The sequence below is a fragment of the Stappia sp. TSB10P1A genome (assembly GCF_900185725.1).
GTDB lineage: Bacteria > Pseudomonadota > Alphaproteobacteria > Rhizobiales > Stappiaceae > Stappia.
On the sequence record NZ_FYAU01000013.1, the window covers coordinates 110099 to 164190 of the forward strand.

Annotated in this window: 59 protein-coding genes and 5 tRNA genes (2 of these 64 running past the window's edge); 36 read left to right on the forward strand and 28 right to left on the reverse strand. The window is 65.3% G+C overall.

The window, feature by feature from the left end; all coding sequences use genetic code 11:
- The 4 genes from TSB10P1A_RS02835 to map form a co-directional block, all read right to left on the reverse strand.
- On the reverse strand, positions 1 to 584 hold the 5' portion of the coding sequence (locus tag TSB10P1A_RS02835) for a carbon-nitrogen hydrolase family protein (RefSeq protein WP_186386393.1). Its footprint begins 217 nt before the window's first position; only the first 584 of its 801 coding nucleotides appear in the window; the start codon lies at positions 582 to 584; its stop codon lies beyond the left edge, outside the window.
- 187 nt (positions 585 to 771) lie between these two features.
- Positions 772 to 1683, reverse strand: coding sequence for a LysR family transcriptional regulator (locus tag TSB10P1A_RS02840; RefSeq protein ID WP_186386394.1), 912 nt, complete (start codon positions 1681 to 1683; stop codon positions 772 to 774).
- A gap of 187 nt (positions 1684 to 1870) precedes the next feature.
- A complete protein-coding gene (gene radC, locus TSB10P1A_RS02845) occupies positions 1871 to 2581 on the reverse strand; it encodes a DNA repair protein RadC (RefSeq protein ID WP_186386395.1) in 711 nt (236 codons plus the stop codon).
- Positions 2582 to 2605: 24 nt separating this feature from the next.
- A complete protein-coding gene (gene map / locus TSB10P1A_RS02850; protein WP_186386396.1) occupies positions 2606 to 3439 on the reverse strand; it encodes a type I methionyl aminopeptidase in 834 nt (277 codons plus the stop codon).
- Between the two features lie 268 nt (positions 3440 to 3707).
- Here map and TSB10P1A_RS02855 point away from each other — a divergent pair.
- From TSB10P1A_RS02855 to sfsA, 3 genes are all read left to right on the forward strand, one after another.
- A tRNA-Leu gene (locus TSB10P1A_RS02855) sits at positions 3708 to 3792 on the forward strand.
- A gap of 79 nt (positions 3793 to 3871) precedes the next feature.
- Positions 3872 to 5317 (forward strand): TrkH family potassium uptake protein, encoded by a 1446-nt coding sequence (locus TSB10P1A_RS02860; RefSeq protein ID WP_244292936.1) that lies wholly within the window; start codon positions 3872 to 3874, stop codon positions 5315 to 5317.
- A gap of 27 nt (positions 5318 to 5344) precedes the next feature.
- Positions 5345 to 6046: a DNA/RNA nuclease SfsA gene (gene sfsA / locus TSB10P1A_RS02865; RefSeq protein WP_186386397.1), complete on the forward strand. Its 702-nt coding sequence runs from the start codon at positions 5345 to 5347 to the stop codon at positions 6044 to 6046.
- 37 nt (positions 6047 to 6083) lie between these two features.
- Here the strand turns inward: sfsA and TSB10P1A_RS02870 are convergent, their stop codons facing one another.
- The 5 genes from TSB10P1A_RS02870 to TSB10P1A_RS02890 form a co-directional block, all read right to left on the reverse strand.
- Positions 6084 to 6821: a L,D-transpeptidase gene (locus tag TSB10P1A_RS02870; RefSeq protein WP_208984801.1), complete on the reverse strand. Its 738-nt coding sequence runs from the start codon at positions 6819 to 6821 to the stop codon at positions 6084 to 6086.
- A 118-nt stretch (positions 6822 to 6939) separates the two neighbouring features.
- Positions 6940 to 7449, reverse strand: coding sequence for a xanthine phosphoribosyltransferase (gene gpt / locus TSB10P1A_RS02875; protein WP_186386398.1), 510 nt, complete (start codon positions 7447 to 7449; stop codon positions 6940 to 6942).
- 40 nt (positions 7450 to 7489) lie between these two features.
- The gene (locus TSB10P1A_RS02880; RefSeq protein WP_186386399.1) at positions 7490 to 8227 is read right to left on the reverse strand and encodes a molybdopterin-binding protein; all 738 of its coding nucleotides are present in this window, start codon (positions 8225 to 8227) and stop codon (positions 7490 to 7492) included.
- 60 nt (positions 8228 to 8287) lie between these two features.
- Positions 8288 to 9511 (reverse strand): FAD-dependent monooxygenase, encoded by a 1224-nt coding sequence (locus TSB10P1A_RS02885; RefSeq protein ID WP_186386400.1) that lies wholly within the window; start codon positions 9509 to 9511, stop codon positions 8288 to 8290.
- Between the two features lie 24 nt (positions 9512 to 9535).
- Positions 9536 to 9781 carry a zinc-finger domain-containing protein gene (locus tag TSB10P1A_RS02890; RefSeq protein ID WP_186386401.1) on the reverse strand — a complete coding sequence of 82 codons (246 nt, stop codon included), beginning with the start codon at positions 9779 to 9781 and terminating at the stop codon, positions 9536 to 9538.
- Positions 9782 to 10011: 230 nt separating this feature from the next.
- Here TSB10P1A_RS02890 and TSB10P1A_RS02895 point away from each other — a divergent pair, with 230 nt between their 5' ends.
- Both TSB10P1A_RS02895 and TSB10P1A_RS02900 read left to right on the forward strand, forming a co-directional pair.
- The gene (locus TSB10P1A_RS02895; protein WP_186386402.1) at positions 10012 to 10779 is read left to right on the forward strand and encodes an alpha/beta fold hydrolase; all 768 of its coding nucleotides are present in this window, start codon (positions 10012 to 10014) and stop codon (positions 10777 to 10779) included.
- Entirely contained in the window at positions 10776 to 11660 is an 885-nt protein-coding gene (locus TSB10P1A_RS02900; protein ID WP_186386403.1) for an alpha/beta fold hydrolase, read from the forward strand. Before TSB10P1A_RS02895 ends, TSB10P1A_RS02900 begins: the two co-directional genes overlap by 4 nt.
- A 584-nt stretch (positions 11661 to 12244) precedes the next feature.
- On the opposite strand, the gene TSB10P1A_RS02905 is transcribed toward TSB10P1A_RS02900, so the two are convergent.
- Positions 12245 to 13054, reverse strand: coding sequence for an enoyl-CoA hydratase (locus tag TSB10P1A_RS02905; protein WP_186386404.1), 810 nt, complete (start codon positions 13052 to 13054; stop codon positions 12245 to 12247).
- A 247-nt stretch (positions 13055 to 13301) separates the two neighbouring features.
- Between TSB10P1A_RS02905 and cysE the strand changes: the two genes are divergently transcribed.
- Together cysE and TSB10P1A_RS02915 are read left to right on the forward strand one after the other, a co-directional pair.
- Positions 13302 to 14135, forward strand: coding sequence for a serine O-acetyltransferase (gene cysE / locus TSB10P1A_RS02910; protein ID WP_186386405.1), 834 nt, complete (start codon positions 13302 to 13304; stop codon positions 14133 to 14135).
- A gap of 172 nt (positions 14136 to 14307) precedes the next feature.
- Complete coding sequence (locus tag TSB10P1A_RS02915) at positions 14308 to 14523, forward strand: DUF3126 family protein (protein WP_186386406.1); 216 nt, start codon at positions 14308 to 14310, stop codon at positions 14521 to 14523.
- A 114-nt stretch (positions 14524 to 14637) separates the two neighbouring features.
- Here TSB10P1A_RS02915 and TSB10P1A_RS02920 read toward each other — a convergent pair whose 3' ends face one another.
- Positions 14638 to 15363, reverse strand: coding sequence for a hypothetical protein (locus tag TSB10P1A_RS02920; protein WP_186386407.1), 726 nt, complete (start codon positions 15361 to 15363; stop codon positions 14638 to 14640).
- Between the two features lie 240 nt (positions 15364 to 15603).
- On the opposite strand from TSB10P1A_RS02920, the gene TSB10P1A_RS02925 reads away from it, so the two are divergent.
- Positions 15604 to 15921: a hypothetical protein gene (locus TSB10P1A_RS02925; protein WP_186386408.1), complete on the forward strand. Its 318-nt coding sequence runs from the start codon at positions 15604 to 15606 to the stop codon at positions 15919 to 15921.
- 76 nt (positions 15922 to 15997) lie between these two features.
- Positions 15998 to 16534 carry a gamma carbonic anhydrase family protein gene (locus TSB10P1A_RS02930; protein ID WP_186386409.1) on the forward strand — a complete coding sequence of 179 codons (537 nt, stop codon included), beginning with the start codon at positions 15998 to 16000 and terminating at the stop codon, positions 16532 to 16534.
- A gap of 159 nt (positions 16535 to 16693) precedes the next feature.
- On the opposite strand, the gene TSB10P1A_RS02935 is transcribed toward TSB10P1A_RS02930, so the two are convergent.
- The 3 genes from TSB10P1A_RS02935 to TSB10P1A_RS02945 all read right to left on the reverse strand — a co-directional run bounded on the left by TSB10P1A_RS02935 (position 16694) and on the right by TSB10P1A_RS02945 (position 19041).
- Positions 16694 to 17311: a transglutaminase-like cysteine peptidase gene (locus TSB10P1A_RS02935; RefSeq protein WP_208984803.1), complete on the reverse strand. Its 618-nt coding sequence runs from the start codon at positions 17309 to 17311 to the stop codon at positions 16694 to 16696.
- Positions 17312 to 17613: 302 nt separating this feature from the next.
- Positions 17614 to 18234, reverse strand: a complete 621-nt coding sequence (locus TSB10P1A_RS02940; RefSeq protein WP_186386410.1) for a PilZ domain-containing protein — start codon at positions 18232 to 18234, stop codon at positions 17614 to 17616.
- Between the two features lie 153 nt (positions 18235 to 18387).
- A complete protein-coding gene (locus tag TSB10P1A_RS02945; RefSeq protein ID WP_186386411.1) occupies positions 18388 to 19041 on the reverse strand; it encodes a PAS domain-containing protein in 654 nt (217 codons plus the stop codon).
- 516 nt (positions 19042 to 19557) lie between these two features.
- Between TSB10P1A_RS02945 and TSB10P1A_RS02950 the strand changes: the two genes are divergently transcribed.
- From TSB10P1A_RS02950 to TSB10P1A_RS02965, 4 genes are all read left to right on the forward strand, one after another.
- A complete protein-coding gene (locus TSB10P1A_RS02950) occupies positions 19558 to 20331 on the forward strand; it encodes a rhomboid family intramembrane serine protease (protein WP_186386412.1) in 774 nt (257 codons plus the stop codon).
- A gap of 120 nt (positions 20332 to 20451) precedes the next feature.
- Positions 20452 to 20883: a CBS domain-containing protein gene (locus tag TSB10P1A_RS02955; protein WP_186386413.1), complete on the forward strand. Its 432-nt coding sequence runs from the start codon at positions 20452 to 20454 to the stop codon at positions 20881 to 20883.
- A gap of 81 nt (positions 20884 to 20964) precedes the next feature.
- Entirely contained in the window at positions 20965 to 21771 is an 807-nt protein-coding gene (locus tag TSB10P1A_RS02960; protein WP_186386414.1) for an AraC family transcriptional regulator, read from the forward strand.
- Positions 21772 to 21841: 70 nt separating this feature from the next.
- Positions 21842 to 22243 carry a DUF2000 domain-containing protein gene (locus TSB10P1A_RS02965; protein ID WP_186386415.1) on the forward strand — a complete coding sequence of 134 codons (402 nt, stop codon included), beginning with the start codon at positions 21842 to 21844 and terminating at the stop codon, positions 22241 to 22243.
- A gap of 37 nt (positions 22244 to 22280) precedes the next feature.
- Here TSB10P1A_RS02965 and hisI read toward each other — a convergent pair whose 3' ends face one another.
- Together hisI and folE are read right to left on the reverse strand one after the other, a co-directional pair.
- Positions 22281 to 22733: a phosphoribosyl-AMP cyclohydrolase gene (gene hisI, locus TSB10P1A_RS02970; protein ID WP_186386416.1), complete on the reverse strand. Its 453-nt coding sequence runs from the start codon at positions 22731 to 22733 to the stop codon at positions 22281 to 22283.
- A 37-nt stretch (positions 22734 to 22770) separates the two neighbouring features.
- A complete protein-coding gene (gene folE / locus TSB10P1A_RS02975; RefSeq protein ID WP_186386417.1) occupies positions 22771 to 23406 on the reverse strand; it encodes a GTP cyclohydrolase I FolE in 636 nt (211 codons plus the stop codon).
- A gap of 271 nt (positions 23407 to 23677) precedes the next feature.
- On the opposite strand from folE, the gene TSB10P1A_RS02980 reads away from it, so the two are divergent.
- The 6 genes from TSB10P1A_RS02980 to TSB10P1A_RS03005 all read left to right on the forward strand — a co-directional run bounded on the left by TSB10P1A_RS02980 (position 23678) and on the right by TSB10P1A_RS03005 (position 30490).
- Positions 23678 to 24115, forward strand: coding sequence for an iron-sulfur cluster assembly scaffold protein (locus TSB10P1A_RS02980; RefSeq protein WP_186386418.1), 438 nt, complete (start codon positions 23678 to 23680; stop codon positions 24113 to 24115).
- A 104-nt stretch (positions 24116 to 24219) separates the two neighbouring features.
- Complete coding sequence (yidD, locus tag TSB10P1A_RS02985; RefSeq protein WP_244292938.1) at positions 24220 to 24531, forward strand: membrane protein insertion efficiency factor YidD; 312 nt, start codon at positions 24220 to 24222, stop codon at positions 24529 to 24531.
- Positions 24532 to 24729: 198 nt separating this feature from the next.
- Entirely contained in the window at positions 24730 to 25887 is a 1158-nt protein-coding gene (locus TSB10P1A_RS02990; RefSeq protein ID WP_186386420.1) for a GNAT family N-acetyltransferase/peptidase C39 family protein, read from the forward strand.
- Between the two features lie 5 nt (positions 25888 to 25892).
- Positions 25893 to 27347, forward strand: coding sequence for a RimK family protein (locus tag TSB10P1A_RS02995; RefSeq protein ID WP_186386421.1), 1455 nt, complete (start codon positions 25893 to 25895; stop codon positions 27345 to 27347).
- Positions 27348 to 27488: 141 nt separating this feature from the next.
- Positions 27489 to 29465, forward strand: a complete 1977-nt coding sequence (gene thrS, locus TSB10P1A_RS03000) for a threonine--tRNA ligase (RefSeq protein WP_186386422.1) — start codon at positions 27489 to 27491, stop codon at positions 29463 to 29465.
- A 155-nt stretch (positions 29466 to 29620) separates the two neighbouring features.
- Complete coding sequence (locus tag TSB10P1A_RS03005) at positions 29621 to 30490, forward strand: lysophospholipid acyltransferase family protein (protein WP_186386423.1); 870 nt, start codon at positions 29621 to 29623, stop codon at positions 30488 to 30490.
- Here the strand turns inward: TSB10P1A_RS03005 and TSB10P1A_RS03010 are convergent.
- Positions 30480 to 31523 (reverse strand): hypothetical protein, encoded by a 1044-nt coding sequence (locus TSB10P1A_RS03010; protein WP_186386424.1) that lies wholly within the window; start codon positions 31521 to 31523, stop codon positions 30480 to 30482. The genes TSB10P1A_RS03005 and TSB10P1A_RS03010 overlap by 11 nt on opposite strands.
- A gap of 199 nt (positions 31524 to 31722) precedes the next feature.
- On the opposite strand from TSB10P1A_RS03010, the gene TSB10P1A_RS03015 reads away from it, so the two are divergent.
- Both TSB10P1A_RS03015 and TSB10P1A_RS03020 read left to right on the forward strand, forming a co-directional pair.
- The gene (locus TSB10P1A_RS03015) at positions 31723 to 32307 is read left to right on the forward strand and encodes a nitroreductase (RefSeq protein WP_186386425.1); all 585 of its coding nucleotides are present in this window, start codon (positions 31723 to 31725) and stop codon (positions 32305 to 32307) included.
- 2 nt (positions 32308 to 32309) lie between these two features.
- Positions 32310 to 32912, forward strand: a complete 603-nt coding sequence (locus TSB10P1A_RS03020; RefSeq protein ID WP_186386521.1) for a flavin reductase family protein — start codon at positions 32310 to 32312, stop codon at positions 32910 to 32912.
- Positions 32913 to 32977: 65 nt separating this feature from the next.
- Here the strand turns inward: TSB10P1A_RS03020 and TSB10P1A_RS03025 are convergent, their stop codons facing one another.
- On the reverse strand, positions 32978 to 33859 hold the full coding sequence (locus tag TSB10P1A_RS03025; RefSeq protein WP_186386426.1) for a CoA ester lyase: 882 nt from the start codon (positions 33857 to 33859) through the stop codon (positions 32978 to 32980).
- A gap of 4 nt (positions 33860 to 33863) precedes the next feature.
- Entirely contained in the window at positions 33864 to 34316 is a 453-nt protein-coding gene (locus TSB10P1A_RS03030) for a MaoC family dehydratase (RefSeq protein ID WP_186386427.1), read from the reverse strand.
- A 187-nt stretch (positions 34317 to 34503) separates the two neighbouring features.
- Here TSB10P1A_RS03030 and TSB10P1A_RS03035 point away from each other — a divergent pair, with 187 nt between their 5' ends.
- Both TSB10P1A_RS03035 and TSB10P1A_RS03040 read left to right on the forward strand, forming a co-directional pair.
- Entirely contained in the window at positions 34504 to 35589 is a 1086-nt protein-coding gene (locus tag TSB10P1A_RS03035; protein ID WP_186386428.1) for a lytic transglycosylase domain-containing protein, read from the forward strand.
- A gap of 184 nt (positions 35590 to 35773) precedes the next feature.
- On the forward strand, positions 35774 to 36928 hold the full coding sequence (locus tag TSB10P1A_RS03040) for a DUF2336 domain-containing protein (RefSeq protein ID WP_186386429.1): 1155 nt from the start codon (positions 35774 to 35776) through the stop codon (positions 36926 to 36928).
- 38 nt (positions 36929 to 36966) lie between these two features.
- Here the strand turns inward: TSB10P1A_RS03040 and TSB10P1A_RS03045 are convergent, their stop codons facing one another.
- The 3 genes from TSB10P1A_RS03045 to TSB10P1A_RS03055 all read right to left on the reverse strand — a co-directional run bounded on the left by TSB10P1A_RS03045 (position 36967) and on the right by TSB10P1A_RS03055 (position 39036).
- Positions 36967 to 37494 (reverse strand): Hpt domain-containing protein, encoded by a 528-nt coding sequence (locus tag TSB10P1A_RS03045; protein ID WP_186386430.1) that lies wholly within the window; start codon positions 37492 to 37494, stop codon positions 36967 to 36969.
- 84 nt (positions 37495 to 37578) lie between these two features.
- Positions 37579 to 38157 carry a response regulator gene (locus tag TSB10P1A_RS03050; RefSeq protein WP_244292940.1) on the reverse strand — a complete coding sequence of 193 codons (579 nt, stop codon included), beginning with the start codon at positions 38155 to 38157 and terminating at the stop codon, positions 37579 to 37581.
- A 96-nt stretch (positions 38158 to 38253) separates the two neighbouring features.
- Positions 38254 to 39036, reverse strand: coding sequence for an NAD kinase (locus TSB10P1A_RS03055; RefSeq protein ID WP_186386431.1), 783 nt, complete (start codon positions 39034 to 39036; stop codon positions 38254 to 38256).
- 70 nt (positions 39037 to 39106) lie between these two features.
- On the opposite strand from TSB10P1A_RS03055, the gene cutA reads away from it, so the two are divergent.
- Positions 39107 to 39430, forward strand: coding sequence for a divalent-cation tolerance protein CutA (gene cutA, locus TSB10P1A_RS03060; protein WP_244292942.1), 324 nt, complete (start codon positions 39107 to 39109; stop codon positions 39428 to 39430).
- 18 nt (positions 39431 to 39448) lie between these two features.
- Here cutA and TSB10P1A_RS03065 read toward each other — a convergent pair whose 3' ends face one another.
- The 3 genes from TSB10P1A_RS03065 to TSB10P1A_RS03075 form a co-directional block, all read right to left on the reverse strand.
- A complete protein-coding gene (locus tag TSB10P1A_RS03065; RefSeq protein WP_186386433.1) occupies positions 39449 to 40363 on the reverse strand; it encodes a cytochrome c in 915 nt (304 codons plus the stop codon).
- 109 nt (positions 40364 to 40472) lie between these two features.
- Positions 40473 to 40916, reverse strand: a complete 444-nt coding sequence (locus TSB10P1A_RS03070) for a cytochrome c (RefSeq protein WP_186386434.1) — start codon at positions 40914 to 40916, stop codon at positions 40473 to 40475.
- A gap of 127 nt (positions 40917 to 41043) precedes the next feature.
- Positions 41044 to 41892 (reverse strand): transcriptional regulator, encoded by an 849-nt coding sequence (locus TSB10P1A_RS03075; RefSeq protein WP_186386435.1) that lies wholly within the window; start codon positions 41890 to 41892, stop codon positions 41044 to 41046.
- Between the two features lie 153 nt (positions 41893 to 42045).
- Between TSB10P1A_RS03075 and TSB10P1A_RS03080 the strand changes: the two genes are divergently transcribed.
- Complete coding sequence (locus TSB10P1A_RS03080) at positions 42046 to 43113, forward strand: fatty acid desaturase (protein WP_186386436.1); 1068 nt, start codon at positions 42046 to 42048, stop codon at positions 43111 to 43113.
- Positions 43114 to 43142: 29 nt separating this feature from the next.
- Here the strand turns inward: TSB10P1A_RS03080 and TSB10P1A_RS03085 are convergent, their stop codons facing one another.
- The 3 genes from TSB10P1A_RS03085 to TSB10P1A_RS03095 all read right to left on the reverse strand — a co-directional run bounded on the left by TSB10P1A_RS03085 (position 43143) and on the right by TSB10P1A_RS03095 (position 45166).
- Positions 43143 to 43868, reverse strand: a complete 726-nt coding sequence (locus TSB10P1A_RS03085; protein WP_371328910.1) for an orotate phosphoribosyltransferase — start codon at positions 43866 to 43868, stop codon at positions 43143 to 43145.
- A gap of 102 nt (positions 43869 to 43970) precedes the next feature.
- Positions 43971 to 44046 (reverse strand) — tRNA-Thr (locus tag TSB10P1A_RS03090).
- Between the two features lie 91 nt (positions 44047 to 44137).
- A complete protein-coding gene (locus TSB10P1A_RS03095) occupies positions 44138 to 45166 on the reverse strand; it encodes an RNA methyltransferase (protein ID WP_186386437.1) in 1029 nt (342 codons plus the stop codon).
- Between the two features lie 208 nt (positions 45167 to 45374).
- On the opposite strand from TSB10P1A_RS03095, the gene TSB10P1A_RS03100 reads away from it, so the two are divergent.
- From TSB10P1A_RS03100 to rpoB, 11 genes are all read left to right on the forward strand, one after another.
- Positions 45375 to 45459, forward strand: a tRNA-Tyr gene (locus TSB10P1A_RS03100).
- A gap of 18 nt (positions 45460 to 45477) precedes the next feature.
- A tRNA-Gly gene (locus tag TSB10P1A_RS03105) sits at positions 45478 to 45551 on the forward strand.
- A gap of 137 nt (positions 45552 to 45688) precedes the next feature.
- On the forward strand, positions 45689 to 46864 hold the full coding sequence (gene tuf / locus TSB10P1A_RS03110) for an elongation factor Tu (RefSeq protein WP_186386438.1): 1176 nt from the start codon (positions 45689 to 45691) through the stop codon (positions 46862 to 46864).
- A gap of 199 nt (positions 46865 to 47063) precedes the next feature.
- Positions 47064 to 47139: transfer RNA gene (locus TSB10P1A_RS03115), tRNA-Trp, on the forward strand.
- Positions 47140 to 47243: 104 nt separating this feature from the next.
- Positions 47244 to 47441: a preprotein translocase subunit SecE gene (gene secE / locus TSB10P1A_RS03120; protein ID WP_067216551.1), complete on the forward strand. Its 198-nt coding sequence runs from the start codon at positions 47244 to 47246 to the stop codon at positions 47439 to 47441.
- A 32-nt stretch (positions 47442 to 47473) separates the two neighbouring features.
- Entirely contained in the window at positions 47474 to 48004 is a 531-nt protein-coding gene (nusG, locus tag TSB10P1A_RS03125; protein WP_186386439.1) for a transcription termination/antitermination protein NusG, read from the forward strand.
- A gap of 237 nt (positions 48005 to 48241) precedes the next feature.
- The gene (rplK, locus tag TSB10P1A_RS03130) at positions 48242 to 48673 is read left to right on the forward strand and encodes a 50S ribosomal protein L11 (RefSeq protein ID WP_186386440.1); all 432 of its coding nucleotides are present in this window, start codon (positions 48242 to 48244) and stop codon (positions 48671 to 48673) included.
- 4 nt (positions 48674 to 48677) lie between these two features.
- On the forward strand, positions 48678 to 49373 hold the full coding sequence (gene rplA, locus TSB10P1A_RS03135; protein ID WP_186386441.1) for a 50S ribosomal protein L1: 696 nt from the start codon (positions 48678 to 48680) through the stop codon (positions 49371 to 49373).
- Positions 49374 to 49711: 338 nt separating this feature from the next.
- Positions 49712 to 50230 (forward strand): 50S ribosomal protein L10, encoded by a 519-nt coding sequence (gene rplJ / locus TSB10P1A_RS03140; RefSeq protein WP_186386442.1) that lies wholly within the window; start codon positions 49712 to 49714, stop codon positions 50228 to 50230.
- A gap of 60 nt (positions 50231 to 50290) precedes the next feature.
- A complete protein-coding gene (gene rplL, locus TSB10P1A_RS03145) occupies positions 50291 to 50668 on the forward strand; it encodes a 50S ribosomal protein L7/L12 (RefSeq protein WP_186386443.1) in 378 nt (125 codons plus the stop codon).
- Between the two features lie 203 nt (positions 50669 to 50871).
- A protein-coding gene (rpoB, locus tag TSB10P1A_RS03150; protein ID WP_186386444.1) for a DNA-directed RNA polymerase subunit beta crosses the window boundary here: on the forward strand, positions 50872 to 54092 show its 5' portion. Its footprint extends 922 nt past the window's final position; the window shows 3221 of its 4143 coding nt (coding positions 1–3221); it begins with the start codon at positions 50872 to 50874; its stop codon lies off the right edge, out of view.

A 54092-nucleotide genomic window follows, 5' to 3' on the forward strand; every position in this document is an offset into this window, starting at 1 on the left:
GCGCGGGCGCGGGCGAGAACCTCCCAGTGGTCCTTGCCGGTCATCAGGGTGAAGGCGGCCGGCAGGACGATCACCTCCGCTCCCTTGTCGCGCAGGGCGCGGAACAGCTCGGGGAAGCGGATGTCGTAGCAGATCGCGCAGCCGACGGTGGTGCCGTTCACCTCATAGGTGACGACCTGGTCGCCGGCCGCGATCGTGGCACTTTCGCGATAGCTCATGCCGCCGGGAACGTCGACGTCGAACAGGTGGATCTTGCGATAGCGCGCGAGTTCGCTGCCATCGGGGGCGAAGACCAGCGTGGTGTTGTGATGGGCGTTTCCGGCCTTCTCGACGATCGATCCGCCATGCAGCGTGATGCCGTGGCGGCGTGCCATGTCCTGCATCGCGCGATAGGCATCGCCGTCCGGGAATTCCTCGGCGCTGGCGTGGAATTCTTCGGGGCCTTCGCCCAGCATCGCCCAATATTCGGGAAGGACGATAAGGTCTGGCCCGTCCTTCGCTGCCTCGGCGACGAGCGCTTCAGCCTGGGCGATGTTCGCCTGCTTGTCGGACTGGGAATTCATCTGTATCAGGGCGACTTTCACGTTCAGCCTCTTTCATGAACTGTTTCCGACAAGCATGGTTCAGCCTCCCCGATCCGGTGTCCAACGGGAAATTTTTGGGATCTTCATAAGAATTTCTTTTGCAGGCTAATGGTGGGGCCTCGCCTGGAGAAGACCGTATCGCCTTGGCCGGGCCGGCCGAGACGGGACGTATGTGTCGGAACCGCCGTCAGGCGAGAGCAGGATCGGCGCGTTGCACGAAATCCTGGGCGATGTCCCGCGCGAGCTCCGCGATGGTGGCCGGGACGAGCCGCGCCGGTCCGTCGAACCAGGTGGCGTGGAAGCGCATGGGTGGGATGGGTTGCTCGGCCTCGATCAGCACCAGTTCCTTGCGAGCAAGTTCACGTGGGGCGACGATCGGCGGGATGGTGGCGACACCGATCCCGTCGATGGTCATGCGGATGATCGTCGCGAGCGAGTTGGCGGCGAAAAAACGCGCGGTCTCGAGCCCGTTCTGTTGGAAGAAGCGGGTGATATGCGCGTGCGGCTGGCTGTTCTTGGGGAAGCAAATCACTGGATAGTCCGCGAGGCGTTCCAGGCTGACGGGCCCTGGCGGGAAACGGAGGTTGGGAGAGGCGACCCAATGGCAGGAATAGGTGCAGAGCTCGATATTGGCGTAGCTGGGCTCGAGCAACGGTCCCATGATGAGTGCCAGATCGATCTCTCCGGCGCGCAGCAGTTCCACCAGCTTGAGGCTCGTTTCCGCGGAAAACTCCAGGGTAAGGTCGGGATAGGTGTCCTTGGCGGCGCGGATCAGGTCGATCAGCCAGGTGTAGGTGATCGTGTCGATCACGCCGATCCGCAAGGTTCCCCGGATGCCCTGAGTGCCACTGACCTCGTCGACGAAGACGCGGGCGTTTCTCAGCAGCGGTTCGGCGCGGGCCAGGGCTTCGACTCCCTGCGGCGTCAGCGACAGGCGCCGGTGTTCCCGGACGAAGAGTTTTACGCCGAGTTCCGCTTCCAGCGCGGCGATGCGTGAGGAGACCGCCGCTTGCGTGGCATTCAGCCGTTCGGCGGCCAGCGTGAAACTCTTCAGCCGCGCCACCCAGACGAACGTCTCCAGAAAGGTAAGGTTGATCAAGCCCTCCTCCCGGGCGCACAGACGTGGCCGGGCCTCCTGTGTCGGGTGAGCCCTGCCTCACATCTCGACCAAGGGAACGCTACGCCGCCACCTGCGAGCGATCAAGCTTCAACTTCGGCCACGCTGCCTCAATGGCAGGCGCACGCCCTTGAAACAGCGGGTGTTTTCGGTCCAGCCGGGGTTAGGCCTAAAGGAGTTGCAGGCCCTTGAAGCTTGCATGACCGTCGCGTCCGACGATGATGTGGTCATGCAGGACGATGCCCAGCGTACCGGCGATCTCGGAGATCTGCTTGGTCATCTGGATGTCGGCGCGCGAAGGCGTCGGATCGCCGGACGGGTGATTATGGACGAGAATGATGGCGCTGGCGGAAAGCTCCAGCGCCCGCTTCATCACCTCGCGCGGATAGACGGGCGTATGATCGACGGTGCCGCGCTGCTGCACCTCGTCGGCGATCAGTGCGTTCTTCTTGTCGAGGAAGAGGATGCGGAATTCCTCGCGGTCGGAGAAGGCCATGGCGGTGCGGACATAGTCGATCACCTGCGACCAGGAGGAGAGCAGGGTGCGCTCGCGAACCCGGCCGCGCAGGAAGCGCTCGGCCACCGCATGGGCGAGCTTCAACTCGTCGACCACCCGGTCGCCGACGCCGCGCACTTCCTTGAGGAGGGCGGGCGGAGCCGCGAGCACCTCGGCGAACGAGCCGAAACGGTCGATCAGCGCCTTGGCGACCGGCTTGGTATCGGCCCGGCGGATCGGCGAGAAGAGCAACAGTTCCAGCAACTCATAGTCCTGAAGCGCGGCGTGGCCGCCTTCGCGGAAGCGCTGGCGCAGCCGGTCGCGGTGGCCGTGAAAATGCGGAGAGATGCCAGCGTCGGAGAAGCCGTCGTCCGTGCCGCTCATGCCGCCTCCTCCCGTGATGCCGCGTCAGGAGCGATCGAAAGCCAGTGGATTGTCGAGGCCGGCTGGCGACAGGGTGAAGATCTCGCAGCCCGTCGCGGTGATGCCGACCGAGTGCTCGAATTGGGCAGACAGCGAGCGGTCGCGGGTGACGGCGGTCCAGCCATCGCTCAGCACCTTCACATGCGGCCGGCCGAGATTGACCATCGGCTCGATGGTGAAGATCATGCCCGGCTTCAGTTCGATGCCTTCGCCCGGTCGGCCATAGTGCAGGATGTTCGGCATGTCGTGGAACAGCCGGCCGACCCCATGGCCGCAGAAGTCGCGCACGACCGAGCAGCGCTCCGCCTCGACGAAGCTCTGGATGGCATGGCCGATATCGCCGGTGGTCCGGCCGGGGCGCGCCGCCTCGATGCCCCGCAACAGCGCCTCGTAGGTGACCTCGACCAGTCGTTCGGCCGCCCGCTTCAGCTTGCCGACCGCATACATGCGGCTGGAATCGCCGTGCCAGCCGTCGACGATATAGGTTACGTCGATGTTGACGATGTCGCCTTCCTTCAGCGGCTTGTCGTTGGGGATGCCGTGGCAGACGACATGATTGATGGAGGTGCAGGTCGACTTCGTGTAGCCGCGATAGTTCAGCGTCGCCGGCAGGGCGCCATTGTCGATGCCGAAGCTGTAGACGAAGTCGTCGATCTCCTGGGTGGTGATGCCGGGCACGATCTTTTCGACCAGCGCGTCGAGGCAGCGGGCGGTAAGCTGTCCGGCCTTGTGCATGGCGGCAAAGTCGTCCGGCCCGTAGAGGCGAATCTGGCCGGTATTCTTCAAAGGGGCGGTAGCGGCGTCGATATAGGTGACCATGCGGGATGCTCGTCCGGATTGTTCGTGCGGCGGATCGCCCGCCCGCCGCCGGAACGGCGGCTGCCACGCTGGTGCGGAAGGCACGCGGGCCGAGGCGCCGGGGGCGGGATGTGCGCCGACAGGATTTCCAACTAGCCTTAAAACGCGGGGGCGCGGGGCGCAATCCGCTTTCGCCGCAAGGTTTGGCCGGGGAGCTGCGCGATGCGCGGAGCGGGCCGCCGGTCTTCCCTCTTGCGCCGCTTCCAAGGTGCTTGTACCCAAAGCGGGCGCGGACGTGGTGGAACCGGTAGACACAAGGGACTTAAAATCCCTCGGCCTCGGCCATGCGGGTTCGAGTCCCGCCGTCCGTACCAAGGATTGCCGCCACGCACCGCAAAGCGGGACGACCATCGCGGGTCCCAGACGACGCCAGACGACGAAAGACGCCGATCCGTGATTTCGCTGCGCCCCGTGCTTAACGTCCTCGGCTTCCTCTATGTGGGCCTGGCGACGGCCATGCTGATCCCGGCGATGGTCGACGTTGCCGCCCGCAATGCCGATTGGCAGGCCTTCGTCATGTCGGCGCTGATCACCGGACTGATCGGACTGCTGCTGTCGGTGGCCGTCGGCGGGGCGTTGAGCGAGGGGCTCGACATCCGCCAGACCTTCATCCTGACGACCCTGTCCTGGTTGACGCTGCCGGCTTTCGGGGCGCTGCCGTTCCTCTGGCTGGGGGTCGGTTATGCGGATGCGGTGTTCGAGGCGGTGTCCGGCTTCACCACGACCGGATCGACGGTGCTGTCCGGTCTCGACGGGTTGCCGCCGGGCCTGCTGGTCTGGCGTTCGCTGATGCAATGGATGGGCGGGATCGGCATCGTCGTCATGGCCATCGTGCTGCTGCCGTTCCTGCGCATCGGCGGCATGCAACTGTTCCAGAGCGAGAGTTCCGACCGCAGCGAGAAGATCGTCTCCCGCTCGGTGGAACTGATCCGCCTGCTCGGCATCACCTATCTGTTCCTGACTTTCGTCTGCATCCTTGCCTTTCTGGTCACCGGCATGACCGTTTTCGATGCGATCAATCACGGGATGACGACGATCGCCACCGGCGGCTACTCCACGCACGACGCGTCCTTCGGCTTTTTCACCAACCCGGCCGCCGGATGGGTTGCGGTGGTCTTCATGCTGATCGGGGCCATGCCCTTCGTCCTAGTCATCCAGGCGCTGCGCGGCCGGCCGTTGCTGCTGTGGAACGATCCGCAGGTGCGCGCTCTGCTCGGGCTCGTGGTGCTGGCCTCGCTGACAGTGACCGTGTATCTCGGGGCGGTGTTGGAGATGAACTTCTCCGAAGCCTTGCTGGCCTCGACCTTCAACATCGTCTCGATCATCACCACGACGGGCTTTGCCATGGGCGACTACAGCGCGTGGGGGCCTCCTGTGATCGGCCTTGCGCTGTTGCTCACCTTCGTCGGCGGCTGCACCGGCTCGACCTCGGGTGGCATCAAGATGTTCCGTTTTCTGGTGTTCTTCGGCACCGTACGGGCCCATCTGCGGCGAATGATCCGGCCGAACCGCGTGATGTCCGAGCAATATGCCAACACCCGACTGACGCCGGAGCTGTCCTTCTCGGTGCTGGCCTTCCTCGTCGTCTATATGGGTTCGGTCGGCACGATCACGCTGGCACTGTCCGGTTTCGGGCTCGATCTGGTGACAGCGCTGTCGGCGGCCGCGACGGCGGTGTCGAATGTGGGTCCGGGGCTTGGGCCGGTCATCGGTCCGGCCGGCAATTTCGCGCCGCTGCCCGACGGCGCAAAATGGATCCTGTCTTTTGCCATGCTGATGGGCCGGCTGGAGCTTTTCACGGTGCTGGTGCTGCTCGATCCGGATTTCTGGTCGCGCTGAGCCCATTCAACGGCTGGAGTTGGTCCCTTGCGTTTTTCCTCCCCCCTTGTGTCCGGCCGTCTGGTCAAGCGCTACAAGCGCTTTCTCGCCGATGTGATCCTCGACAGCGGCGAGGCGGTGACCGCGCATTGCGCCAATCCCGGCTCGATGCTGGGGCTGCGCGAACCGGGTGCGCGGGTCTTCCTGTCGCTGTCCGACAATCCGGCGCGCAAGCTGAAATACTCCTGGGAGATCGTCGAGGCGGACGGCGCGCTGGTCGGCATCAACACCGCTCATCCCAACGGCCTGGTCGAGGAGGCGTTGACGGCGCGGCTGATTCCCGAACTGGCCGGTTTTTCCGGCTTGCGGCGCGAGGTGAAATACGGTCGCAACTCACGCATCGACATCCTGCTTGAGGGCTCAGACGGGCGCCCTGTCTATGTCGAGGTGAAGAACGTCCATCTGATGCGGCAGGCGGGCCTTGCCGAGTTCCCGGACTCGGTGACAGCGCGAGGCGCCAAGCACCTTGTCGAGATGGGGGACATGGTGGCGGAAGGAGCGCGCGCCGCGATGGTCTATCTGGTGCAACGGCCGGACTGCGACCGCCTGTCCTTCGCTGCCGACATCGATCCCGCCTATGCGGCGGCCTTTGTGGCGGCGAAGGCACGCGGCGTCGAGGCCTATGCGATCGGCTGCCGCGTCACGCCCGAGGAAATCGTGGCAGAGCGGCCTGTGACACTGACCGCTTGAGCCGCCGGATTTCAGGAAGCGGCCAGGCTCGCGTAGCTCAGGCAATGCCCTCGTTGCCTTGCAGGACCACGATCGGCGTGTTGTTGGGCACTCGCGCGGCCAGATCAATGACGTCCTGGTTGATCAGGCGCACGCAACCGGAAGAGACCGCCTTGCCGATGGTCCAGTACTCCATCGTGCCGTGGATCCGGTAGATCGTGTCGCGATTGCCTTCGAAGATGTAGAGCGCGCGGGCGCCCAGCGGATTGTCCAGCCCCGGCTCCATGCCGTTGCGATAGGGCTCGAGTTCCGGCTGGCGGGCGATCATCTCGGCCGGCGGGGTCCAGCGCGGCCATGCGCGCTTGTAGGCGATGCGCGCGCGCCCGCCCCAGTCGAAGCCGGCGCGGCCGATACCCACGCCATAGCGCAGCGCCTGCCCGTTCTCCATCACCAGATAGAGAAAGCGGTTCGGCGTGTCGACGACCAGTGTGCCGGGACGCTCCCGCGTCGGGTAGGACACCACCTGGCGGAAATACATCGGATCCACACGCCGCAGGTCGACGGCCGGCAACGGGAACCTCTCCTGTGGCATCGCCGCATACATCTGCAGGTAATAGGGATCGATCACCGGCGCCGGGGGCGCCGACGAGGCCGCCTGCAGGCGAGGGTTGCTGCCGGTGGTCTGGCAGCCGGCGAGCGCCATCGCGCCGAGGCCAACGAGGGCGGCGCGGCGCGTCATGAGGGTGTTGCCGGAGGCGGAGCCGCTTCCGGAGCGCGGGAGAATCTCGTGTGTCATGACGCGGTTATAGGCTCAGAAATTGCGCCGAAATATGGGCACGGCAATAACTTTCCCGCGAGCGCAAGGCTGCCCTGCGCCTGTCGGGAGGCTCGAGGCCGGCGAAACGCGACGGCGCTCAGCCTTGGCTGTGGGTGGCGATCGGCGGCTGGAACTGCCAGCCCATGTCCCAGGGGAAGTAGATCCAGGTGTCCTGCGACACCTCCGTCACGAAGGTGTCGACCAGCGGACGCCCCATCGGTTTGGCATAGACGGTTGCGAAATGGGCATCGGGCAACATGTCGCGAACGACGCGTGCGGTCTTTCCGGTGTCGACAAGGTCGTCGATGACCAGGACGCCGGAGCCCTTGCCGCCGTTGAGATCGATCACCCGCTTGTCGATGGTCTTCAGGACCTGCAACTCGCCCTGGTTCTCATAGTCGTGATAGGACGCGACGCAGACCGTCTCGATAAGGCGAATGCCGAGCTCGCGGGCGACGATGGCCGCGGGAACCAGGCCGCCGCGGGTGATGCAGACGATTGCTTCCCATTTGCCCTGTCCCGACAGGCGCCATGCGAGCGCGCGGCAGTCGCGGTGGAACTGATCCCAGGAGACGGGAAAGGCTTTGGGGGCTTGCGGGTTTTCCATGCGGGTCAAGTCCTGTCGTTCTGGCAAGGGATGATTCTGCTCAGCGGGCCGCAGCCGCGACGGCAGTGCGCACTGCGTCGCAGGCCTGCCGCATCAACCCGGCATCGCGCGAGCGGACGACGATCTGGGTGGAGAAGCGTCCGTCGACCGAGCGCGGATAGGAGCCGATCATGACGCCCGGATGAGCGTCCTGGATCTCGCGCAGGGCGGCGGCGATGCGACTTTCCGGAAGGTCGGCATCGACGGCCTCCGAGAGCATGCGCAGGCCGGTCTTCAGCGTCGGGGCGACGGCGTCCAGCATGGCCTGCATGATCGCCGGAACACCGGCCATGACATGGACATTGCCGATGCGAAAACCCGGAGCCTTCGAAACCGAATTCTCGATCAGTTCCGCGCCTTCCGGGATCCGCGCCATGCGCAGACGCGCCTCGGTGAGTTGGCCCTCGGGATAGAAGTTGCGCAGGATCTCCACGGCGCGGGGATCGTGGCCGATCGGCACGCCGAAGGCCTTTGCCATCGAATCGGCGGTGATGTCGTCATGAGTCGGGCCGATGCCGCCGGAGGTGAAGACATAGGTGTAGCGGGCGCTGAGCTCGCGGACCGCCTCGACGATGCGATCTTCCACATCCGGCACCACGCGCACCTCGGCCAGGTCGATGCCGATCGCGGTGAGGTATTCGGCCAGGTAACCGATGTTCTTGTCCTTGGTGCGGCCCGACAGAATCTCGTCGCCGATGACGAGGAAGCCCGCGGTCACGATATCCTGGTCAGCCGTCATGCCCGTTCATTCCCGTTGTTCCCCGCCCTCAGCCGCTGCGGGAGGCGCTCGCAGACGCCATCAGGCGCCGGGAGGTCGCCATCCATATAGCCAATCGAGCCGCGCGAGAAGACGTTCCGAGGGCAAGGCGCGCATCACCGCATCGCGGGCGAGGGAAAGCGGGCGGCGCATGTGATAGATGCGGTCGTTGGCGCGCGACAGGCGCATGACGCGCTCGGCCCGGTCCTGCCGCTCCGCCTCGTAGGCACGCAGGGCCCGGGGTACGTCGTCCATGCCTTCGGACAGATGGCGGGCAAGCGCGTCGGCGTCCTCGATGGCCATGGCCGCCCCCTGCGCGGCGAAGGGCAGCATGGCATGGGCGGCATCGCCGAGCAGGGCGAAGCGGCCGTCGACCCAACTGGTGCCGGGGTCCATCGAACAGAGCGCCCATTTCAGCCAGGAGGAGGGGAGCGACAGCAACTCCCGGCAGCCGCGCGGCCAGTCACAAAAGCGCGAGAGCAGCGCGTCGCGGTCGGCCTGGGCGGACCAGACCTCTTCCTGCCAGTCCTCTTCGACCAACGCCACGAGGTTGAATTGTTCGCCGCCGGCGAGCGGATAGTGGACGATATGGGCGCGGGGACCGAGCCACAGGCCGGTGACATTGCGCCAGCGCTGCGGCACCTCGCTCACGGGTATGACTGCGCGATAGGCGGTGCGCCCCGAAAAGGCGGCGCCCCGCAGGCCCATGATCCGGCGGCGCACCGTCGACCAGACACCATCGGCGCCGATCAGGGCCGCGCCGGTGTCATGGTCGAGCGGGGCCTGCGGATCGGCATCGTCTCCGGCCCGCTCGAATTCCAGCTTGATACGGTCGGCATTCTGTGCGGCGTCGCGCAAGCGCGTGCCGAGACGCAGGGTGATGCCGGCGGAGGCGCGTGCCGCCTGCAGCAGCACCGCCTGCAAGTCCGCCCTGTGAATGACGAGATAGGGGGCGCCATAGCGCTTCTCGGCCGTGGCGCCGAGGGGAATCTCGGCGACCGGATCCTCGCTGTGCGCGGTCATCACCTGGATGGCGCGCGGCGCGACCACATGCGGCAGCAGCGCGTCCTCAAGACCCAGTTCGCGCATCACCTGCATGGTGTTGGGGGGGAGTTGCAGACCGGAGCCGACCGGACGAAGCTCGCTCGCCTGTTCGATCACTGTGACTGGACGCGACCGGCGCGACAGACAGAGCGCGGCAGTGAGCCCGCCGATCCCTGCACCGGCGATGAAGATGCGGTTTGCGTCGGATCGGGATTGCGCCATGCGCGGGCCTTGCGTGAGCGCCGGTCAGGCGGCTTCAGGCGTCCAGATGCAGTCGGCCGGGTCCGCCTGATGGACGTCAAGCGCCGGATTGTAGCGGTAGAGCGTCGAGCAATAGGGGCAGATGATCTCGTTGTCGTCGCCCATGTCCAGGAAGACGTGCGGGTGGTCGAAGGGCGGGCGGGCGCCCACGCACTGGAACTCCTTCGCGCCGATCTCGATCGACTCCAGGCCGCGATCATTCTGGAAATGGGGGATTACAGCATGCGCCATCGCATCCATCCGTCGTTCAGCAGGGTCTGCAGAATTTGGCGGACCATACGCAGGAAGGAGCTGTTTGAACAGGGGGAAGTGGCGGTTTGGCCACATCTGCGGCAACAGGTGGCAGGCGGGGTGGCGGCGCTCATGCGAGCCGCCATGCGGGCTGCGGGCTTTTCATCCGCACAGTCGCGCATTATCGTAAGGGTCATCTTTTTACGTTTACGTCAAGGTAAAGGCCCTCAATGCCCCATTTCGATTCCGCCGGCCTGCGCATCGCCTATCTGGACGAGGGACGGGGGGAGCCGATCCTGCTCATCCACGGCTTTGCGTCCAACAAGCACATGAACTGGGTCTATCCCGGTTGGGTGAAGCTGTTGACGGAAGCCGGTCGCCGGGTGATCGCCATCGACAATCGCGGCCATGGCGAGAGCGACGGCAGCCATGATCCGGAAGATTATGGCGCCCCGACAATGGCGGAGGATGCAAGGCGTCTGCTCGATCACCTGGGCATCGAGCGGACCGACGTGATGGGCTATTCGATGGGCGCGCGGATCTCCGCCTTCCTGACGCTCGACCATCCGCAACGGGTGCGCAGCGCCGTCTTCGGAGGGCTTGGCTATGGCATGATCACCGGTGTTGGCGATCCCGAACCGATTGCCGCCGGGCTGGAAGCGGCAAAGCTCTCCGACGTCACCGACCGGGCGGCCCGCGCCTTCCGCGCCTTTGCCGAGCAGACCAATTCCGATCGGTTGGCGCTTGCCGCCTGCATGCGGTCCTCGCGGCAGAAGATCAGCGAGGAGCAGGTCTCGCGGATCACCCAGCCGGTGCTGGTTGCGGTCGGCACGAAGGACGAGATCGCCGGCTCGCCGGAGAGGCTTGCCCGACTGATGCCGCGCGCGAAGGTGCTGGAGATCCCCGGCCGCGACCACATGGTCGCCGTAGGCGACAAGGTCTACAAGGCCGGCGTCACCGGTTTCCTGGAGAGCCTGGCGCGGGAGGGGATCGCGTGAACGCCAGGACCCTCACTCTGACAGGAGCTGACGGCAACGATCTCGTTGCCGACGTCCACGGCGCGGGCAGCCGCTCCGTGCTGCTGCTGCATGGCGGCGGCCAGACACGCCATGCCTGGGAGGCAACAGGCGCACGGCTCGCGGCGCGCGGGCTGTCGGCATGGTGTCTCGACCAACGCGGCCATGGCGGCAGCGACTGGATCGCGAGCGGTGCTTACGAGTTTCGGGATTTCGCCCGCGACGTGGTGGCGGTGTCAGACCAGATCGCCGGACGCTCGGGCGTGCGGCCCGTTGGCATTGGCGCCTCGCTTGGCGGCATTGCCAGTCTTCTGGCCGAAGGGCAGTTGCGGCCCGGTACGCTGTCGGCGCTGGTGCTTGTCGACGTGACGCCGCGTATGGATCCCGCCGGGGTGAACAAGGTCATCTCCTTCATGGCAGACAGGGCCGAGGCCGGGTTTGCCACTGTGGAGGAGGCGGCCGACGCGATCGCCCGCTACCTGCCCCATCGCAAGCGTCCCGAGCGGCTCGACGGGCTCGCCAAGAACCTGCGCCTGCATGACGACGGCCGCTACCGCTGGCATTGGGACCCGCGCTTCCTCGGGCACCGGCGCGGCCGGCCGCTCGATCCCAGCGACGGCATCGAGGAGAGGGTCGAGGGCGAGTTGGTGCGGGCCGCGCAATCGCTCAAGGTGCCGGTGCTGCTGGTGCGCGGCGCGCGCTCCGAACTGGTGACCCAGAGCCATGTCGACGAGTTCCTGACCCTGGTGCCGCATGCCGAGTATGCGGATGTGGCGGATGCCGGCCACATGGTCGCCGGCGACCGCAACGACGCCTTTGCCGGCGCGGTGGTGACGTTTCTCGAGCGGCTCAAGGCCGCCTGAACGGCACGTCTTGCCGGCTTGCGGCGTGTTTTCAGAACCGCTGATCATGTGGTGCCAGCAAGGCCTTCCGCCTTGGCTCGCAGCGCGCATGGACCCCGCTCCCGGGTGGCCGGACCCGTTTTCACACCACTTTTCGGCGAGAGCTGCGCGCTCGCGGCTACATGATGGTGTTCATTTTTCAGATAGATAAATCAATTTCTTATATGGTTAACTGATAGTTAATGTGGAACTGCGCGCGCAGTAATGCATTAGGTGAAGACCTTGCTTCAAGCCTCTGTTTATGTGGGGTATTTTTCTGGAATTTAAAGTGGTGCATCAACCTGTGCTCAGGATCTGATTCAGGATCCTCACAGACAGAATCAACACGGTGCGGGCGTCAGGGAATCATTCCCGATTCCCAGCGTCAAGAGCACACCTCGGCATGTCCGCATCGGCGTTGTCCTGACCGATGCCATACATTCGACGCTGCAAGGAGTCGGTTAACAAAATGACTCCACGTCAGCCGCCTGCCGCGATCGGCCTGCCATCACCGATAGGGGCGGGGCCGGCTTGCCGCGAGCAGCGACAGGTATCGTCGAGCGAGGTTAACTGCCGGTGAAGTCGGGGGCGCGTTTTTCCATGAAGGCTGTGCGGCCCTCGGCGAAATCGCGGCTGTCGAAACAGGCGTCGGCAAGGGTCTGGCAGGCGTCGCGATCTTCTGCCGACAGGCGGGCGGTGAGGGCATCGATGCCGGCCTTGGCGGCGCGCAGGGTGAGAGGTGCGCCGCTGGCGATCTCGCCGGCAAGACGCCTGGTCTCCGTCTCCAGCGTTTCCGGCGCGGCGACAAGATCGAGAAAGCCGAAGCGTTCGGCCTCGGCCGTGCCGATGCGCCGGGCCGTGAAGAAGAGCAGTTTGGCGCGCGCCGGTCCGATGAGGCGCACGACGTCGGCAATCGCGGTCGGAGGATATCCGACGCCCAGACGGGCGGCCGGGATGCCGAAACTGGAGCCATCCGCGGCGATGCGCAGGTCACAGGCTGCCGCAAGTCCGAAGCCGCCACCGAGGCAGAAGCCGCGGATCATCGCGAGGGTCGGCAAGGCCGCGTTGCGCAACGCGTCGAACGCCTCAGCGTTGGAGACCTCATAGGCGCGTGCGGAGGCGGCATCCTTGCGCAACGTGGCGAACTCGGAAATGTCGGCGCCGGCGATAAAGGTCTCGTTGCCAGCTCCGCGCAGGACGATGACGCGCACGCGCGGGTCGCTCGAAAGCTCCGCCACCGCCTGGGGAATCGCCTGCCACATGGCGAGCGTAAGGGCGTTGCGCCGGGCGAGGTTGTCGACCTCCAGCCAGCCGATGCGATCCTCGATCCGGGTGGTGATACGGGCGGGGCGGGTGTCGGTCGAGATGTCGGTCATATCGGACTCCAGCAGGATGCGGCAGGGCTGCGGGCATATTGCAATCTCCAGCGACCCAGTCCATTCGCGCCGGGCGGAAAATCGATCGGATGGGCCCGTTCGGGGCAGGGGGCGACGCGAAATGGCCGCGACGGCGGCCTTGACCTATGGCCTTGCCTGCATACATCGCGGTAAGATGGCACCCACGACCTATGCTTGAAAGGGGGCCGCCCTGCCCGCGTGGCGGAGGCTCCGTAAGGAGGCGAGCATGCCGCAGATCAATCCCCTTGCCGAGGCGCCGACCCTGTCGCGCCACGACCCCGTCTGGAGCCAGTTACGCGAGGAGGCCGAGGCGATGGTGCGTTGCGAGCCGGCGCTCGCGTCCTTCGCCTACGAGACCGTGCTCAACCACGACCGACTGGAGGAGGCTGTCGTGCACCGGCTGGCCGACCGGCTGGGCCATGTGGTGGTTTCCCCCTCGCTGATCCGACAGACCTATCTGGAGGCGCTGCAGGATTCGCGTGCGCTTGCGGAAGCCTTTCGGGTCGACCTCGTCGCCGTGTATGACCGCGATCCGGCCTGCACCCGGCTGCTGGAGCCGCTGCTCTATTTCAAGGGTTTCCACGCGCTGCAGACGCATCGGCTGGCGAACTGGCTGTGGAAGCGCGGGCGCAAGGACTTTGCGCTGTATCTGCAGAGCCGGTGCTCGGAAGCCTTCCAGGTGGACATCCATCCGGCGGTGCCGGTCGGCGTCGGCGTGTTCGTCGACCATGCCACCGGCATCGTCGTCGGTGCCACGGCGCAGATCGGCGACAATGTCTCGATCCTGCAGAACGTGACGCTGGGCGGCACGGGCAAGGAAGAGGGCGATCGCCACCCGAAGATCCGCAACGGCGTGCTGCTGGGCGCTGGCGCCAAGGTGCTCGGCAATATCGAGATCGGCCACTGCTCAAAGGTCGCCTCTGGGTCGGTCGTGCTGACGGATGTGCCGCCGAACTCCACCGTTGCCGGCGTGCCGGCCCGGGTGGTCGGCGCGGCGGGCTGTGCCGAGCCGTCGCGGACGATGGATCAGTTGCTTTCGGCGGACAGCGACAGGGGCTGATCGGGCTGACGACCTGGTATCAATATGAGGCGCGCAGTTCCCCGTCTGGGGGAAAGGCGCGCTTTTTTCTTGGTTCACGCGGCCGAATGTGTAGGTTCGGGGCCAATCCGGCATTGCCGGCAACTCATGGGGCCGCCAGGGAAAGAGCCGTGGCCTTTGAAAGGAGCCTTTCGTGAAGCCAGACGAGATCCGCAAGCTCGAAGCCTATTTGCAGAAGAAGTTCGAGCTTCCGAAGCTTGTTGTCCGGGCGCGGCCGAAGAAGGACGATTCCGCCGAAGTCTATATCGGTGAGGAGTTCATCGGCGTGATCTATCGCGACGATGACGACGACGACTTGAGCTGGAACTTCCAGATGGCGATCCTGTCCTACGACCTCGACGAGGCCTGAGCCGCCAGCGCTTCAGGGGGACCGGAAGGACGGAAACCAAAACGGGCGGACCGCAGGGCGGGCGCCCGTTTTTCGTTTCGCGGTTCCCGTCACGAGTGCGACCGCGAAGTGCGGTCAGGAGGCCGGTTGCGGCGCGAAACGGGCAACCAGTGCGGCGACGCCGTCATCGAGGCTCTGCCAGTGCTCCAACTGCCATTGGCGGAAGCGATAGGTGGCGAACAGGCCATGGCCGAGGCGGATGCTGCGCTCGCAGCTCGCGGCAAGCGTCTTGTCGCGCGGCGTGAAGCAGCGGGCTGCGAACAGCCGTCCGTCTTGCGAGCGGTGAGCCACGAAGTCCGTGCCGCTTGCCGCATCACCGGGCAAGGGTAGCAGCGCAAGGCCTGCAGGGCCCGGCAGAGGATCGCCCGAGGCAAGCGAAAGCCAGACATGGGTGAGCCGCTCGCTCGTGTCCATGATGTCGGCGGTGGCAAGCGGCTCCAGCGAGACGAGCATGACGGCGGACGTATCGCTGGGATCGGCAAAGGCGCGGGCGTTGAACTCGCTGTAGCCGTCCATGGACGGCCACAGGACTGCAAGGCTCAGCCGGTCGACGGAGCCGCCGGCAATGCGCTCCTCGACCCGCCGCATCATGTTGGCCGGCACCTTGAGCTGCACATCGCCGAGACTTATGGCGACACGCTCGCGGCTGTCGCTCCAGCCGGTGGGGCCGCGCGTGTAGTTCAGCCAGCTTCCGACCGTGTGGGCGAGCAGAGCGGTGCCGGCAAGCGCCAGCGCAACGACCATCGATGTGAAATGGCGGGCCTCAACCCCCGTTCCGCCGGGAAGCGTCAACGGCATCATCCGAGCGCTCCTGTTGCAGGCCGCGACGGCAACCCCGGCCACGGCAGGTGACCCAGCAGATTGTCCCGATCCGGGACGGGTGTCCCGATCTGCTCCGGGACGCGGGGCACTCCGTTCGCCATCTTTATGGTTACCAGTTCGTTAATGGACCCGTGGAAACGGCATGCTAATTGCTGGTGCGAGACGTGAGTTTCCTATTAAGGTTCCCAGAGAATTGGTTAACGAGGGGTTAACGGCACCATGAGTGAACTGGCGCTGGCGGTCTATCTGGGCTGCGCGGGCTTTGTCATCTCCGGAATCATCGGCAGTTTCTATCAGCTTGTGACCGGAGAGCCCCTTCGTTTCGCCATATCGGTCGAAACCTGGATCAAGGGCGTCCTGTCCTGTCTGCTGTGTGTTTTCGCAGGCCCCTTCATCATCATGCGCAACGCGATTCGCGGCCGGCGGGTCGAACAAAGGCCGCTCGGCTGGCTTGTTGCCTCCTCGACGATCGCCGGGATGTGGAGCCTTTGCTCCGGCATCATGGTGGTGCATGTCGCTCTGACCGTGGTCCTGTAAGGTTGACGGGCGCGGGCGCGCGTCCGTCTCCTGATGCCGCAAGGCCTGATTGAGGCCAGCTATTCCGGAGTGTTCCATGCCGCTTTACCGCCTCGACGATCACAGTCCCATCACACCCGAGCAGGGAGCCTTCTGGTTGGCTCCGAATGCGGCACTGATCGGCCGGGTCGTCCTGAAGCGGGACGCCAGCGTCTGGTTCTCTGCGGTGCTGCGCGGCGACAATGAAACGATTACCGTCGGAGAGCGCTCCAACGTGCAGGACGGCTGCGTTCTGCACACGGATATGGGCTTTCCGCTGGAGATCGGGCGCGGCTGCACCATCGGCCACAAGGCGATCCTGCACGGCTGCACCATTGGCGACAATACGCTGGTGGGAATGGGGGCGACGGTGCTGAACGGCGCCCGCATCGGGCGCAACTGCATCATCGGTGCCAATGCGCTGATTGCCGAAGGCAAGGAGATCCCGGACAACTCGCTGGTGGTGGGAATGCCCGGACGGGTGGTGCGCCAGCTCGACGCGGCCGCGGAGGCCGGAATCGCTGGCTCCGCCGACGGCTATGTTGCCCAGTGGCGCCGCTACGCCAACGGGCTCTCGCCGGTGGCCGGAGGCTGATCGCAAAAAAAAAGGCCGGCCTCCGCGGAGCGGAGACCGGCCGGGCAACCCGACCCCGGGGTATGGGGGAGGGGGATGGGCCTGGTTGCCATCAGTAACGGCGCAATTTCCGTGTCGTGCCAAACTGCCTTGTCGCGGGACCTTGTCCCGCCACTCAAGTCAGTTTCCGATGCTGGCCAGCGTGCTGGTCCGGCGGTCGGAGATCGCCGCCCATTGTGCCGGATGCGACACTGACTGCCGCTTCACGAAACGATAGGGCGCCGAATACCAGGGCAGGACGGCCTCGATCTGATTGTCGAGGATGATGTCCCCCTGATCCGTGCGGACCGTGAGAACGGCATGGCCCGCGTTGTTCGTGTCCTTGACGACGGTGATCAGCAATGCGCTGGCCGGCCAGCCGCGGCTCACGAGCACGCGCTTCTTCTCCAGCACGTATTCCTCGCAGTCGCCGGCCCCATCGACAGGGTAGGTCCAGTATTCCTCGACACCGAAGAGTTCGAGGTCGGTCACCGGCCGAATGCGGGCGTTCACCTCGGCATTGACGGCCAGCAATTCGTTCCACCGGGCCCGGTCAAGCTTGACGACCACCGCGTCCTTGCCATCGGGCTGGCATTCGACCGGGTTCTCCTGACAGAAGCCGATATGGCCGATGGGAGCCTTCGCGGCCGCGCCGGTTTCCATAAAGCGTCCCGTCCCAGGGTCGGCCTGCGCTGTGCTTGTTGCCAGCAGCGCCAGAGCGACCAGCGTATACTTCAGTATCTTTGCGTTCATCGTCATGTCTTCGCCCTCCCCAAGGCTGACTAGACAATGACACACGCGTTTTTATTTGCGTCTAAGGTCCGGTACGGAAGTTTATTTGAAATAAATTCAGTTTATACGACAATTTATACTTAAATAGAATAAAATTGTAATGATCCCGAGCATGAGGCGGGCGAGCGCAGAACGCGCAAATCGACCCTCGCCGCCGCATCGGTGATGCGGAGGGGCGGGGCGTCAAGTGGGGGGAGATGCGCGCAAATGCATCGAACCGACCGGAGGCGGCTCCGGCCGGTTCGATCTGCGCATTTACTGCGGCAGGATCAGGAAATGTGCTGTTCGAGCAGGTCGCGGTTCTGGATGTGCGCGAACTCGACGGCAATACCGTCCTCGGTGTGGCGCACGACGCGCGCACGCATCTTGCCGATGCCGATCGCGGTGCCGATCTCCGGCTTCACCTCGGTCTTGAGCGAGGCGCCCGACAGGGACACGTCGATGATGAGCGACTTGTAGCTGCGCCCGTCCGCAAGGACGATCTGGGTGACCGGGTTTTTCGGGGTGAAGCGCTCGTGGCGACGGTCTTCCGGCAGGTTGAGCACATCGCGATTGGCAAGCCATGTCAGAACGTTGGCGAGTTTGTCGCGCTTGCGCTGCGTCGCATTGATGCGGATGGCGAAGCCACCCTCGATCTCCCGCACCACCTCGCCCTCGATGCGGCCGATATGGTCGACATAGGCAACGACCCGTTCGCCGACACGTGCTGGAACCGGCGCGATCAGGGCGGCGCCGCCAGGCGACATGTCGATGATCTGGCAGGGATATTCGCGACGATCCTCGAGCATGAAGCGGCCGAGGATGTGGACAGGCACGCGGGAATGGCGCCGTCGGTCGACTTGCTTGGCGGCGTCGGCTGTCGTGTAAGTGAGTGCCGTGGCATGCGCCATGCGTCGTCGACCTTCCCTGGAGCGCACGGCTCCGGCGGCCGCGCGAACACTGCTGATCGACGTTATGACATGGCAGTTAACAGAGCGTAAGTGCTGCCCTTGCGTAAGGCGGTCGTGCCGCCCGGTTCGACGCCTGCGACAGTGGCGCAGGCGTCAGTTCTTCCCGCCCTCGATCACCATCAGGTGTTGAACCCGCCGGGCTTCCGCGAGCAACGGCAGCGGGGCGGAACTGCGGATCGCCGCCGGCTCGCGACCGAATTGCGGGACCGGGCTGGTGGCGGTTCGCGCCTGCGGCCTGAGGAAGGTGGGGCGCTCGTCCGGCCAGATCAATCTCACGCTCTTGATCGTCTGCGACAGGATCGGATGCATGCCTGCCCAATAGGGCTGCTCAAGGGCAACGCAGGCACCGAGCACCCGGCTGCAGCCTTCGCCGGGAATATGCAGCGGCAACAGCAGCATCTCCATGTCGACAGACTGTTTGCGCTCGGTGAAGCCGGCCACGCCGATCACCGCGGCTGCCGCGTCCTCGGTCACTGCCGCAAGCAGGGTGGCAAGCGCCTCGCGATCTTCGCTCGACCAGCCGCGCAGGATGTTGCGGTTCTTCAACTCCCGGCAATGCAGCGCACACAGGCGCGTCCCGGCAAGGCGGAAGCGATAGGTGTCGCGGTCGACAAGTTCCAGGATGAACGTGTCGCCAAGGACGGCGCGGATCCGGCCGGGCTCGATCTCGCCGCGGTCGGGTGCCGGGCGTTCGCCTCGAAGGCTGTCCCAGTACTCGTAGAGCCGCTGCGTCACCGGATGTTTCATGTCAAACCTCGCCCCGGAAAGGTGTCCCGCCCATTGCCTGGGCGAGGCTGCTGTCCTGTTTTCGCGCAAGGCCTGATCGCGGAACCCGGCGCGTGTGCCGGAATGCGGTTGGCCTGCTGCTTCTGGAGGGGCGAGGAAGGAAAACTGTCCGTCTTCGGGACGGTTGTCCACCTTGCGCCGCACCTGGGGAGAGACAAAGCAGGCCGCATGCCAACGAGTTGACCGGTTCGATTTACTTTCTGTTAAGGTTAACGAACGGTGGCGGTTGCCGTAGCGTTGGTTTGATGTGCAGAATCTACCAGTTGGTGAAAGCGAGCCTACCTGCACTGCACGTCGCCTGACTTCGTTCGCAGGAACCGGGTAAAAGCACCGGTTTCCTGCCGTTCCTTGACCGCCCGGGCCGCGCGAAAGCGTGGCGGGCGGTTTTTCTTTGGCCGAGGCGGCATGTCGCGGCTTGACGGAGGCCGGCCGGCCGGCCGATCTGGAGACGGTACAATTCCCGCCAGGCGAGAGACGATGCACGAACCAAGAGCCGAAGAGATCGACGACCAGGGCCAGCCGCCACCGCCGGAGCCGGTTTTCAACCTGCCGAGGATAGTGAGGAGTTTGGCGCTGCTGCTTATCGGCATCTATGCGGCGGATTGGTTCCTGATGCCTATGAGTTCGCGGATTGAGGTCCTGCTTGCCTATGGCTTTCTGCCGGCGCGCTATCTGCCGGATGCAGTGGAACTCTATCAGTTGCCGGGCGGCGAGGGCGCGAAGGTCTGGAGCTTTCTCACCTACGCCTTCCTGCATGGCAGTTGGGCGCATCTCTTCGTCAATGTGATGTGGATGGTGGTGTTTGGCTCGGCGGTTGCCCGGCGCTTCGGAGCCGCGCGCTTCCTGCTGCTGTCGGCCGTCTGCGCCGTCGCCGGCGCGGCGTTGCACCTGGCTTTCCATTTCGGTGAACTCGTGCCGATGATCGGAGCTTCGGCCGCGATCTCCGGCCAGATGGCAGCGGCGACACGGTTCGTCTTCGACATGGGCGGGCCGCTCGGTGCCATGCGGCGCACGGATGACCTGGCCTATCAGCGGCCGGCCTCGAACATGTTGACAACCCTGTCCAATCCCAGGGTCGCGATGTTCATGCTGGTCTGGTTCGGCCTCAACTTGCTCTTTGGCGTTGTCTCGGTGCCCATTGTCGGCGAGGGAGGCAGCATCGCCTGGGAAGCACATATCGGCGGGGTTGTTGCAGGCTTTGCCTTGTTTTCTCTCTTCGATCCGGTCCCCCGACGCAGGAATGGCGGTTAGGGCCAGGGCCTCGCAGTGTTGCCGATTGCGCCGAAACAAGGATTTGTCATGATGGGGGCGGAATCGGGGACGGGAGGGTCCCCGGCCCGCAGCCAGGACAAGCCACCGGGGAGGTCGGACATGACGGTCGCATCAATTCTCAACGAGAAGGGGCGGGACGTCGTTACGGAGCGTGCCGAGACGACGATGCGCGAGATCTGCGCCATCCTCGGGGCCAAACGTATCGGCGCCATCGTCATCACCGACCAGAAGGGCGGGATCCGTGGGATCGTTTCCGAGCGCGATGTGGTCCGGGCGATCTCGCAGGACGGTCCCGACGCGCTCGACAAGCCGGCCTCGGCCTATATGACGGCGAAAGTCGTCACCTGCGACGCGAGCGAGACGGTGAACTCGGTGATGGCGCGGATGACCGGCGGCAGATTCCGCCATGTGCCGGTGGTGAAGGACGGCAAGCTCGCCGGCTTGATTTCCATCGGCGACGTGGTCAAGCATCGCATCGCGCAGATCGAGCGCGAGGCTGAGGACATGCGCAACTATATTGCCATGACCTGAAGGCGAGACGCGGCGCTCCGCCCCGCTCCGCCCATGGCAGTCCGGTCTTGTCCGGACCGCAGAAAGGTTAAACGGCAAGCCATGCAGGCGAACCGCTATCATCATCTCGCCTGGCATCACGGAATCGAACTGTTTGAGGCTGCCTTCAGCACGCAGACCTTCAGCCGTCATGCCCATGAAGGCTTCGCTATCGGAGCGATTGCCGAAGGGGCAGGCGGCTATGTCTGTCGCGGCGAGAGCATGGTCCTGCCAGCCGGAACCTTGTCGCTGATGAATCCGGAGGAACCGCATACCGGTCATGCGGCGGCGGAGTGCGTCCGCTACAGCATGCTCTATGTCTCGGAGACGGCGGTGCGTGAGGTGCTGGGACTGCGAGTTCTGCGCGGCTTCACCGCCATCGCTCCGCGCGACCGCCAGTTGGAACTGACACAGGCGCTCGGGGCACTTGCCGCGCGGCTGAATGGCGGTCCGATGCCGGACCGGCGGCTGGCGGTGGAAGAGGCGGTTCACGAGGTTCTGGCTCGAGCCTTTACTCACTACGGGGGCGCCGAGCTTCGGGCCGCCGGGCGGGAGCCTGCCGCCGTCAGGCGGCTCAAGGAACGCATTGCCTTCGGTGTGGAGGTGGGGGAGAGCCTGTCACTGGCGGATCTTGCCGCGGAGATGAGCCTGAGCCCGTCCTATCTGGTGCGCAGCGTCGCCAGGGCGACCGGTCTCACCCCGCATGCCCATGTGCTGCGCCAGCGGGTGGATCTTGCACGGCGGCTGCTGCTGGATGGGGTCGCGGCGGCGGAGGCGGCGGTTGCCGCCGGCTTCTGCGACCAGGGTCACATGATCCGCCAGTTCCGGCGGCACTACGGCGTTACCCCGGGCGCACTGCTCCGGCACTGACAGGTCAATTTCGTCCAATCCGCAGAGCCGCGTGCCATGGCAAGGGCTTCCCCTGACGAAAGGGGACGCCATGTCGATCAAGCCTGTCATCATCCTGTGCGAGAGCCTGCCTGTTGGGCTCAAGGCGAATTTTTCGGCCGTGTTGGGAATGAGCCTCGGCCAACTCCACCCCGACCTTGTGGGAGCCGACACGCCGACGGGTGACGGTGTCGCGCTGTCGGGTATCACCAGGGTGGCGCTGCCGGTGCTCGGCGCGCCGGAGGACGACTTGCCGCAGCTCTTTGCGGCGGCGGAGGCATTGCCGGTGCGTCTCGCCTATATGCGGGCGGCCTTCGAGGCGCGGAACTACGACGACTACCGGGCGCGGATCGCCTCGGCGCCGCTGGCCGGCCACAGGCCCCAGGCGCTCCTGCTAGCAGGACCGCGCAAGGCGGTGGACCGGATCTGCGGCAGCCTTCCGCTTCTGCGCTGAGGGCGACAGGCGCGTCAGTGGCTCGCCGGTGGGCGCTTCAGTGGCCGTAGACGTCCTTGGGATCGTAGACCCGCTCCCCGCCGGAATGCTCGAGGCGTACAGTGCCGTCTTCGCCGGCAACGACCCGGCGATAGAAGCAGGAGCGGTACCCGACGTGGCAGGTGGCGCCGTTGCCGCCCACCCGCACCTTCACGACCAGGGCGTCCTGGTCGCAGTCGGTGAGGATCTCGACAACCTGCTGGACCTGGCCCGAAGTCCCGCCCTTCTTCCAGAATTCCTGGCGTGAGCGGCTCCAGTACCAGACCTCGCCGGTCTCGATGGTGCGGGCAAGCGCCTCGGCGTTCATGTAGCCGACCATCAGCACGGTCCCGTCGTCGGCATCGGTGATGACGCAGGCGATCAGCCCGTCGCCGTCAAACTTCGGCTGGAAAACCGCACCGTTTTCCAGTTCGTTCTTGTCGCCGCGTCCGGCGAAACGAAGCTCTGTCATGGGTCTTCCGTCGACGCCGGACGGCGTCTTTTTGATGTCAGCCGCGACGTGGGTCGCGAACAAGGCTCATGAAGCGGACCTGCTCGCTCGGGTCGTCGCGGAACACGCCGGTGAACTGGGTGGTGATGGTCGTCACGCCCTGCTTCTGCACGCCGCGCATGGTCATGCATTGATGCTCGGCTTCGATCATCACGGCGATGCCGCGCGGAGCGAGATGGGTGTCGATGGAATCGACGATCTGCGCCGTCAGGTTCTCCTGCGTCTGCAGGCGTTTGGCGAAGATGTCGACCACTCGGGCGATCTTCGACAGGCCGACGACACCCTCTGCCGGATAGTAGGCGACATGCGCCTCGCCGACAAAGGGAAGCATGTGATGCTCGCAATGGGAGAAGAACGGAATGCCGCGCACCAGAACGATGTCGTCATAGCCACCGACATCCTCGAAAGTACGCTGGAGGTGCTCCGCCGGGTCCTGGAAGTAGCCGGAGAAGATTTCCTCATACGCCTTGGTGACGCGCTTGGGAGTATCCAGCAGGCCCTCGCGCTCGGGGTCGTCTCCGGTCCAGGCGAGAAGCGTGCGGACGGCGGCCTCGACCTCCTCGCGGGACGGTCGGGCGCGCGTCGCCGCTGCGGCATCGTTCCGGGTCGTGACCGGCTTCAAGATGGCATCCATTGCGGGATCTCCCGATTGTATTGTATTCCGCATCCCTTACGTCGCCCCCGTGATTTCGGACCACTGGAGCCTTCCAAGGGCTCTGTCTCGGGTGGCGGAGGGGTCGCACGGTATCGTGTTTGAATTGCGACGGCGGCCTGCGGTCCGCCCCGTTTGGCCGCCACATGAGACGTGTGTGTCCATTTCTTTCCCGCGTTCCACCCTATATAAGAAATGCCAAACGGCTGTGAAGCCGGTTGATCCGGCGTCACGCCGTCTTGATGAGGCGCTTATGCTCGACGACATCTACAACTCGAAGATCCTCGAACTTGCCGGCAATATCCCCTGCCTCGGCCGTCTCGACGCACCCGATGCCTCCGCGAAGGCACACTCCAAACTGTGCGGCTCGACGGTGGTTGTCGACCTCAAAATGCAAGAAGGAGTTGTGACCGATTTCGCGCAGGACGTCAAAGCCTGCGCGCTCGGGCAAGCCTCCGCGTCGATCGTGGCGCGGCACATCACGGGGGCGACGCTGGCGGAACTGCGCGAGGCGCGCGACGCGATGCTGGCCATGCTCAAGGAGAACGGCCCACCGCCGACCGGCCGTTTCGCCGAAGCCGAGGTTCTGCTGCCGGTGCGCGATTTCAAAGCGCGTCATGCGTCCACCATGCTGGCCTTCGAGGCGGCGCTGGAGGCGGCTGAGCAGATCGAGGCGCGGCGGGCGGCCTGAGCCGTTCGGCCATGTGCTCCGGTCATCCTCCCCACGACCCTCCTTCTCGGGATCACTCCGACAGCGAGCGATCACGCACAGGGCCGGTTCGGCGTCCTCCTCCCGTGCCGGGGATTGCCGCACGGATAGCGCTGCTGCTGATCCGCATCTACCAACTGACGCTGTCGGCCTTTCTCGGGCGCTCCTGCCGCTACGCGCCGAGCTGTTCGGGCTACACGGCCGATGCCATTGCCTATCACGGGCTGTGGGCCGGGATCTGGATCGGGATCGCCCGTATCCAGCGATGCCGGCCTGGCGGAGGCAGCGGGTTCGACCCCATTCCCGAGACGCTGCCGGAGCATGCGCGCTGGTACCTGCCATGGCGTTACGGACGCTGGACATCCCATCACATCGATCCGGCGACCCGGCTGGACTGAGTGCCGCGCTCCATCGCCATGCGAAATCCGCGCGAGCCATGCGAAAGCCGTTGAAGACGCAGGACGAATTTGGAGATAGAGGGCTTTCGGGGCATCATTGGTACAGCGCCATCGACAAACAGGCGGCGACCGGTGAGCGATCCTGAAGACTTCCCGGGAGACCCGGATTTGAACACTCCTGAAGCTGATTCCGCAGCCATGCCCGAGACGGGCCGCGAAGCCGCGCCTGAAACCGACCCGGAACCTTGGCCCGGCGGCGCCGGGACAGTGCTGCGCGCCGCCACCGCCCTTGACCTTGCGGGCCTGGTCCAGACCGAGGAGGCCTGCTTCACGCAGGATCGGATCTCGCGGCGTTCCTTCCGCCGGTTCCTGGAGAGTTCGGGCGCCTCCTTCGTGATCGCGGAGAGCAAGGGGCGGATCATCGGCTATGCCTTGCTGCTGTTCCGATCCGGGACGGCGCTGGCGCGGCTCTATTCCTTTGCCCTGCGCAGGGAGGTGCGTGGCCGGGGATGGGGGCGTGCGCTGCTGGCGGCGGCCGAGGCCGATGCCTTCGCACGTGACCGCATCGTGTTGCGGCTGGAAGTGCGCGAGGACAACGCCACCGCCCGCGGACTTTACGCAAAAGCCGGATACCGCGTGCACGGACGGGTTGCCGACTATTACGAGGATGGCACCGCCGCGCTGCGGATGGAGAAGCTGCTGCACGACGAGGCTGCGCCCCCCTCCGCCGTGCCCTATCACGCGCAGACGACCGAGTTCACCTGCGGGCCTGCCTGCTTGATGATGGCGCTCAAGCATTTCGAACCGGCCACCGACCTTGGCGAGAGGCTGGAACTGCGCCTCTGGCGGGAATCGACGACCATCTATCTCGCCTCCGGCCATGGCGGATGCGGGCCGTTTGGGCTTGCGGTCGCGGCGGCGAGCCGCGGCCTGTCCGCAGAGGTGCGCCTTTCACCGCCGGGGCACTTGTTCATCTCGTCCGTGCGCGATCCCGACAAGCAGCGGGTGATGCAGATCGTGCAGGACGACTACCGTGCGGAGGCGCGGAGGCTCGACATTCCGGTGATGGAGGAGCAGTTGCCGGCCCGTTCGCTGGCGGAGGAGCTGCGCGCCGGCGCGCTCGCCATCGTGCTCATCTCCGAATACCGCATGCTCGGCCGGCGCGGTCCTCACTGGGTGCTGGTGCAGGGCGAGGATGCCCGCCATCTCTTCATCCACGATCCATGGCTCGGCTACGAGGGCTACGAGACGCCTCAGGACGCCTCGAACCTGCCGGTGCCGGATGCCGAATTCGACCGCATGGCCCGCTGGGGCAAGCCGCCGGTGCGCGCGCAGATCATCTTGAGAAAGGGCTGAGACCGATGGCCACATGGGTCGTTCTCGTCGACAATCCGAAGGACTTCTCCAACGCCGACACACCCCACAAGGTGATGAGCGTGCGCGACTACATGCTGCGCCCGAAGCTCTTCACCGGAACCAACCCGAATATCATCAATCTGTCGCGGTCCTTCGCCTATCAGGGTGCGGGCTACTATGCCTCGCTGCTGGCCGAGGCACGGCAGCACCGGGTGCTGCCGAATGTCGAGACGATGATCGAGCTATCGCGCAAGGGGCTCTATCGCCACGCGCTGCCCGAGCTGGAGGATAGCCTCAATCGCTGCCTCGCCAAGGCGGAAGGCGTCGGCGACAAGCTGCTTGTCTGCCTCGGGCAGACCGAGATCGCGGCGCTGGAGCCTTTCGCTCGGCTGCTGTTCGACTGGTACCGCGCGCCGATCCTGGAAGTGAACCTCGGCAAGGAGACCTGGCGGGCAATCACCCGCATCCGGGTGGTGCCGATCTCCGACCTCGACGCGTCGGCACGCAGCTTCCTGAACGCCAGCCTGGAGCGCTACACGCACCGCGCCTGGCGGGCCCCCAAGCAGCGCCTGCCGATGAAATACTCGCTCGCCGTGCTCGCCAATCCGAAGGAGGATCTGCCACCTTCCAGCCAGGAGTCGCTGCGCCACCTGGCCAAGGTCGCGGCGCGCCAGGGGGTGGAGATCGTGCCGATCGGCAAGGGAGACCTGGACCGGCTCGCGCAATACGACGCGCTGTTCATCCGCGAGACGACGAATATCGACAACCACACCTACCGCTTCGCCCGCCGGGCGGTGCAGGAGCGCATGCCGGTGATCGATGACCCGGTGTCGATGATCCGCTGCACCAACAAGGTCTATCTCGCCGAACTGATGGAGACGCACGGCATCCCGATCCCCAAGACCGCGGTGCTGTCCAGCGTCAAGGAGGCCATCGGGCTGGAAGCGCGTCTCGGGTCTCCGGTGGTGCTGAAGATCCCGGACGGGTCGTTCAGCCGCGGCGTATTCCGCGTGGCCGGGGAAGCGGCGATCGCCGAAAAGGTCAAGGACCTGTTGGACGACAGCGACATCATCATCGCGCAGGAATATTGCCCCACCGACTTCGACTGGCGTATCGGCGTGCTGGACGGCGAGCCGCTCTTCGCCGTGCAATACCTCATGGCCAAGAAGCACTGGCAGATCGTCAAGCATGAGGACGGCAAGCAGGCGAAGGAGGGCAGCTTCCGCTCCATTTCGCTCGCCGAGACGCCGCCGGCGGTGGTGGAGACGGCGGTGCGTGCGGCCCGCCTGATCGGCGACGGGCTCTACGGCGTCGACCTGAAGTCGTTCGGCGACCGGGTCGTCGTCATCGAGGTCAACGACAATCCCAACCTCGATCACGGGGTTGAGGACTCGATGGAGAAGGACGCGGTCTGGGAGCGGCTGGTGCGCTGGTTCGTCCGCCGGATCGAGGCGCGGTAGCAGCCTTGCGCGGCCTGACTGTTCCGCAGGTTGCCCCTTTCGCCCAAATCACCTAAATGGAGCGCGGTTCGCGCCTGCCTCGCGCGCGCCCGACCATCAACGCTTACCTGCCCTGTTTGCAGGAGTGAGCCGGAGACAGACATGATCCATCTGACCTTCCCCGACAATTCGGTTCGCGATTTTGCGCCTGGCGTGACCGGCGCGGAAATTGCTGCCGGCATTTCCAAGTCGCTCGCCAAGAAGGCCGTCGCGGTGACGCTCGACGGCGAACTTGCCGACCTGTCGCTGCCGATCGAGCGCGACGCCCGGCTGGAGATCGTCACCCGCGAGGACCCGCGTGCGCTGGAACTGATCCGCCACGACGCCGCCCATGTGATGGCCGAGGCGGTGCAGGAACTGTGGCCGGGGACGCAGGTGACCATCGGTCCGGTGATCGAGAACGGCTTCTACTACGACTTCAAGCGCGTTCATTCCAATTCCGGGGAAGACTGGCCCTTCACTCCCGACGACCTGCCGGTCATCGAGAAGAAGATGCGTGAGATCATCCAGCGGGGCGATGCCTTCACCCGCGAGGTGTGGTCGCGCGACGAGGCCAAGCGCCATTTCCTGGCGAAGGGCGAGACCTATAAGGTCGAACTTGTCGATGCGATTCCGGCCGACCAGGACGTGAAGATCTATCGCCAGGGCGACTGGCTCGACCTGTGCCGGGGGCCGCACATGGCCTCCACCCGTCAGGTGGGCGATGCCTTCAAGCTGATGAAGGTGGCCGGCGCCTATTGGCGCGGCGACAGCAACAACGAGATGCTGACCCGCATCTACGGCACCGCCTGGGCGAACGAATCCGAGCTCAAAGCCTATCTCCACATGCTGGAGGAAGCGGAGAAGCGCGACCACCGCAAGCTCGGCCGGGAGATGGACCTGTTCCACTTCCAGGAAGAGGGGCCGGGCGTCGTGTTCTGGCATGCCAAGGGCTGGAGCCTGTTCCAGAGTCTCGTCGCCTATATGCGCCGGCGCCTCGACGAGGATTACGACGAGGTCAACGCCCCGCAGATCCTCGATACCTCGCTGTGGGAGACCTCCGGTCACTGGGGCTGGTACAAGGAGAACATGTTCTCCGTGCAGTGCGCCGACCCGGAGGCGGAGGACACGCGCCTCTTCGCGCTGAAGCCGATGAACTGCCCGGGCCACGTGCAGATCTTCAAGCACGGGCTGAAGAGCTATCGCGATCTGCCGTTGCGGCTGGCCGAGTTCGGCGCGGTGCACCGCTACGAGCCTTCGGGCGCTATGCACGGGTTGATGCGCGTGCGCGGCTTCACCCAGGACGACGCCCATATCTTCTGCACCGAGGAGCAGATGGCGGCCGAGTGCCTGAAGATCAACGACCTGATCCTCTCGGTCTACGAGGACTTCGGCTTCAACGAGATCGTCGTGAAGCTGTCGACCCGGCCGGAAAAGCGCGTCGGCTCGGACGAGCTTTGGGACCATGCCGAAGAGGTGATGACCCGGGTGCTCAAGCAGATCGAGGAGCAGTCCGGCGGGCGCATCAAGACCGGCATTCTGCCGGGCGAAGGCGCGTTCTACGGCCCGAAGTTCGAATACACGCTCAAGGACGCCATCGGCCGGGATTGGCAGTGCGGCACCACCCAGGTGGACTTCAACCTGCCGGAGCGCTTCGGCGCCTTCTATGTCGATCGGGACGGCGAGAAGAAGACCCCGGTGATGATCCATCGCGCCATCTGCGGTTCGATGGAGCGCTTCCTCGGCATCCTGATCGAGAACTTCGCAGGCCACTTCCCGCTGTGGCTGGCGCCGCAGCAGGTGGTCGTCACCACCATCACCTCTGAGGCCGACGACTATGCAAGCGAGGTGCAGGCGGCGATGAGGAAGGCCGGTCTGCGGGCTGAACTCGACCTGCGCAACGAGAAGATCAACTACAAGGTCCGCGAGCATTCGCTGGCCAAGGTGCCGGTCATCGTCGTGTGCGGCAAGCGCGAGGCGGAAGAGCGCACCGTCAACATTCGCCGCCTCGGCTCCCAGCAGCAGTCAGTCACCGACCTCGACGCGGCGATCGCCGCGCTTGTCGAGGAAGCGGTGGCACCGGATCTGCGGCGCAGCTAAGGCCGACGCATGCCGCTGTGAACAAAGGGCCGGCCGGGATCTCCCGGTCGGCCCTTTTTGCCGGGGAGCGGCCGGGAGTGTCGCGATCCTGTCACGCAAGGCGGGCTAGATCACAGGTTAATTCGCACAGGCATGAATGAATTCAGGGGCCGGGGGTGAGGGAAACGGAACTCAGCTACGCCAACGAGGCGCATTCCTGGGGCAAGCGCACGCTGATCCGCGGGATCGAGACGCTCTCGGGACGCAATTATCTGCTTGGCTACTATCGCTACTGGCGCGATGCCATCGCCGCCACGTCGGCCACCAAATGGAGCGACCTGCTGGCGCTGATCGGCGTCGATGTGGTGGTGGAGGAGGGAAGCTGGCCGCCGGAAAACCTGCCGGAGGGACCGCTGGTGATGATCGCCAATCACCCCTATGGCCTCGGCGACGGGCTCGCGATCCTGTCCCTGGCCGAGCGGCTGGGGCGTCCCTATCGCATTCTCATCAATAACGAACTCCTGAAGGCGCCGGAGATCCGGCCCTATGCGCTGCCGGTCGACTTCGAGGAAACCGCGGAGGCGCTCAGGACCAACATGCGCACCCGCAAGGAGGCGCTGCGCCTGCTTGCCGAAGGCGTCACGATCGTGGTGTTTCCCGGAGGCGGGGTCGCGACGGCGCAGCGCCCCTTCGGGCGTGCGCGGGAGCTGCCGTGGAAGACCTTCACGGCCAAGATGATCCGCGCGGCCCGCGCGACGGTCATCCCGCTTTATTTCGACGGCCAGAATTCGCCGCTCTTCCACCTTGTCTCGCGCGTCTCTCTGACACTGCGGCTGTCGATGTACATTCGGGAGTTCCGACGGATCATGGGCTGCGACCTGCCGGTGCGCGTCGGCGCACCGATCGCATATGAGGAACTGGAGGCCTTCGGCGATCAGAAGGCGATGACCGAGCATCTGCTGGCCCGCGTCGTCGCCATGGCGCCGAGTGTCCCGCGCCCGCGCGTCAGGCCGGATCGTCGCCGGCTGCGTCGGATCACTGCTTGAGCAGAGAACTCGTCAGGACTTCGACCTCGCCATGGGCGGCGGTCTTCACCTCGAACTCGCGCGAGTACAGCTTGTCCTCGTTGCGGGCGATCACCTGATACTCGCCCGAGGCCAGGACGAAGGCCGGGAAGGCGCCGGTTCCTTCCACCACCGTGTCGCCACCCGGCGTCAGCACAGACCAGTTGGTGTTGGCGATGGCCTCGCCGCCCGGCTGGTTGACCAGCTTCAGGGTGACACGCGCCGCATTGTGGAAGACGGTCGCCTCGGTCAGCTTGCCGGGCTCGACGCGGATGTCGGCGCGCACGGTGGCGTTCACCGCGCCGTAGCGGCTGACGATGTGATAGGTGTCGGCATTCAGCCGTACGATGTCTCCAGGCTTGATGTTGCTGGCGACAACCTTGCGCTCGCCGCGGCTGTTGTATTCCCGCTCATAGATGTCGAACACCAGTCGGCCGGTGCGGATCGGCTGGTTGCCGGAGAACTGGGCGTCGAGCTTGATGCCGCCGGCATTCAGCACCACCGTCTGGCTGGTGAGGCCGTTGCGCACGGAGATGCGGCTGGTGCGGCCGGCATAGCCATAAGCGGTGTGGACGAAATACTCGCCGGGCGGCAGGCGGAAATCGGCATCGCCGCCCCTGGCGGTTGCGACGAGTTCCAGCCGGCCGTTCTGGTTCAATGCCGGCCGATAGACTCGCCACGTCACGCCCTGGGTCAGGGCCGGTCCGTCGTCGGACAGGCGGGCGACCATGTAGACGGGCGATTCGGTGCCCTGGTCGGGCATACCGGTATCGGGAGTGATCGCCGGGGCATAGGGGACGACGGGGGTGGAGGATCCGGGGACGGCGTTGCCGCCGAGCAGGTCGCCAAGTGCGGGAGGGGCCGCATCTGCCTGAGGGGCATTGAGGTTGTCGGGTTTGACCGGCGGTGCCAGGACCTCCTCTGCCCGAAGCGGGGAGAGCGTCACTCCGATGAGGCAAAGCGCGATTGCGAAAACCCTGATCACCTGCATCTGCCGGATGCCTGCCCCTGTCATGAACCCAAACCGATCGGAAAAATTTCCCTCTGCGGGTTCCACTCCAAAACTGGGGCAATTTCAAGTCATCTGTCGCGGGAGGCTCTGGCCTGATTGACAGGCGCGAAAACCCGACTAGGTCATGGAAGCGAGAGCGCCTTGCGTGCACCTTCCATCCCCCTGCCGTCCTTTGCGGACGGCGCTGACCCAAAGGCTGACGATGACGACGGAGCAATCCGACACCCTGCGCCTGCTGCTGACACGGCGCTCGCACCCCGCTATGACCCTGGTCGAGCCTGCGCCGGACGGTGACGTCTTGCGGTCGATCCTGCAGGCGGCCTCTCGCGTGCCCGACCATGGCAAGCTGGTGCCCTGGCGCTTCATCCTGATCCGGGGAGACGCGCGTGCCGAACTCGGCCGGCGGCTGCTGCCGCTTGCGGAAGCGCGCGAGGGCGAGCTTTCGGCGGAACGGCGCGACCAGGAGCTGACCCGCTTCACCCGGGCGCCGCTGGTGGTCGCGGTGATCAGCCGCGCTGCCGTTCATCCCAAGATCCCGGTCTGGGAGCAGCAATTGTGCGTCGGCGCCGTGTGCATGAACCTGGTGCTGGGGGCGCATGCCAGCGGCTTTGCCGCGCAGTGGCTGACCGAGTGGATGGCTTTCGATGATGAGGTCTCCGCCATGCTCGGCCTTGCCGAGACGGAACGGGTCGCCGGCTTCATCCACCTTGGCACCCCCTCGCAGCCGCCGAGCGAACGGCCGCGACCGGATCTCGACGACCTGATCAGTGAATGGAGTGCGGCATGAGCATGTACAGCTATGAGGTGGCCAAGGGGCATGGACTGCCGCACAACCCGTTCAAGGCGCTGGTGGCACCGCGGCCGATCGGCTGGATTTCCAGCCGGGCGGCGGACGGATCGCTGAACCTTGCGCCCTACAGCTTTTTCAACGCGGTCTGCGATACGCCGCCGATCGTGATGTTCTCGTCCTCCGGCTACAAGGATTCGGTGGCCAACATCGACGAGACCGGCGAGTTTGTGTTCAATCTTGCCACCGAAGACCTGAAGGACGCGATGAACACGTCATCGGCACCGTTCGACAGGGGCGTGTCGGAGTTCGGCAAGGCTGGACTGACGCCGCAGGACTCGCTGCTTGTCGATGCTCCGCGCGTCGCCGAGGCGAAAGTGGCGCTCGAATGCAAGCACTTGCAGACGATCCGCCTGACCGCTCATGACGGCACGCCGACAAACAACTGGATGGTGCTCGGCGAGGTCGTCGCGGTGCATATCGACGAGGCGATGCTGGTCGACGGCCTGTTCGACGTGACCAGGGCGCGGCCGCTCTCGCGCCTCGGCTACATGGACTATGCGGTGGTCGACAGCGTGTTCCAGATGCGTCGGCCCAAGGCCTGAGCCTCCGCCGCCACAGCGATCGGACAGTCGGCCGGAGGGGATGCGCCCTCCGGCCTTTTTCGTCTTCAGTCCCCTGCCGTGCTGCCCGCGCGGGCCAGGATCTTTTCAGCGCGCCGCAGGTGCGGGCGGTCGAGCATTTCGCCGTCGAGGCCGACGACGCCGGGATTGCCGGCGGCGGCGAAAGCCTCGAAGATCCGTCTGGCCTTGGCGATCTCGTCGGGCGAGGGGGTGAAGACCTCGTTGATCACCGGCACCTGGGCGGGATGGATCGCCATCTTGCCGGTGAAGCCGTCGTTCAGGGCTTCCAGGGCCTCGGCGCGCAGGCCGTCCATGTCGCGGAAATTGGTGAAGACGGTATCCACCGGAGCGGCATCCGCCGCCACGGCGCCGAACAGGCAGAGGTTGCGGGCGAGCCAGAAGGGGCCGGAATAGCGCCCGTCCGCCGTCCTGTTGCCGAGCGAACCGAGATCGGCCGAAAGATCTTCAGCGCCCCAGGTCAGGCCGGCAAGGCGCGGACTCGCTCCCGCATAGGTGCCGAGATTGAAGACGGAGGCGGCGGTCTCGGTGGCAACCACGATGATGCGGGTGGCGCCGTCGGCAAGCCCGTGTTCCGCTTCATGGACGGCAAGCTTGGCGCAAAGGTGCTGCACATCCATGCCGGAGATCGATTTGGGCAGCATGATTCCATCGGGTGCCGCGCGCATCACCGCGTCGAGATCCGCGTCGGTCTCGCCGGTGTCGAGCGCGTTGACGCGGACATAGAGGCGAGGGCGCCCGGCGTGCTGGCCCGCCGCGCCAAGGAAGGCAGCCGCGGTTTCGCGCGCCCTCGGCTTGGCATCAAGGGCGACGGAATCCTCCAGGTCGACCAGGAGCACGTCGGCGCCGCATGTCAGCGACTTCTCCAGCTTGCGCTCGCTGTCGCCGGGAACGAAGAGGAGGGACCGCATGTCCTCACCCTTTCTTCTTCATGAAGGCCTGCCGCCGGCAACTGGCAACGAGCACGTCGTTCTGGTTGAAGGCCTTATGTTCGAATTCGACGATGCCGGCGTCCGGACGCGACTTCGATTCGCGCTTGGCCACGACTTCCGTGGTGCAGTGGATGCTGTCGCCCTGGAACAGGGGGTGGGGGAAGCGGACATCGGTCATGCCGAGATTGCCGATGGTCGTGCCGACCGTCGTATCGTTGACGGAGATGCCGATCATCAATCCAAGCGTAAAGAGGCTGTTCATGAGCGGCTGACCCCACTCTGTCTGCGTCTCGCAGAAATGCCTGTCGATATGCAGCGGCTGGGGGTTGAGTGTCATGTTGGAGAACAGCATGTTGTCCATCTCGGTCACCGTGCGGGTCAGCGAATGCGTAAAGATGTGACCGACGGTGAAGTCCTCGTAATACAGCCCCGGCATGGTTTCCTCCCTTTAGGCGGGCCGGCGTAACCGCCGGCAGATCCGCTATTCCGACGAATCAAGCTCCCGGATTAAAGACACAAAGTGCAATTCGCAACGGGCGTTAGCGGATGTTAACCATCCGTTAACCAAATGGTCGCGACTCTTAATCAAATCCTAAGACATGCGTGACGCAGGAGAGCGGAGCATGAAAGTCGGCGAACCGATCTCGATCGCGTCGAGGATCGAGCAGGCGTTCCAGTCGGCCAGCACGACGACCGGCACCTCCTTCGAGTATCTGGTGAAGACGGCGAAGCGGGAATCCAACTTCGTCGAGACGGCGCGGGCGCGCACATCCAGCGCGACCGGCCTCTTCCAGTTCATCGAAAGCACCTGGCTGGAAACGGTCAAGGAGGCGGGCGGGCGCCATGGGCTTGGCCAATATGCCGACCAGATCGAGCGGACGGCCAACGGCAAGTACCGGGTGGCCGATCCGGCGATGCGCGAGAAGATTCTCAACCTGCGCAACGACGCGCATATCTCCTCGATGATGGCGGGCGAACTGACCCAGAAGAACGCCGCCTATCTGAGCGAGAAGCTCGGCCGGGCGCCGAGCGAGGGTGAACTCTACATCGCGCATTTCCTGGGCGCGGGCGGTGCACACAAGCTGATCTCGCTGGCCCAGAGCCAGCCGGATCTCGCCGCCGACCGGGTGTTCGCGCGCCAGGCGAAGGCCAACAAGCCGATCTTCTACGACCGCAGCGGCGCGCGCAGCGTGTCCGAGGTCTATGCCAACCTGGTCTCCAAACATGGCGGGCCGATGCCGGCGCTGCCGGGCGCGCGCGGCACCATGGTCGCCAGCCTGCCGGAAACCAAGCCGACAGGCGGGGCGGAGCTTGCCTATGCTACCACGCAAGGAACGGACAGGACCGGCGCGGACGGCAATCCGACCAGTCGGGTGCTGACGGCGTGGTCGGCGACCGACGACATTTCCTCGCCGTTCCATGCGCTGTTCCGCAATGGCATGGAGGCTCGCCGAGTGTCGTTCGATTCGCGCTTTACCTCCGCCTTCGCTGCCCAGGAAGCGGGGCAGGCGGAAGCGCTGGAGCGGGCGGCGGCGCGCCTGGAAGCGACCCCCGCCGGCGACGCTTATGCCGAGCGCCGGTCCCGCATCCTGACCGAGGCAGGCGCACAGAGGACGGCAAGTCTGGTTCGCAGCCAGCCGATGGACCTGACCGGCTTCCTCAACTACAGGCCAGCCTTCTCGCAGAAGGAGCTTCTGCCACCGGTATGAACTGCCGGCAGCGGTGAAGCCATGGGCGGCGTGCGGTCCTGATCGGTCGCGCGCCTTTATGCGTTTCCGTCTGCTGCCGATCATGGTGAACGAAGGTTTTATGGTGAACGAAGCTTTAAGCGTTTTGGCCCCAGACTGGTGACCTGCGCTGCGATACGCGGCGCGACCCAGGGGACTACGCATCATGATCGTGCATCAGTTTCTGCGTTGGATGGCAGATGCGCCGGTGGCCCGGCGGGCGGAAGCGACAAGCGCGCTGGCGCGGGCCTATCTTCACTCACAGATGACCTCGGAAGACCGCGACGCGGCCGAGGCGGCGATGATCATCCTGCTCGACGATCCGGCGGTGCAGGTGCGGCGGGCATTGGCCGAGGCGCTGTCGCGCAGCGAGCAGGCTCCCCGTGAAGTGGTGCTGGCGCTGGCGAGTGATCTGCCGGAGGTCGCCCTGCCCATTCTGGAGCGGTCGCCGGTGCTGCTCGACGCGGAACTGGTCGACGCCATCGGCGGGTTTTCCGACCCTCTGCCGGCGGCAGTCGCGCGCCGTTTCCATCTGTCGGCGCAGGTGGCCGCCGCGATTGCCGAGGTCGGCTCGCTGCAGGCGTGTCAGGCGCTGGCCGAGAACGAAACGGCCGAGATCCCTCGCTTCAGCCTGGTGCGGCTGGCGGAGCGGCACGGCAAGGACGCGGTTCTGCGCGAGGCGCTGATGGCCCGTCCCGGCATTCCCATCGAGATCCGCCAGATGCTGCTGAAACAGGTGGGCGACCTCTTGAGCGATCACCCTCTGGTTCGCAGGGGGTTGAAGGAGGAGCGTGCCCGGACCGTGGTCGCGGAGGCGCGGGAACGCGCGACCGTGACGCTGGCGAGCCAGGCCGGTCCGCAGGACACCGAGGCCCTGGTCGGACATTTGCTGGAAACGGGACAGTTGACCGCCGGGCTGCTCTTGCGAGCGCTCTGCACGGGCAACGTACGTCTTTTCAATGCGGCGCTGGCGCGCCTGTCCGGCATGGGCGCGGAACGCGTGCAAACGGTGCTGGAGACCGGCCGCGGGCTGGCGGTCCGGGCTCTGCTTGCGCGGGCGGGCCTGCCTGCACGCACTCATCCGCTGATCCAGGTTGCTGTCGGCGTGTGGCGGGATCTTGCCCGCGAAATCTCCCCGGATCTCGTCATCCCGTCGAACCCGGCCGTTGCACGGCTGATGATTGCCGAGGTTCTGGAGCGCTACCAGTCGCAGGATGGGGTGGAGGCCGACGACCTCGTGGTGATGCTGCGCCGCTTTTCCTCGGAGATCGCCCGCGAGGCCGCCCGCGCCTTCGTCGACCGCACGCTGGCTGCGGCCTGAGAGAGCGGCCGCAGGCGGGCCTGCAATCGCGGCAAGCGTCAGTCTTCCTCGCCGTCGCCGTGCCGGGCGAGATAGTCGGAGGTCACGTCGGCGAGCCGCTCGACCAGCGCTCGGGCCGTTGCATTGTCCTCTTGCTGGCCGATCTCGGCGATCATGGCGCGGATCGCGTCCACATGCTGCGCGACGAGCGTGAGCGGGATCTTCTCCGCCTCGAGATGTTCCATCAGGTGGCACAGGTTTCCGGCGACCGCTCCGACAAGGGGATAGCCAAAGGTACTCGCCTGGCCCTTGATGTCGTGGGAGGCGCGAAACAGGGTGTCGCGGCGTTCCGGATCGTTGATCCCGTTCTTCTGGATGTCGGCCCAGGCCTCCGCCAGCGTCTCCACTTCATCGGCCATCCAGGTGTCGAAATCCTGAGACAGGCGCTCAAGGGCGGCCTCGGCCGACTTGATCGGATCGAAGCGCGCGGCTTCGCGCTCGCTCAGGACGCGAACCTTGGCGCGCAAGTCGCGCGGCGGCTTGACGAGTTCGTAGCCGTCATTTTGCTTGCTCGGGTCGCTGCTCATATCTTCTTTCGCTCCCGCTGCAGGCCCTGGCCCGCGTCCTCGTCGACAGGGTCTTGCCGCACAGGCTGCCGCGGACTTGCGGCTTTATCCGGTTTTCGATTCCTTGGTCGCCCGCGAAGGCTGACTTTGCGGGAGTTCCGCAGGGTCGTCCAGAGTGTATCCGTCTTCCGCCGGACGTCCGCGGCGTTCGCCTCCCTGGAAACTCGGGTTCTGGAACCGCCGCCGGTCCGGTCCGAAGAAGCCCTTCGTCCGGACGAAGTCCCGCTGATTAAGGATGCAGTTCGCGATCCGCAGATAGAGGCCGCGTGCCGACACCGGCTTGCACATCACCTCGGTCACGCCGCTGTCGCGGGCCTGGATGACACGACGCTTCTGCGTATGGGCGGTGATCGCGATGATGGGGACGAAACAGCCGGGCGCTTGCGAGGCACGGATGCGGCGCGTGAGCTCGTTTCCGTCGACCAGCGGCATGAGCCAGTCGAGAATGACGACGTCGGGGTCGTTGCGGGAAATCTCCTCCAGCGCGGCCGCACCGTCTTCGGCCTCGTAGATCGCCTTCACGCCGAAGCCAGCCACCATCGCCCGCAGGATCCGGCGCATGTTGGTGTTGTCGTCGACGATCAGGACCCGGATCCGGCCGAGGTCGAGATGAGGCAGTTGCATTGCCGTTTCGGTCCAGCGTGAAGTCCATCTCGGAACGTTCGAAAGATTGCACGCAGAACTTAATTATTCGCGAAACAAGGTGTGCTTGCGACCGCGTCAGTAGCGGAACATTTCCGACAGGATACGCTCGTCCCAATTATGGTCGGCATCGAACAGGGCGAGACTGGACGAGGACTTCTCCTCGCGCACGCGGACCTCGATGACGTTGCGGATCTCGGTGTAGTCGGCCGCGGCGCTGACGGGGCGCTTGGCCGCTTCCAGCACGCTGATCCGGACATTTACATAATTCGGGAGGAGTGCCCCGCGCCAACGCCGGGGGCGGAAAGCGCTGATGGGCGTCAGGGCCAGCAACTGCGCGTCGATAGGCAGGATCGGGCCATGCGCCGACAGGTTGTAGGCAGTGCTTCCGGCTGGCGTTGCGACCAGAACGCCGTCGCATACGAGCTCTTCCATGCGCACGCGGTCATCGACCGAAATGCGGAGCTTGGCGGCCTGATGGGTCTGGCGGAGCAGGGAGACCTCGTTGATCGCCAGAGCGGAATGAATGTGGCCAAAGGCGTCGGTGGCTTCCATCACCAGCGGATGGATCCGGCTGACCACCGCGCGGGCGATCCGCTCCGGCAGGTCGTCGTCGCCATATTCGTTCATCAGGAAGCCGACAGAGCCGCGATTGAGTCCGTAGATCGGTTTTCCGGTGTTCATGAAGCGGTGAAGGGTCTGCAACATCAAGCCGTCACCGCCAAGCGCGACGATGACGTCGGCCTGCTTGGGGTCATGTGCGCCATAGCGACGCTGGAGCTGATCGCGGGCACGCTCCGCCTCATCGGTCTCACTTGAGACGAAGGCAAGTTTTTCGATAGTCTGCGGCAGGCGATCCATGCTCCTCACGTAGCACGGGCCGGCGATTTTGGGGACCCGTCTTTTGATGCAGGGCGAAATGGATATCCGGTTGATCTACGCGACTTTTCCCGACACCGACACGGCCCGCGCGGCGGCCCGGAAGCTGGTCGGCGAGGGGCTGGCGGCCTGCGTCAACATGTGGCCGGGCATGACCTCCGTCTATCGCTGGCAGGGGACGCTGGAGGAAGGCCAGGAGGTGGTGTTCCTGGCCAAGACGACACGGTCGCGGGCACGCGAGGCCATCGAGGCGGTCGTGCAGGCGCATCCCTATGACGAGCCGGCGGTGATGCTGTTGCCCGTGGAAGGAGGTAGCGCGTCTTTCCTGGAATGGATCCGCAGGGAGACGGGCAGCGAGGAGTTTGACGGCACCTGACCGGGCGACCGCCTTGCGTCAGGAGCCTCCGGCGGGTATCGGCGCGATTGCTTTCAGATAGGCGCCAACGGCCGCACGGTCCTCCGCCGGGAGCCTTGCCCAGTTCGACTGAACCGAGGCCATGCTGCCGCCGACGCTGTCGAAGTCCGGGGTGAAGCCGCTTTCCAGATAATAGGCGATATCGGCTGCCGACCACGACCCGATCCCCTGCTGCGAGGGGGTGATGTTGGGGATGCTTCCTTCGCCGTCCGGGTTGGGGCCACCGGCCATCCAGCGGGCCGTGTCGAGCCCGCCGAGGACATTGCGGGGCGTGTGACATTCGGCACAATGGCCGGCGCCGGTCACGAGGTAAGCACCGCGTTCCGCCTCCGCTCCGGCATCGGCTGCGAGCGCCGGGGCTTTCGTGTCGAGGAACAGCAGTTTCCACATTCCGAGCGCACTGCGCCAGGAGAAGGGGAAGGCCAGATCGTGGTCCGCTACCTGGTTGTCCGAGGCCGGCAGCGTGTCGAGATAGGCCTTCATGTCGATGAGGTCCTCCGCCTTCATGTTGCGGTAGGAGCCATAGGGAAAGGCCGGGTAGTAGTGCAGGCCCTGCGGCGAGGTGCCGTGGATCATCGCGTTCAGGAAGTCGGTGACGGACCAGCCGCCGATTCCGGCTTCCGAGGGCGAGATGTTGGGCACGCGGAACAGGCCGAAGGGCGTGTTCAACTCTACGCCTCCGGCCAGCACCAGCTTGTCGTCACCGCTCGCGCCGGGCGCGGCGTGGCAGGACGCGCAGCCGCCGGCCCAGAACATCCGCTCGCCATTGACGAGATCCGGCTGGTGCGCGGGAACGGCGGCGGAATCGACCCGCTCGGGCCGGGTGAGATACAGGCCACCGGCGATCAGCAGCAGGAACACGCCGAGGAGGCGGCGGAAGGTGCGGCGGGTCATGGGCTGCTCCGGAACATGTCATGCAAATGGCTGCCGGCCGGCAGAACCGATCCGCGCGCGGAACGGGGGCTCCAGCGCGCGAACCGGCATATTCAAGGCCCTTGTTAGATCAGTTCTTCTTGACGCGGTAGGGCTCGTGGCAGGCGCGGCAGTTCTGGGCGACCGCTCCGAACGCGGGCTTCAGCGCATCGAGGCTCTCGCCGGCCGCCGGGATCGCGGCCATCGCGGCTGTCTGCATGTCGAGAGCGATCTTCTCGAAGCCGGCACGGTCTTCCCAGATCTTCGGCCCGGCCTCGCTGGTCGGCGAATCGGCGCCTTCCGGAAACTGGGTGATGAAGCCGGCCGGTGTGACGAAAAGGACCCGCATCGCCAGGCTTGCGAGTTCCGGGTCATAGGGCATCTCGCCCTTGACCATCTTGCCGAGCACGCCGGTGGCGGCACCGACGGACTTCATCATGGTCTGGCGGATCTCGATGGGATCGGCCGCGGCAAGCGACGTGGTTGCCAACAGCGGCACGAGGATGGCTGCCATGCGAAGGCAGGACTTGAACATGTCGTGATCTCCCTCAGGGTACGGCGCAACGTGCCGCCCGCCGGAAGTGTCGGCGCTTTCCCGCTGGCATCTCAAGATGTCTGATTTCACGAAGACGTGACATTCGCGGTCCTGACTCTAGCTCCCGTCAGCTTGCGGACAGGCTGCTCAGGTGGCCGGCGGCACGATCGGGACCGATGGTCGCTGCTCGGATCAGCATGTCGAAATGGCGGGTGAGGGCACGGATGTGCTCGACGGAGTTCACCACGAGATACAGGGAGCCGAGATAGAGGGCGGCGCGCTGCGGACCGAACACGGTATAGGGCGGCGAGAAGCGGCTGCGCGCGTCATAGAGGAACAGGCGGAAGGTCGGGTAGAGTTCTTCGGTGAGCCGGGCCATGTGGCGCAACTGGTCGCGACGGTCGGAGTCCGCCAAGCCGCTCCAGATGCCGCTGCCCCGGGCGAGCTGCTCAAGTGTCTGCAGCGGCATGCAGACCTCCATGTCGGTTTCCGGTCGGCGCGTATAGGCGAGGAGGCGGCGGCCCTGATCGGCCTTTGCCGCGGCTTTCGCCGTTTCGGGCGAGCCGAACTCGTATGCCAGCACAGCTTCTGTCCGCAGCAAGTCGGGAATGGTGCCGGGAACGTAGCGGATCTTGTAGCCGACCGCCTGCTGGTGCCAGGTTGCCAGCAAAGTCTCGCCTCGGCCGTTGTCCGTCTGTTCGATCTCGAGCGCTGGGGCGATGGCGGCGGCGTCGGAGGCGCTCTGGGTCAGCCCCAGCAGCCAGTCGGTGGTGACGCCCTCCGAACGGGCGATGTCGCACAAGGCTTCGGCGCGCGGCATTCGGGTAGACGCGGCATCGAGGAAATGGCTGAGCGCCGACCGGTCGAGGCCGACCCTGCCGGCGAAGCGGCTGGGAGGCTCGCCGCGCCGGGCCATGAGCAGGCCGAGCCTTTCGCGGAAGACGGCTGCGAGTTCGCGCTTGTCGGTGCCCTTCATCGGCGGATCGTCCTCCCGGAAAATACAGAGAGTTATGTGTCTTTACACCACATGTGTGAAAGTACGCCTCATTCTCTATTTCATGATGAAATCACATTTATCGTTGGATAACGACACATTGTTCCGCGCCTGCAGTTCGCCACTGTCGGGAGCATGACCCAATTCGAGACCCTGCTGAACATCCCCTTTTCCCTGGAGACGCCGATACGCGAGGACCATGGGGACGCCGCCTGCTCTGGAGGCGTCGCTTCGGACGGGGTGGCGGACCATGAGGCGCTCGACTTCGCGGACCCGTTGCTGGTGTCGCGCGCCGTTCTGGAATGGCCGACGCTGGCGCTTGTCGGCGGTGTTCATGCCGCCTTCGCAGGGCTTGTCGTAGCGGCTTCGGCTTCGGCAGGGAGCGGCTGGGAGCTGCTCTTCTGGCTTTGCCTGGTGCCGGTGATCACGCTGCACTCATCGCTGCAGCACGAATTGCTGCATGGGCATCCCTTCCGCACTCCGCGTCTGAACGCCCTGCTCGCCGGATTGCCGCTCGGTCTCTTCGTTCCCTATTGGCGGTTTCGGGCGCTGCATATCGCCCATCACGACGATCCGCGCCTGACCGACCCTTATGAGGATCCCGAGAGCTGGTATCTGCACCCGCGCGACTGGCATGCCGCCGGACGTCTGCGGCGCGCCGTGTTGGCCTTCAACAACACGCTGCTGGGACGGATGTTGATTGGGCCGGCCATCGGCATGACGGGCTTCGTGATCGCCGATTGGCGGCTGGCGCGCAAGGGGCGGGGCGACGTGCTGCGAGCCTGGGGCGAGCATCTGGTGCTCGTGGGCATATTGCTGGCGCTGCTGCGGCTGCTGCCCGGCTTTTCGCTGCCGGTCTATATTGCCGCCTGTTATGGCGCGTGGTCGCTGCTATGCGTGCGCACGTTCCTGGAACACCAGGCGGAGGAGGCGGTCGGACACCGGACGGTGATCATCGAGGACCGGGGGCCGCTTGCCTTCCTGTTCCTCTTCAATTCGCTGCATGCGGTGCATCACCGCTTCCCGGCGGCGCCATGGTACAGGCTGCCGGGGCTCTATCGCCGTCACCGCGCGGCGTTTCGCGCTGGCAATGGCGGCTATGTCTATCGCTCCTATCTGGAGATCGCCCGGCGCCATGCCTTCCGTGCCAAGGAGCCGGTGGAGCATCCGGTCCTGGCGCGGCGGCTGGAGAGCGGGGGGTAGACAAGCGCGAAAAGGGGGCGGGTGCCGCCTCAGACCGAGAATTCGGAAATGCCGCCATGGGCGGCGGACCACTTCAGCGGCTCGTTGAGGAAGGATTCGACGGAGGCGAGCGTCTTCTCGTCGAAATGGTTCTCGTCGCGAGCAACCGCGAGCACGTCGCGCCAGGTGGCGAGGTAATGGAGCGTCAGGCCGTTGCGGGCCATCGCTTCGTAGGTCTGCGGGAAGATGTCGTAGAAGAACAGAACGATGGCGTGGTCGACCTGGGCGCCGGCCTTGCGCAGCGCCTCGGCGAAACGGACCTTGCTGCCGCCGTCGGTGGTCAGGTCCTCGACCAGCAGCACCCGGTCGCCCTCCTTCAGAACGCCTTCGATCTGTGCATCGCGACCGAAGCCCTTCGGCTTCTTGCGAACATATTGCATGGGCAGGCCGAGACGCTCGGCGATCCAGGCGGAGAAGGGAATGCCGGCCGTCTCGCCGCCGGCGACCGCGTCGAGCGATTCGAAGCCGACATTGCGCAGGATGGTGGCGGTGGCGAAATCCATCAGCGTGGCGCGCAGGCGCGGGAAGGAAATCAGCTTGCGACAATCGATATAGACCGGGCTGGCAAGGCCGGAGGTCAGCTTGTAGGGCTCGTCGGCGCGGAAATGGACCGCCTTGACCTCGAGCAGCATCCTGGCCGTCTGGCGTGACACGAAGGCGGGATCCGGGAAACCGATCGGGTTCATGTGCTGTCCTCTCGCTGCTGTATGCGCCATGCGGCGCTCCGCCGGCCCGGCTGCGGTGCGGCCGGGCAAAACCGTTCGACCCGCGATGCGGACCGTGCCGTGTTCGGACTGGAAAACATCGGGGAGAGTGGGTGGTGCCGGCAGCAGGATTCGAACCCGCGACCCCCTGATTACAAATCAGGTGCTCTACCAACTGAGCTATACCGGCAAACGCGGCCCCTGTAGCACGGTTCCGTGCGCCGCGCATCCGCTTTTGCGCCGGTTTCCAGCCGAAATCCCCGATGCAGTCGGCCCTGTCTCTATTTGCCGCCGGCGGCGGGGATCGCGCCTGCGCGCTCCAGCGCCTGCCGGACGATGTAGAGTGACAGCACTGCTGCGTTGGAGACGTTGAGCGAGGCGATGGCGCCCGGCATGTCGAGGCGGGCGAGCGCGTCGCAGGCCTCCCTCACGCCCTGGCGCACGCCCTTGCCTTCGGAGCCGAGCACCAGCAGCACCTTGCCGCCCAGTTCCGTCTCTTCCAAACGTGCCGGGCCCTCGCTGTCGAGGGCGATGGTCTTGAAGCCTGCCTCGCGCATCTCGGTGACGAAGCGCGCCATGTTCTTCACGCGCACATGGCGGACCATGTCGAGCGCGCCTGAGGCGGACTTCGCCAGGACGGGGCCTTCCTCGGGCGCGTGCCGTTCGGTCGTGACCACCGCATCGGCGGCAAGCGCCACGGCTGACCGCAGGATCGCGCCGACATTGTGCGGGTCGGTGATTTGATCGAGCGCCAGCACCAGCCGCGCCTTAGCGAGGTCACGCGCGCCGAAGGCGGGCAGGGGATCGGCTTCCAGCACGGCGCCCTGATGCACCGCGTCGCGCCCGACCAGATGATCGAGCTGGCGCGGATTGACGGTTTCCACGGGAACGTCGAATGCGATGCCGCGCTCGGCCAGGCGGCGCTGGGCGTTCTCGGTCGCGAGCAGCCGGTGGCGCCTGCGGTCGGGATTGCGGAAGGCGGCCTCGATGGTATGAAGGCCATAGAGCAAGACAGGCCCCTCGGCGGCCTCGCCGCCCTGCGGGTGGCGGGCGCGCGGCTTGGCGAAGGGCCGGCGACCGGCGCCGTCATGGGCAGCGCCCTGCGGCGTCTGCCTGGGGCCGCCTTTCCTGGCCTCGCCCTTGGACCACCGGCCGCCGTCGGCCTTTCCTCCGCCCTTCTGCTCGCTCCTTTGCTCGCCTGCGGGGCCGCCCCGCGGCTTGCCGCGCGCGCGCGCCGGGCGCTCGGCGCCGCTGTCTTCGGGACTGGCTTGTGCGCCGGCTGGGCCGGCCGGTGTGTCGGGTCTGGTCATATCCTTGCGATTATCCGCAGGGCGATCCTCCGGCAAGGGGAAAGCGCTGCCGGAAGGGTCGTCGTTTTTGTGTCCAAAGGGGATAAATGGGTGTTGACACCCCCATGCCGGTTCTACATAACACGCGCCACGGGAGCGGCCTCGCGATTGTTTCGCGGGGCGTTTTCGTGAAGCCATCCAGGGCGCTTCGGCGACAGGGCGGTGAAACGGAGGAGTGCCCGAGTGGTTAAAGGGGACGGACTGTAAATCCGTTGGCTTGGCCTACGTTGGTTCGAATCCAACCTCCTCCACCATCCCCCCTGCGGCAGGCGGCGGGTGTAGCTCAATGGTAGAGCAGCAGCCTTCCAAGCTGATGACGAGGGTTCGATTCCCTTCACCCGCTCCACTTTTCGAGTGACGCTGCTGCTCCTGACCAGGCTTTACGACAAACGCGCATGCCCTGCTTAGCATCCACCGCCCTGGGGCGGTCGGGTCTTGATCGAAATGATGGACTTAACCGCAAGTTAACAGAGAGCGACGCCGATGGCGAAAGCAAAGTTTGAGCGGACGAAGCCGCACGTGAACATTGGCACGATCGGCCACGTCGACCATGGCAAGACGACGCTGACGGCGGCGATCACGAAGTTTTTCGGCGAGTTCAAGGCGTATGACCAGATCGACGCGGCGCCGGAAGAGCGGGCCCGCGGCATCACGATCTCGACGGCGCATGTCGAGTACGAGACGGAAGCGCGTCACTACGCTCACGTGGACTGCCCGGGTCACGCCGACTACGTGAAGAACATGATCACGGGTGCGGCGCAGATGGACGGCGCGATCCTGGTCTGCTCGGCGGCCGACGGCCCGATGCCGCAGACCCGCGAGCACATCCTGCTGGCCCGTCAGGTCGGCGTTCCGGCTCTGGTGGTGTTCCTGAACAAGGTCGACCAGGTGGACGATGCGGAGCTGCTCGAGCTGGTCGAGATGGAAGTGCGCGAGCTGCTTTCGTCCTACGAGTTCCCGGGCGACGACATTCCGATCGTTGCCGGTTCGGCGCTTGCGGCTCTCGAGGGTCGCGACGAGGCGATCGGCGAGACGAAGATCCGCGAGCTGATGGCTGCGGTCGACGACTACATCCCGACGCCGGAGCGTCCGGTTGACATGCCGTTCCTGATGCCGATCGAGGACGTGTTCTCGATCTCGGGCCGCGGCACGGTTGTGACGGGTCGCGTCGAGCGCGGCATCGTGAAGGTTGGCGAGGAAGTCGAGATCGTCGGCATCCGCGACACCCGGAAGACGACGGTGACGGGCGTCGAGATGTTCCGCAAGCTTCTGGACCAGGGCCAGGCCGGCGACAACATCGGCGCGCTGATCCGCGGCGTTGGCCGTGAGGACGTGGAGCGCGGTCAGGTTCTGTGCAAGCCGGGTTCGGTGACGCCGCACACGAAGTTCAAGGCCGAGGCCTACATCCTGACGAAGGAAGAGGGTGGCCGTCACACGCCGTTCTTCACCAACTACCGTCCGCAGTTCTACTTCCGCACGACGGACGTGACGGGTGTGGTGTCGCTGCCGGAAGGCACGGAGATGGTGATGCCGGGCGACAACGTGTCGGTCGAGGTCGAGCTGATCGTGCCGATCGCGATGGAAGAGGGCCTGCGCTTCGCGATCCGCGAAGGCGGCCGTACCGTCGGCGCCGGCGTCGTCGCCTCCATCATCAAGTAACCAACAAGGCGGAACGGATACCCCGTTCCCTGCCAGACGGTTCAAGGGCGTCGCCTCCGGGCGGCGCCCTTTGCCGTTTTCGGGGTTCCAGGCCGGCGGGCGCCCGGAAAAACCGCAAGGATGTGAATTATTTGCCGCAAGGTGCATTTCACGCTTGAAGCGGCGGGGAAAGTTATCTAAGTCAGGTCGCGAAAGGTCTAGGGGTGTAGCTCAGTTGGTAGAGCATCGGTCTCCAAAACCGAGGGCCGGGGGTTCGAGTCCCTCCGCCCCTGCCACCTTTGCTCTTGATCGACGGGCCGTTAGGCCTTAATTAGGGCTTTCGACCAAGGCGCGTGGATGATTCCGCGCGCCTGTGCGTCGTGAAAAGACCGGCAGTTGAATGGCGAAATCGAATCCTTTCACGTTTATCGACGAAGTTCGCAAGGAAACGTCGAAGGTGACGTGGCCTACGCGCAGGGAAACCGCAGTGACCACCGTCATGGTGTTCATCATGGTCTTCCTCGCCGCCATCTTCTTTTTGCTCGCCGACTGGCTGATGGGTCAGGGCATCGGCTTGCTCCTGGGTCTCGGCAACTGAGCGGACCTGGTACACAATCGGCTTGAGGGATTATGGCCAAGCGTTGGTATATCGTCCACGCCTACTCGAATTTCGAGAAGAAGGTGGCGGATGCGATTCGGGAAAAGGCGCAGCAGCAGGGGCTTGAGGATCTCTTCGAGGAGATTCTCGTTCCGACTGAGAAGGTCGTCGAGGTGCGGCGGGGCCGCAAGGTCGATGCGGAGCGCAAGTTCTTTCCCGGCTACGTCCTGGTCAAGATGGAGATGACCAACGAGGCGTTCCACCTGATCAAGAACACGCCGAAGGTCACGGGATTCCTCGGCGCCGATCAGAAGCCGGTTCCGATCTCGGATTCCGAGGCGATGCGGATCCTGCACCAGGTGCAGGAGGGCGTCGACCGGCCGAAGCCGTCCGTCAGCTTCGAGATCGGCGAGCAGGTCAGGGTGTCGGACGGCCCCTTTGCCTCGTTCTCCGGCCTCGTCGAGGAAGTGGACGACGAGCGCGCCCGGCTCAAGGTCGCGGTGTCGATCTTCGGCCGCGCGACTCCGGTCGAGCTGGAATACGGACAGGTCGAGAAGCTCTGAGTTTTCCGGTCCGGGGTTTGCCGTTCGGCATCCCGGGCCGTTTGTCGCGTCCGCCGGCCTGTCCGGCGGTTCGGCAAGCCCGGCGATCCGTCGCCGGTGTCCGTCCTGGGCGGACAGACGGGGCAGATCCCCGCTCCCTGGTGGGAGACCTGATGCGATCCCTTCGCCGGACGCATGACGGCCGCACCACCTGATCTGAAGACGCCGGACATCCGGCAGCGCCAGTTGGAGAGACGAATGGCGAAGAAAATCGAAGGTTACATCAAGCTGCAGGTGCCGGCCGGCTCCGCGACCCCGTCGCCGCCGATCGGTCCGGCGCTCGGTCAGCGTGGCCTCAATATCATGGAGTTCTGCAAGGCGTTCAACGCGCAGACCCAGGATATCGAGAAGGGCGCTCCCTGCCCGGTGGTCATCACCTATTACTCCGACCGCTCCTTCACCTTCGTGGTGAAGACGGCTCCGGTCAGCTTCTTCCTGAAGAAGGCCTCCGGCCTGAAGTCCGGGTCGAAGACGCCGGGCAAGGGCGGGTTCGTCGGCAAGGTCACCCGTGACCAGGTCCGCGAGATCGCGGAAGCGAAGATGAAGGACCTGAACGCGAACGACATCGACGCAGCGATGCTGATGGTCGAAGGTTCGGCGCGGTCGATGGGTCTCGAGGTCACGGAGTAAGACGATGGCGAAGGTTGGAAAGCGCATCAAGTCTGCCCGCGAGGGCGTCGACCGCAACAAGCTCTATGCCCTCGACGAGGCGCTGGCGCTGGTCAAGGAACGGGCTACCGCCAAGTTCGACGAGTCCGTCGAGATCGCCATCAACCTCGGCGTTGACCCGCGTCACGCCGACCAGATGGTTCGCGGCGTCTGCGTGCTGCCGAACGGCACGGGCAAGACGGTTCGCGTCGCGGTCTTCGCGCGTGGCGACAAGGCCGATGAGGCCAAGGCGGCGGGCGCGGACATCGTCGGCGCCGAGGAACTGGTCAACGAGGTTCAGGGCGGCAAGATCGATTTTGATCGCTGCATCGCCACGCCGGACATGATGCCGCTGGTCGGTCGTCTCGGCAAGGTGCTCGGCCCGCGCGGTCTGATGCCGAACCCGAAGGTCGGCACCGTGACCCCGGACGTCGCTTCGGCCGTGCGTGACGCCAAGGGCGGCGCCGTGCAGTTCCGCGTCGAGAAGGCCGGTATCATTCACGCCGGCGTCGGCAAGACCTCGTTCGAGGCCGACAAGCTGAGCGAGAATATCAAGGCGATCGTCGATGCGGTGGTCAAGGCCAAGCCGTCGGGTGCCAAGGGCACCTATCTGAAGCGCGTCGCCATCAGCTCGACCATGGGTCCGGGCCTGAAGGTCGATGTCTCGACGGTGACCGCCTGACCCACGGGTCCGCGGCGCGCGTGACGCGCCGCATCACAAGAATTCCGTCCGGCGTGACCGTCGGGCGGATCGCCTGCCGGAGACGGCAGGTGTCCTGTCCGAGACTGCAGGTGCGATCCTGGCTTTTGCCCTGATCGTTTAAGCCCAACGGGCCTGCATAGACGGGTGCGAACCGAAATCACGGCCTAGCCGCCGGTTCGAACCGTTTGTCCTTGCCGCGCCGTCATGGCTCGCGAGGGGGCAGGATCCTCGGTGTTGTCCACCGGTGGTTCCGCAAGGCACCGCCGAGGGGCGGCAGAGACAAACCGGCGGCGCAAGCCGCCAAATGGAGTAGGCAAGTGGAAAGAGCGGAGAAGCGAGAGTTCGTCGCGTCGTTCAACGAGGTGTTGAAGAACACCGGCGTTGTCGTCGTTGCGCACTACGCCGGCCTTTCGGTTGCGGAAATGACGGCCTTCCGGTCGCAGGTCCGTGCCGCCGGAGGTTCGGTCAAGGTCGCCAAGAACCGTCTTGTGAAGCTTGCCCTTCAAGGCACCGAGCTCGAGCACATCTCCGGCCTGTTTGCCGGCCCGACCGTCATCGCCTATTCGGACGATCCGGTCGCCGCCGCCAAGGCCACGGTGGCTTTCGCCAAGACCTCGAACAACCTGGTTGTTCTGGGTGGCGCGCTCGGCACGACCAACCTGAATGCGGACGGGGTCAAGGCGCTTGCCGAGATGCCGTCGCTCGACGAGCTGCGCGCGAAGCTGGTGGGCATGATCCAGACCCCCGCTTCCCGTATCGCCCAGGTTGTCAACGCTCCGGCCGGGCAGCTCGCCCGCGTCTTCGGCGCGTATGCCAAGAAGGACGAAGCCGCATAAGGCGGACCACAATCACACTGTCGAAACCGATCACGGTTCGAACCATAGGGACTTACGAAAATGGCTGATCTCGAGAAGATCGTTGAGGAACTGTCCGCGCTCACCGTCATGGAGGCCGCGGAGCTTTCGAAGATGCTTGAGGAGAAGTGGGGCGTGTCCGCCGCTGCTCCGGTCGCCGTCGCGGCTGTCGCCGGTGGCGCTGCTGCCGCTCCGGCCGAGGAAGAGAAGACGGAGTTCGACGTTGTCCTGGCCGACGCCGGCGACAAGAAGATCAACGTCATCAAGGAAGTGCGCGCGATCACCGGTCTCGGCCTGAAGGAGGCCAAGGACCTGGTCGAGGGCGCTCCGAAGACCGTCAAGGAGGCCGTCTCCAAGGCCGAGGCCGAAGAGCTGAAGAAGAAGCTCGAAGAGGCTGGCGCCAAGGTCGAGCTGAAGTAATCGGGCTTATGCCTGGACACTCCCGGCGCGGTTCGCGCGCCGGGAGTGTAAGTCTGTCGAACCCCGGCGGGACATCCTGACCGGGGTATCAGTCCCTAAAAAGGGGCGGCTGTCCGAAGGGCCGAAAGCGTGGCTGCCATGCTGACGGTTGAGCCGGAACCGGCTTTTCGGAGAGCCGTACCAGATCGAAACGAGGAGCGACAATGGCGCACACGTTCAACGGTCGCAAGCGGGTCCGCAAGGTCTACGGATCGATCCGCGAAGTCGCCGCGATGCCCAATCTCATCGAGGTCCAGAAGGCGTCCTACGACCAGTTCCTGCAAGTCGACAAGCCCGAGGCCGGGCGAGGCGACGAGGGACTGGAGGCGGTGTTCCGCTCCGTCTTTCCGATCTCGGATTTCGCGGGCACGGCGCTGCTCGAATTCGTGTCCTACGAATTCGAGGCGCCGAAGTATGACGTGGAGGAGTGTCGTCAGCGCGGCATGACCTTTGCCGCTCCGCTGAAGGTCACCCTGCGCCTGATCGTGTTCGATGTCGACGAGGACACCGGCGCGAAGTCCGTCAAGGACATCAAGGAGCAGGACGTCTACATGGGCGACATGCCCTTCATGACGGACAACGGCACCTTTGTCGTCAACGGCACCGAGCGCGTCATCGTCTCGCAGATGCACCGCAGCCCCGGCGTGTTCTTCGACCATGACAAGGGCAAGACCCACTCCTCGGGCAAGCTGCTGTTCGCCGCGCGCATCATCCCGTATCGCGGGTCCTGGCTCGACATCGAGTTCGATGCCAAGGACATCGTCCATGCGCGCATCGATCGCCGCCGCAAGATTCCGGTCACTTCGCTGCTGAAGGCCCTCGGCCTCGACGGCGAGGAGATCCTCAACACCTTCTACAAGCGGATCGAGTACACCCGCGACGAGCCGGGCTCCTGGCGCGTTGCGTTTGACGGCGATCGCCTGAAGGGCACCAAGGCGTTCTTCAACCTGATCGACGCCGACAGCGGCGAGATCGTGGTCGAGGCCGGCCGCAAGATCACCGCCCGGACCGTGCGTCAGTTGGCCGACAAGGGCGTGACCGCCCTGAAGGTGATGGACGAGGACCTGCACGGCCAGTATCTGGCCGAGGACATGGTCGATCCGTCCACCGGCGAGATCTACGCCGAAGCCGGCGACGAGCTCAACGAGAAGATCCTCGGCGAGCTGGTCGACCGCGGCTATCACGAGATCGCCGTGCTCGACATCGATCACGTGACGACCGGCGCCTATATCCGCAACACGCTCGCCGTCGACAAGAACGAGACGCGCGAGGACGCGCTGTTCGACATCTACCGCGTGATGCGTCCCGGCGAGCCGCCCACCGTCGAGACTGCGGAGGCGATGTTCGCGTCGCTGTTCTTCGATGCGGAGCGCTACGACCTCTCGGCCGTCGGCCGCGTGAAGATGAACATGCGTCTCGACCTGCAGTGCGAGGACACCGTCCGCACGCTGCGCAAGGAGGATATCCTTGCGGTGATCCGCGAGCTGCTGGAGCTGCGCGACGGCCGCGGCGAGATCGACGACATCGACAATCTCGGCAATCGCCGCGTGCGTTCGGTCGGCGAGCTGATGGAGAACCAGTATCGCGTCGGCCTGCTGCGTATGGAGCGCGCCATCAAGGAGCGCATGTCGTCGGTCGAGATCGACACCGTCATGCCGCAGGACCTGATCAACGCCAAGCCGGCGGCTGCCGCCGTGCGCGAGTTCTTCGGTTCCTCGCAGTTGTCGCAGTTCATGGACCAGACCAACCCGCTGTCCGAGGTCACGCACAAGCGTCGCCTCTCGGCGCTTGGCCCGGGCGGCCTGACGCGCGAGCGCGCCGGGTTCGAGGTGCGCGACGTGCACCCGACTCATTACGGCCGTATCTGCCCGATCGAAACGCCGGAAGGCCCGAATATCGGTCTGATCAACTCGCTCGCGACCTTCGCCCGCATCAACAAGTACGGCTTCATCGAGAGCCCGTATCGCAAGGTGAAGGACGGCCAGGTCACGGCCGAAACCGTCTATCTGTCGGCCATGGAAGAAGCGAAGTATCACATCGCCCAGGCCAATGCCGAGATCGACGAGGACGGGCGTTTCGTCTCCGACCTGATCACCTGCCGCCATGCCGGCGAGAACATGCTGTTGCCGCCCGAGCGCGTCGAGTTCATGGACGTGTCGCCGAAGCAGTTGGTGTCGGTTGCCGCCTCGCTCATTCCCTTCCTGGAGAATGACGACGCCAACCGCGCGCTGATGGGCTCGAACATGATGCGTCAGGCCGTGCCGCTGGTGCGCGCCGAGGCGCCGTTCGTCGGCACCGGCATGGAGCCGGTCGTCGCCCGCGACTCGGGTGCGGCGATCGCCGCGCGCCGGTCGGGCGTCGTCGACCAGGTGGATGCGACCCGTATCGTCATCCGGGCGACGGAGGATCTCGATCCGTCCAAGTCGGGCGTCGACATCTACCAGCTCATGAAGTTCCAGCGGTCCAACCAGAACACCTGCATCAACCAGCGTCCGCTGGTGCGGGTGGGCGACGTGATCACCAAGGGCGACATCATCGCCGATGGTCCGTCCACCGACCTGGGTGACCTGGCGCTCGGCCGCAACGTGCGCGTCGCGTTCATGCCGTGGAACGGCTACAACTTCGAGGACTCGATCCTGCTTTCGGAGCGGATCGTGCGCGACGACGTGTTCACCTCCATCCACATCGAGGAATTCGAGGTGATGGCGCGTGACACGAAGCTCGGGCCGGAGGAGATCACCCGCGACATTCCCAACGTCTCGGAAGAGGCGCTGAAGAATCTCGACGAGGCCGGCATCGTCTATATCGGTGCCGAGCTGAAGCCGGGCGACATCCTGGTCGGCAAGATCACGCCGAAGGGCGAGAGCCCGATGACGCCGGAAGAGAAGCTTCTGCGCGCCATCTTCGGCGAGAAGGCCTCCGACGTGCGCGACACGTCGCTGCGCCTGCCGCCGGGCGTCACCGGGACCGTCGTCGAGGTGCGCGTCTTCAACCGCCATGGCGTGGAGAAGGACGAGCGCGCGATGGCGATCGAGCGCGAGGAGATCGAGCGTCTGGCCAAGGACCGCGACGACGAACAGGCGATCCTCGACCGCAACGTCTATGGCCGCCTGGCCGAGATGCTGCTGGGCAAGGTTGCCGTTGCCGGCCCGAAGCACTTCAAGAAGAACGTCGAGGTTACCGGCGACGTCCTCAACGAGTTCCCGCGCTCGCAGTGGTGGCAGATCGCCGTCGAGGACGAGAAGCTGATGAGCGAGGTGGAGGCACTTCGCGGTCAGTACGACGAGAGCCGCAAGCGGCTCGAGCAGCGCTTCATCGACAAGGTGGAGAAGCTGCAGCGCGGCGACGAACTGCCGCCGGGCGTCATGAAGATGGTGAAGGTCTT

Bases quoted from the DNA above. Each gene is read 5' to 3' on its own strand.
- radC (WP_186386395.1), bottom strand. From the start codon at position 2,581: ATGAGCGGCACGGACGACGGCTTCTCCGACGCTGGCATCTCTCCGCAT.
- map (WP_186386396.1), bottom strand. From the start codon at position 3,439: ATGGTCACCTATATCGACGCCGCTACCGCCCCTTTGAAGAATACCGGC.
- TSB10P1A_RS02870 (WP_208984801.1), bottom strand. From the start codon at position 6,821: ATGACACACGAGATTCTCCCGCGCTCCGGAAGCGGCTCCGCCTCCGGC.
- gpt (WP_186386398.1), bottom strand. From the start codon at position 7,449: ATGGAAAACCCGCAAGCCCCCAAAGCCTTTCCCGTCTCCTGGGATCAG.
- TSB10P1A_RS02880 (WP_186386399.1), bottom strand. From the start codon at position 8,227: ATGACGGCTGACCAGGATATCGTGACCGCGGGCTTCCTCGTCATCGGC.
- TSB10P1A_RS02885 (WP_186386400.1), bottom strand. From the start codon at position 9,511: ATGGCGCAATCCCGATCCGACGCAAACCGCATCTTCATCGCCGGTGCA.
- TSB10P1A_RS02890 (WP_186386401.1), bottom strand. From the start codon at position 9,781: ATGGCGCATGCTGTAATCCCCCATTTCCAGAATGATCGCGGCCTGGAG.
- TSB10P1A_RS02895 (WP_186386402.1), top strand. From the start codon at position 10,012: ATGCCCCATTTCGATTCCGCCGGCCTGCGCATCGCCTATCTGGACGAG.
- TSB10P1A_RS02905 (WP_186386404.1), bottom strand. From the start codon at position 13,054: ATGACCGACATCTCGACCGACACCCGCCCCGCCCGTATCACCACCCGG.
- cysE (WP_186386405.1), top strand. From the start codon at position 13,302: ATGCCGCAGATCAATCCCCTTGCCGAGGCGCCGACCCTGTCGCGCCAC.
- TSB10P1A_RS02920 (WP_186386407.1), bottom strand. From the start codon at position 15,363: ATGATGCCGTTGACGCTTCCCGGCGGAACGGGGGTTGAGGCCCGCCAT.
- TSB10P1A_RS02925 (WP_186386408.1), top strand. From the start codon at position 15,604: ATGAGTGAACTGGCGCTGGCGGTCTATCTGGGCTGCGCGGGCTTTGTC.
- TSB10P1A_RS02930 (WP_186386409.1), top strand. From the start codon at position 15,998: ATGCCGCTTTACCGCCTCGACGATCACAGTCCCATCACACCCGAGCAG.
- TSB10P1A_RS02935 (WP_208984803.1), bottom strand. From the start codon at position 17,311: ATGACGATGAACGCAAAGATACTGAAGTATACGCTGGTCGCTCTGGCG.
- TSB10P1A_RS02940 (WP_186386410.1), bottom strand. From the start codon at position 18,234: ATGGCGCATGCCACGGCACTCACTTACACGACAGCCGACGCCGCCAAG.
- TSB10P1A_RS02945 (WP_186386411.1), bottom strand. From the start codon at position 19,041: ATGAAACATCCGGTGACGCAGCGGCTCTACGAGTACTGGGACAGCCTT.
- TSB10P1A_RS02950 (WP_186386412.1), top strand. From the start codon at position 19,558: ATGCACGAACCAAGAGCCGAAGAGATCGACGACCAGGGCCAGCCGCCA.
- TSB10P1A_RS02955 (WP_186386413.1), top strand. From the start codon at position 20,452: ATGACGGTCGCATCAATTCTCAACGAGAAGGGGCGGGACGTCGTTACG.
- TSB10P1A_RS02960 (WP_186386414.1), top strand. From the start codon at position 20,965: ATGCAGGCGAACCGCTATCATCATCTCGCCTGGCATCACGGAATCGAA.
- TSB10P1A_RS02965 (WP_186386415.1), top strand. From the start codon at position 21,842: ATGTCGATCAAGCCTGTCATCATCCTGTGCGAGAGCCTGCCTGTTGGG.
- hisI (WP_186386416.1), bottom strand. From the start codon at position 22,733: ATGACAGAGCTTCGTTTCGCCGGACGCGGCGACAAGAACGAACTGGAA.
- folE (WP_186386417.1), bottom strand. From the start codon at position 23,406: ATGGATGCCATCTTGAAGCCGGTCACGACCCGGAACGATGCCGCAGCG.
- TSB10P1A_RS02980 (WP_186386418.1), top strand. From the start codon at position 23,678: ATGCTCGACGACATCTACAACTCGAAGATCCTCGAACTTGCCGGCAAT.
- TSB10P1A_RS02990 (WP_186386420.1), top strand. From the start codon at position 24,730: ATGCCCGAGACGGGCCGCGAAGCCGCGCCTGAAACCGACCCGGAACCT.
- TSB10P1A_RS02995 (WP_186386421.1), top strand. From the start codon at position 25,893: ATGGCCACATGGGTCGTTCTCGTCGACAATCCGAAGGACTTCTCCAAC.
- thrS (WP_186386422.1), top strand. From the start codon at position 27,489: ATGATCCATCTGACCTTCCCCGACAATTCGGTTCGCGATTTTGCGCCT.
- TSB10P1A_RS03010 (WP_186386424.1), bottom strand. From the start codon at position 31,523: ATGACAGGGGCAGGCATCCGGCAGATGCAGGTGATCAGGGTTTTCGCA.
- TSB10P1A_RS03015 (WP_186386425.1), top strand. From the start codon at position 31,723: ATGACGACGGAGCAATCCGACACCCTGCGCCTGCTGCTGACACGGCGC.
- TSB10P1A_RS03020 (WP_186386521.1), top strand. From the start codon at position 32,310: ATGTACAGCTATGAGGTGGCCAAGGGGCATGGACTGCCGCACAACCCG.
- TSB10P1A_RS03025 (WP_186386426.1), bottom strand. From the start codon at position 33,859: ATGCGGTCCCTCCTCTTCGTTCCCGGCGACAGCGAGCGCAAGCTGGAG.
- TSB10P1A_RS03030 (WP_186386427.1), bottom strand. From the start codon at position 34,316: ATGCCGGGGCTGTATTACGAGGACTTCACCGTCGGTCACATCTTTACG.
- TSB10P1A_RS03035 (WP_186386428.1), top strand. From the start codon at position 34,504: ATGAAAGTCGGCGAACCGATCTCGATCGCGTCGAGGATCGAGCAGGCG.
- TSB10P1A_RS03040 (WP_186386429.1), top strand. From the start codon at position 35,774: ATGATCGTGCATCAGTTTCTGCGTTGGATGGCAGATGCGCCGGTGGCC.
- TSB10P1A_RS03045 (WP_186386430.1), bottom strand. From the start codon at position 37,494: ATGAGCAGCGACCCGAGCAAGCAAAATGACGGCTACGAACTCGTCAAG.
- TSB10P1A_RS03050 (WP_244292940.1), bottom strand. From the start codon at position 38,157: ATGCAACTGCCTCATCTCGACCTCGGCCGGATCCGGGTCCTGATCGTC.
- TSB10P1A_RS03055 (WP_186386431.1), bottom strand. From the start codon at position 39,036: ATGGATCGCCTGCCGCAGACTATCGAAAAACTTGCCTTCGTCTCAAGT.
- TSB10P1A_RS03065 (WP_186386433.1), bottom strand. From the start codon at position 40,363: ATGACCCGCCGCACCTTCCGCCGCCTCCTCGGCGTGTTCCTGCTGCTG.
- TSB10P1A_RS03070 (WP_186386434.1), bottom strand. From the start codon at position 40,916: ATGTTCAAGTCCTGCCTTCGCATGGCAGCCATCCTCGTGCCGCTGTTG.
- TSB10P1A_RS03075 (WP_186386435.1), bottom strand. From the start codon at position 41,892: ATGAAGGGCACCGACAAGCGCGAACTCGCAGCCGTCTTCCGCGAAAGG.
- TSB10P1A_RS03080 (WP_186386436.1), top strand. From the start codon at position 42,046: ATGACCCAATTCGAGACCCTGCTGAACATCCCCTTTTCCCTGGAGACG.
- TSB10P1A_RS03085 (WP_371328910.1), bottom strand. From the start codon at position 43,868: ATGGCGCATACAGCAGCGAGAGGACAGCACATGAACCCGATCGGTTTC.
- TSB10P1A_RS03095 (WP_186386437.1), bottom strand. From the start codon at position 45,166: ATGACCAGACCCGACACACCGGCCGGCCCAGCCGGCGCACAAGCCAGT.
- tuf (WP_186386438.1), top strand. From the start codon at position 45,689: ATGGCGAAAGCAAAGTTTGAGCGGACGAAGCCGCACGTGAACATTGGC.
- secE (WP_067216551.1), top strand. From the start codon at position 47,244: ATGGCGAAATCGAATCCTTTCACGTTTATCGACGAAGTTCGCAAGGAA.
- nusG (WP_186386439.1), top strand. From the start codon at position 47,474: ATGGCCAAGCGTTGGTATATCGTCCACGCCTACTCGAATTTCGAGAAG.
- rplK (WP_186386440.1), top strand. From the start codon at position 48,242: ATGGCGAAGAAAATCGAAGGTTACATCAAGCTGCAGGTGCCGGCCGGC.
- rplA (WP_186386441.1), top strand. From the start codon at position 48,678: ATGGCGAAGGTTGGAAAGCGCATCAAGTCTGCCCGCGAGGGCGTCGAC.
- rplL (WP_186386443.1), top strand. From the start codon at position 50,291: ATGGCTGATCTCGAGAAGATCGTTGAGGAACTGTCCGCGCTCACCGTC.